Origin of the sequence: Nonomuraea sp. MG754425 (genome assembly GCF_021699195.1) — a bacterium.
In the GTDB taxonomy this organism is placed as follows: Bacteria; Actinomycetota; Actinomycetes; order Streptosporangiales; family Streptosporangiaceae; genus Nonomuraea.
The window spans coordinates 1-57,151 of the sequence record NZ_SSXE01000014.1 but is presented as its reverse complement, the minus strand read 5'-3'; the positions used below and the strand labels follow the sequence as shown (position 1 = coordinate 57,151).

Sequence of the window (57,151 nt, the reverse complement as noted above, 5' to 3'; positions counted from 1 at the left end):
CGTCTCGACCAGGGCGGAGCTGCTGGCCGCGCTGGGCGGCCAGGCCGACAACACCCCGAGGATCGTCTACGTCAAGGGCGCGATCGACGCCGACACCGACGCCGCCGGCAACCCGCTGACCTGCGACGACTACGCCGCAGACGGCTACAGCCTGCCCGCCTACCTGGCCGCCTACGACCCGGCCGTCTGGGGCCGGACCACTGTCCCGTCGGGGCCGCTGGAGGAGGCCCGCAAGGCGTCGTACGCGAAGATGGCCGAGCACGTGACGGTCGCCATCGGCTCCAACGTCACCCTGATGGGCCTGGGCCGGAACGCGGCGCTGAAGAGCTTCGGCCTGCGCGTCAGCAACGCCGACAACGTCATCGTGCGCAACCTGACCATCACCGACACCTCCGACTGCTTCCCGCAGTGGGACCCGACCGACGGCGACGAGGGCAACTGGAACGCCTCGTTCGACAACATGGAGGTGTCCGGCTCCACCCACGTGTGGCTGGACCACAACACGCTCAACGACGGCGACAACCCCGACTCGGGGCAGCCGCTCTACTTCGGCCGCCCGTACCAGGTGCACGACGGGCTGCTCGACGTCGTACGCGCCTCGACCTACGTGACGCTCTCCTGGAACCACCTCAGCGGCCACGACAAGGTGACGCTGATCGGCAACACCGACAGCCCGTCGCGCTACGGCGAGGAGGACAAGCTCAAGGTCACCCTGCACCACAACTACTTCGAGGGGCTCGGCCAGCGCACGCCCCGCGTGCGGTTCGGGCAGGTGCACGTGTACAACAACTACTACAAGGGCGGCCCCGGGCACGGTTACAGCATCGGCGTGGGCTTCGGCTCCAAGGTCTACGCCGAGAGCAACGCCTTCGACGGGATCGCGGCGGCGAACGTGCTGACGGTGTTCAACGGCACGGCGCTCACGGCGAAGGACAACCTCGTGGACGGCGTGCCGGCCGACGTGGTGGCCGCCTACAACGAGGCCAACGGCACGACGCTGGGCACGGACGCCGGCTGGACCCCGACGCTGGTCGCCCGTGTCCACCCGGCCAAGGCGCTCAGGCAGGTGGTCCCGGCGGGCGCGGGAGCCGGACGCCTGCACTGACCCCGGGGCGGGCGGCCCCTCCCCGCTCCCTTCCCGGCCGCCCGCCCCGGATCGGTTGCCCGCGTGGATTCAGATGACGTAGCCGTCGGTCGGGGGGAGTTTCCCACCCAGCTTGGGCACTCTTTCCGGTCCTCATCCTCGCCTAGCCTCGGAGGCATGGACACGGACAACCTGCTCGGCCGGTTCCTGCGGGCCCGCCGCGAACTGCTCCGGCCGGAGGACCTCGGCATGCCGGCCGGCACCCGCCGCCGCGTACGCGGCCTGCGGCGCGAGGAGGTCGCGCAGACCGCCGGCGTCAGCACCGACTACTACGTGCGCCTGGAGCAGGGCCGCGAGCGCCACCCGTCGTCCCAGGTGGTGGACGCGCTGGCCCGTGCGCTGGAACTGGAGGACGACGCGGCCACGCACCTGCACGAACTGGCCCGCCCGGCTCCCGCCAGGCGGCGCCCGCGCGCCCGGCACGAGCAGGTCAGCCCCGGCCTGGTCCGCATGATGGCGGCCTGGCCGCACACCCCCGCCATCGTCCTCGGCCGCCGCATGACGGTGCTCGCGGCCAACCCGCTCGGCAGGGCGCTGTTCGACGGCCACGCCCACAGCGACGACCTGGTACGGCTGGTGTTCCTCGATCCGGACGCCCGCGCGTTCTACCCCGACTGGGAGAAGGCGGCGGTCAACACCGTCGCCGGGCTGCGCTCGGCCGCCGGGTCCGACTACGACGACCCCCGGCTCATCGAGGTCGTCGGCGAGTTGTCGCTGAAGAGCGAGACCTTCCGCCGGTTGTGGGCCCGCCACGACATCCGTCAGAAGAGCCACGAGACCAAGCGCTTCCACCATCGGCTGGTGGGCCCGCTGACGCTGGACTACGAGGCGCTGACCGTCAACAGCGCACCCGGGCAGCAACTCGTCGTCTACCAGGCCGAACCCGGCAGCCCGTCGGAGGAGGCGCTGTCCCTGCTGGGCAGCCTCACAGCCTGACCGCACGGGCCGTCCTGACGGTCTGATCCCCCGACACACAGACAGCGCGCGGAGCACCTCCGCCGGCGCGCCATCCCGTCGTGCCCGAAACCCGATCCCACCCCGGAGTGAGCACCATGTCCAAAGTCATCCTGATCACCGGCGCGAGCAGCGGCATCGGCCGGGCCACCGCGGTGCGGCTGGGCCACGAGGGCCACCACGTCGTGCTCGGCGCCCGCCGCGAGGACCGCCTCGCCGAGACCGCCGAAGCCGTCGAGGCCGTCGGCGGCAAGGCCGACGTGCGCCGCCTCGACGTCACCGACCGCGCGGACGTGGCCGCGTTCGTGGCCGCCGCCGCCGAGCGGCACGGCCGCGTGGACGTCATCGTCAACAACGCCGGCGTGATGCCGCTGTCGCCGATGGAGGCGCTGCTGGTGGACGAATGGGACCGGATGATCGACGTCAACGTCCGCGGCCTGCTGTACGGCATCGCCGCGGCCCTGCCGCACTTCCGGCGCCAGGGTGCGGGGCACTTCGTCACCGTCGCCTCCGTCGGCGCCCACGAGGTCGTGCCCACGGGCGCGGTCTACTGCGCCACCAAGCACGCCGCCTGGGCGATCACCGAGGGGCTGCGGCAGGAGCTCGACCCGAGCATCCGCGTCACCACCGTCTCCCCCGGTGTCGTGGAGTCGGAGCTGGCCGAGAGCATCACCGACCCGGCCGCCCGCGCGGCGATGCGGACCTACCGGGCCGACACCATCCCGCCGGACAGCATCGCCCAGGCCATCTCGTACGCGATCGGCCGGCCGCCCGGCGTGGACGTCAACGAACTGGTGATCCGCCCGGCCCGTCAACGCTGACCCGCCCCGGGGCGCGCACGGGGGCGCGCCCGCGATCCGGGCGCGCCCCCTCCTGCTCGGGCCGGGCGTCAGGTCCCGTAGGCCCTGACCTCCAGGAGGCCGACGGAGCTGGTGCCGTTGCCGGTGAGCAGCACCCGCAGCCGGGTGGTGCTCGTGGCGGTGAAGGTGACGGAGTTGTAGCCGTTCTTGGTCAGCGTGTATGCCGACGCGCCGGGCACGTCCACGTACGCGCTGCCGTTCCAGTACTGCAGCTTCCACGACGCGGGCATGTCGATGCCGTCGTCGTCGTCGAAGAAGTACACCTCGGCCCGGTTCAGGTTGCGGGCCGCGGACCAGGTCAGGTCCACCCACTGCTGCCCGGTCTCCGGCCAGCAGCCCCAGCGCGGGTTGACGGTGTCGTTGGAGGAGGGCGGGTCGATGCCGTCGTTGACCGCGGCCACGCTCTCCCACGAGGAGGTGTAGGACGCGCTCGCCGTGGCGGAGCCGGCCAGGTTGGCCGGCGGCTGCACGCCGCCCCGGTTGAACACCTTGATCTCGGTGAGGCCGGTGCGCGCGCCGGAGGCGGCGGTGGCCAGCACCCGCACCCGCTGGGCGGTGACGGCGGGGAACTGCACCACGTTGTAGTTGGCGCGGGGCGCGGCCGGGTTCTTGGCCTGGGAGGGCACGCTCACCCAGGCGCTGCCGTTGTGGTACTGGATGTCGTAGGAGGCCGGGGCCCGATAGGTGGCGCTGGCCGGACGGCTGTCCTTGAAGTGCAGCCGCACCTCGTTGAGCGTGCGGGCGGTGCCGAAGTTGAGCTCGTACCAGTCCTGGCCGGCGGTGGTGCCGCCCCAGAACGGCTCGTTGATCGGGAACCCGTCCACGGCGCCCGCGGTGGAGCTGCCGGAGGCGGTGGTGGAGGCCGTGGCGGTGGCGCCGGCGGCGAGGTTGGTGAGGTTGGCCGTCAGGTCGACGCCGGCCTTGGCCAGGATGTCCACCATCCGGGCGCTGGTCTGGCTGACCTGGGCGGGAGCCTGCAGCCCCGGGACGGCGACGTTGTAGGTGACGGTGCCGGAGGTGGTCACCGCGCCGGTGGCCGGGTCCCAGGTGAACGGCACGAGCGAGGACACCGTGGCCGCACGGCTGCCGTTGACGTAGATCGAGTAGCCCTGGGGCACGCCGGGGTAGCGCACGATGCCGTCGGCCGGGTCGTCCCAGACGATGGTCAGGTCGGCGTTGCGGTAGCGCAGGTTGTTGACGGTGAAGTGGGTCCAGCCGATGTTGATCGGCGAGAGCTCCACCTTGGCGTCGTTGCGCGGGCGCAGCCCGGCGACGTCCTCGACGACGGTCCAGTTGCTGGAGCCCAGGATGTTGTGGTGGATCCAGGAGCGGTAGGTGATCGAGGAGCCGTTCCAGTCGGCCCAGAACTCGTTGGCGTCGGGGTACTGGGTGTTGCCGTTGACGTACTGGGCCCAGGTGTTCCAGTAGAGCAGCTTCTTGTACCAGGTCGCGTCGATCCACTCGTTGGGGTAGTTGCGCAGCACCGAGGAGAGCAGCCGGAACTGCACGGTGGAGTTGATCGTGGAGAAGTTGTTGCTGCCCGTGCCCGAGGCCGCCTTGTCGGCCTGGTTGGCGGTGTAGAAGGGGAAGATCGGGTACTGCGCCGGGTCGTCGAACAGGCGTAGCGCCTGCTTGTACGTGGCGGTGTTGGGGATCGCGCCGACGGCGAACGGGTAGTAGTTGTTGATCTCCTTCCACGGCACCCATTCGTTGGTGGACTTCAGCCGGTGCTCGAAGAGCTGCCTGCTGGGGTTCCACAGCACGTTGACGATGGCGTTCTGGATCTGGGTGGCCAGCGTGCGCAGCTCCGTGGCCTTGGCGGTGTTGCCGACGGCCTCGTACGCCTGGGCGGCGGCCAGCGCGCCGCTGTACTGGTAGGCGGACTCGGCCCGGTCCATGCGGCCGGGCTTCCAGTGGAAGGACACGGCGTCGGCGTCGTTGCCGGTCAGGGCGCCCCAGTCGTACTCGATGAGCTTGTTGTTGTCGGTGTCGTAGTAGGAGAGCTGGCCCTTCACGTCCTGCTCGGCGTAGCGGGCCAGGTTGGCGGCGATGGCCGGTTGGCCGCCGTGGATCTGGTAGCTCTTCCAGGCCGCCTCGCCGATGTACTGCGTGTAGCTGTTCGACCAGTTCTCCGGGTCGCCGGGGTTGTCGAGGAAGCGGCCGTTCTTGGAGGTCTGGCCGACGCTCAGCCAGTCGCCGTAGGCGTAGATCGGGTTGCGCAGGTACTTCAGGTCGTCGATGTGCATGGGCTGGGTGAGCGCGATCGCGTTGTTGTAGCCCAGCACGCCCTCGGTCGAGATGGGGAACTGGAAGGTCTGCCCGGGGATGTCGGCGTCGAGGTGGTTGAAGCGCATCAGCCACCAGCGGTAGTAGATGTTCTTCTTGATGGCCGGCTCGGGCACGTCGATGTAGGGGACGTTCTCGGCCCACCAGCGGTTGTAGGCGCGCACGTGGGTGGCGAACGCGGTGGCGGCCGAGTAGCCGGCGTAGGCGTCGTACTCGGTGCGGGAGGCGGCGATCTCGTTGGTGACGAAGCCCATGACGACCTTGACCGTCACCGTGGCGCCGGCGGCGACGGTGAGCGAGCGGTTCAGGCCGCCGCTGGAGACCGCGCAGCCGTCACAGGTGAGCCTGGGGTAGAGCGTGGTGAGGTTGTTGTAGGCGTTCACCTGGCCGGTCAGCTCGCTGCCGGTGCCGGTGGTCGCGTACGGCGAGGTGGCCCGCAGTTGCAGCGTGGTCGAGGCGGAGCCGCCGTTGGTGATGGCCAGGTTGGCCACGGCCACGTTGTTGTCGGTGATGAACTTGGTCTGGTCGACCGTGATCGAGCCGCTGGTGTGGCGGCTCTTCCAGTGGCTGGGAGCCTGCCAGCGGGAACCGACCTGCTCGGTGAACGTGCCGGGCGTCAGCGCGACGGTGAAGGCGTTGTTGTTGCTGATGCTCTCCCAGTACGCGGCCTGCCCGGCGAAGCCGAGCGTGCCCGGGGTGTGCGTCTTCATGAACAGCGCCCGGCCGCGCGACATGAGCCAGGTGCCCGCCGGGTCGTTGCCCGAGCGGGCCAGCAGCCGGTCCATCCAGAAGTCGGTGCCGGAGCTCTCCGCATCGTAGATCGCCCGCATGTAGTCGCCGGTCGTGTACGTCCCGGGCGGCGCGGGCACGGCGGGGCCGCTGAAGGTGGGGTAGCCGATGGTCTGGTCGGCGTAGGCCGCGGGCGCGGTCACCAGGCCGAGGAGGAGGAGCAGGGCGGTGAGCGCGCGTCTCATGAGAAGGCCCTCCATTCGAGCACGCCGGTCGAGTAGCCGGTTCTGGAGGTGATGTTCAGCCGCAGGCGGGTGGTGCTGACGGGCGTGAACGTGGTGGCGTTGAAGGTGTTGGCGGCCACGCCGCAGCCCGACTGGCCGGGCACGTTGACGTAGGCGCTGCCGTTCCAGTACTGCACCTGGCAGGAGGCCGGCAGGTCGATGCCCTGGTCGTCGTCGAACCAGTACGCCTCCGAGCGGGAGATCGTCTGCGCGGTGGGCCAGCGGTACTCGATCCACTCGGTGCCCTGGTGGTCCCAGTTGCCGTAGGCGCCGTGGCTGCGGTCGGCGGAGTTCGCCGGGGTGAAGCCGTCGTTGATCGCGGCGAGCGTCTCCCACGGCGAGACGTACGAGGTGGACGGTGTGGCCGTGGCCGCCAGGTTGCCCGGGGTGGTCGGGCCGCCGCTGGTCTGGACGACCTTCTGCATGGTGCCGTCGGCGTTGAAGTAGAGCTTGTCGATGGTCACCGAGCGGCGGAAGTTGCCTCCGCCCGGGCTGGAGGCGTTGTGGTAGACCATGTACCACTGGCCCTTGTACTCGATGATCGCCGGGTGGTTGGTGGTGGAGCTGACCTGGTCGAGCACGACCCCGCGGTGCGTCCACGGGCCGAGCGGGTTGCTCGCGGTGGCGTAGCGGATGCACGCGTAGCCGGGCTGCGAGCAGGCCGAGTCGTTGGCCGCGTAGGCGAGGTAGTAGACGCCGTTGCGCTTGAACATCCAGGGGGCCTCCCAGAAGTTCGTCACGCCGCTCGGGGTGATCACCGAGCCGTTGATGGAGGTCATGTTGGCGTTGAGGCGGGCCGCGCGCAGGCCGTAGTAGGAGCCCCAGTACATGTAGACCTGGCCGTCGTCGTCGGTGAAGACGGTCGGGTCGATGTTGAGCGGGGAGGAGTTGGGCGTGCTGTCGCTGACCAGCGGGCCGCCCTTGGCGTCGGTGAACGGGCCCAGCGGGCTGTTGCCGACGGCCACGCCGATGTCCATCCAGCCGGCGCCGTTGCCGTTGACGGGGACGTACCAGTAGTAGCGGCCGTCGGCGCCGCGCTCGACCTCGCCGGCCCAGGCGTCGGCGCCGGCCCAGGAGAAGTTCGAGATCGACAGCTTCGCGCCCTGGTCGGTGAAGGTGGTGGCGTCGGTGGAGGAGAAGACGTGCCAGTCGCGCATGACGAAGTTCGTGCCGCCGGTCGGGGCCTCGTCGTGGCCGGTGTACAGGTAGAGGGTGTCGCCGACGACCAGCGCGGCCGGGTCGGCCGTGTAGATCGCGGTGGTGATCGGCGCGCCCGCGAGTGCGGGCCGGACGTCGGTGAGGAGGAGCAGGAGTGCCGCGGCGAGGGCCGCCGCCCATCGTCGTCTCATGGTGTTCGCCCCTAAAGGAATGTGAGCGCTAACATCATTGACTCGGGACAACCTAAAAGGTTTTCGGGAAAATAGTTCGACCGGACGAGCGCTGTCAATCACCCACTGCAACTCGTCGCATACACGCTGAGCTGCTGCAATGGGAAATCGAGGCTGCTGATCAGCCAGCGAACGCTTGGTCACATTTGCATATCAACCGAAAAGGATTTCGATACTACGCGTTACAGCGTTGTCACTACGGTGCGGGGCATGTATCGCACGAATTGCCGCCGTGTCACGCCCGTGGAACCGCCCGTGGTCATCCTCCTTGCAACCGCAGCGAAGGAGACACCTACGATGGCGTCCATTTTCGACCAGGTCGGCGGAGCGAGCGCGGTATCGGCGGTGGTCGACGAGTTCTACTCACGGGTGCTGGCCGACCCGGCGCTCCAGGGCCACTTCACCGGCACCGACCTGGCCAAGCTCAAGTCGCACCAGCGCAGCTTCGTGGCCGCCGCGCTGGGCGGGCCCCAGCAGTACCGCGGCAAGTCCATGGCCGAGGCGCACGCGGGCATGGGCATCACCGCGGCCGAGTTCGACGCCGTGGTCGGGCATCTGGCCGGCTCGCTCGCCCACTGCGGCGTGCCCGGCGAGACCATCGAGACCATCGCCGGCGCGCTCGCCCCGCTCAAGGGCGAGATCGTATCGTCGCAGGTCAGCGCATAGACACGCGCTCTCACCTGCGCGCATATCGCACCTGATCGTGAGATGTTCCGAGAAGTAGCTCCTGACCTCGGAGGAACGTCCGTGGCACACGATCACGAAGACCGGCGGGTCAGCCGGCGGCGAATGATCACCGGGATCGGCTCGATCGGACTCGGTGGACTGTTCACCGCCGGCGCTCACGCCGCGGCCGATCCCGACACGCTCGCCAAGGCCGACGCCCTGTTCGCCAAGGCCCGCACGTGCGATCTGACGCCCAGCACGAAACAGGGCCCGTACTACTTCGCGACGGAGGCGTTCAGAAGCGACATCCGCGAGGACCGCGCGGGCGTGCGGCTGCGCCTGGCGCTCAAGGTCCAGGACAGCCGGAGCTGCCGGCCGCTGCCCGGCGCGGTGGTGGAGATCTGGCACTGCGACGCCGCCGGGCTCTACTCGGGCGCCGAGACGGAGTCGCGCGAGGTGCTCAGCAGCGGCGACAAGGTGCAGATCCGCGCGGGGACGCAGTTCACCGACCTGAAGCCCACCGACCGCAAGCGCTACCTGCGCGGCGCGCAGACGTCCGACGCCGACGGCATCGTCAGGTTCACCACCATCTGGCCGGGCTGGTACCCGGGCCGCACCGTGCACGTCCACGTGCTGGTGGTCGTGGACGGGAGCCGGGCCCTGTGCACGGAGCTGATGTTCGACGAGAAGTACAACCGCGAGGTCCTGGCCAAGCCGCAGTACCAGGGGCACGAGCAGCCGCGCGACACGTTCAACCACAACGACCCGATCCACGAGTCCGGGATGCTGGCGCACGTCACCGAGGACGGCGACGGTTACCTGGCCGTCGTCGTCCTGGCCGCGGGCACCGCGAACCCGGACCGCTGAGCGACGGTGCGCCGTACGGGCGGGCCGCTCCCGTACGGCGCCGCCGGCGGCCTCAGGCCGCGGGGTCCTCCTCCACCCCGATCTCGTCCGCTCCGTCGTTGTGGTCCAGCCTCAGCCTGGCGGCCCTGAAGCGGGCGCAGCGCGCCTCCAGCTCGCGTTCGTCCTCGAGAATCCACTGTTCGATCATGGTCATCGAAGTGATCACAGGCCGGCCGGGGAGCGGGCCGGCTTGACGAAGGCTTTTCACCCCAGCGACTCGACCGTGCCCCGCTCGCCGTCCACCCTGATCCGCTCCCCGTCGCGGACCCGCATGGTGGCGTTGCCGGTGCCGACCACGGCGGGGATGCCCAGCTCGCGGGCCACGATGGAGGCGTGCGAGAGCGGCGCGCCCAGGTCGGTCACCACGGCCGCGGCGCGCGGGAACATCGGGGTCCAGCCCACGTTCGTCAGCGTCGTGACGAGGATCTCGCCGGGCCGGAGCCGGTCGCCGTCCTCGGGCTCCGCGATCACCCGGGCGACGCCCTCCACCACGCCGGGCGCGCCGGGGAAGCCGGTGACGGTGTCGCTCACCGGCGTGCCGGCGCCGCGCGCGTCGTGGACGTCGGCCCGCCGGGCGGGGTCGGCGGCCCAGCGCACGGGGTCGAAGCGGCCCACGATCAGCGCCGGGTAGGGCGGCAGGGCGGCGTAGCGCTCGTGGGCGGCCCGCCGGGCCGGCACCCTGTCGAGCGCGGCCCGGTCGCCGCGCAGCAGCGCGAGCAGTTCGGGCAGGAGCAGGAAGAACACGTCGTCACCGGCCCCGGTCAGCTCTCCCGCCCGCACGGTGAACGCGCGCAGCACCCAGAACGCCCGCATGTTCTCCGAGCGCGCGCTCTCCCGGTCGCGGACGACGGCGTTCCACCGCCGCACCCTGGCCCGCATCCGGGCCTCCTTGCCGGGATAGCGCGAGGCGAAACGGGCCCACGCCTCCTCCCTGGCCGTGGCCTGCCGTTCGAGCAGCGCCTCGGTGCCGGCCCGCGGGTCGCCCAGGCCCGCGAGCTGGGCGTCGATCCACGCGGGGTCCTCGCCCGGCCGGGCGATCGAGACCTCGAACTCGTGGGGGCCGCGATGCCCGTACGCGCGGGCGAACTCGTCCCTGGTGATCTCGCCGCGGGCCAGCCGCGCCAGGCCCAGCACCGGGCCCAGGCTGGCCAGCTCGCCGCCGGCGTTGACGCCGGTGAGCATCGCCTCGGCGGTCACCTCGCCCACCATCGCGCGCAGCCGGTCGCGGGTGTAGACGAGCGTCGCGCCGCCCTGGCGGCCCGCGGCCTCCAGCATCCGGGAGGAGGTGACCACGTGCGGCCGGATCTCCCGCTCCCACAGACCGGCCAGCTCCGGGCCCGACCCCGTGGCGGCGATCCGCTCGCGCAGTTCCTCGCACCGCCGCGGGGAGGCGGCCAGGAACCCGGGCAGGCCCTTGACGTTGCGGCTGACCCGGCGGCGCAGGCGGACGGCCATGGGCAGCACCCGCCGGATGATCTCCCAGCGCGACAGCGGCATCAGCGGCACCTGGAGACCGGCCGGGAGCCTGCCGAAGACCTGCTCGACGACGCTGAGCCGGCTCCTCATGCCCATGGCCGCGGCGATGGAGTGCACGACGCTGAGGTTCATGTAGAACCGGCCGCCGATGTTGCCCACCAGGTCGAAGCCGGGCAGCGTGGAGGCGGACATGGCCTCCTCGATGAACAGGCGCACGTACGACCACGTGATGGGCGTCATCACGTCGGGGATGGCCTCGCCGAGGTTGCCCGCGGTCCACAGGTAGTCGCCCTTGAGGCTGTCGTTCCACTCCTCCGGGCGTGGCCCGAGCCCGGTGATCGGCCGGGCCTGCACGACGGCGAACGCGCCCGCGCGCCTGGTCCACTCGACGTCCATGGGGACGCCGTACAGCTCCTGGATCCGGGCGCCGAGCGCGGCGAGCTCCAGCGCCTGGGCATCGTCCAGCACGGGCGTGCCGCGCAGTGCGGCGGGCACCGGCCGCTCCTCGGTGCCGCCGTCGGCGCGGACGGTCATGACGGCCTTGCCGCCCAGGCGCGAGTCGGTCACCGCGCCGCCGGACACCGTGATCGTGTCGGGAGTGACCAGGCCGCCGACGACCGCCTCGCCGAGCCCCCACGACGCGTTGATCACGGTCGCGTCGCGCGCGCCGGTGAGCGGGTCGGCGGTGAACATGACGCCCGCCGCGTCGGCGTCCACCAGTTCCTGGACCACCACCGCCAGCGCCACGTCGCCGTGCGGCACGCCGTTGCGGTCGCGGTAAGCGATCGCGCGCGGGGTCCACAGCGAGGCCCAGCACCGCCTGACCGCGTCGAGCAGGGCGTCGCCCCCGATGTTGAGGAAGGTGTCCTGCTGACCGGCGAACGACAGCTCGGGCAGGTCCTCGGCGGTGGCCGACGAGCGCACCGCCACCGGCACGCCGTCGCCGAGCGCCGCGTAGGCCCGCAGGATCTCCGCGGCGCTGTCGTCCGGCAGGTCGTGCGCGGCGAACAGCGCCGGGATGCGGCCGGGGTCCGCGCCGGCGGCGCGCAGGATCTCGTCGTGGAAGCCGGCCACGAACGCGCGGTAGGCGTCCGTCGTGACGTGGAACCCGCCGGGGACGGGCAGCCCGGCCCTGGCCATCCTGGCCAGGGAGGCGCCCTTGCCGCCCGCGGTCGCGAGGTCGGCCCCGATGTCGTCGAGAGGAAGTACGACTTTCACCGCACACGCTCCTTAGAGCCCCAGGGAGGCGTCCAGCTTGCGCTGGGCCAGCTCCACCGCGGCGTCGAGAAATTCGAGGGTGGCCCGCGCGACGGCCTCGGCGTCGGCGGGCGGCAGCGGGTGGCCGGTGCTCATGGTGCGCTCGACGGTGTCGGCCACCAGCTCCGCGATCCGCTCGCCGGACGGCATGGTCTGCTCGGGGAGCGTCTCGCGCAGGAGCAGGAAACCGTAGACGATCGAGCTGACGGTCAGCACGTGGTCGCCCGGGTCGGCGCGGATCGCGCCGCGCTTGACCAGTTCGTCGAGGTAGGGGGCGATGGTCTCGCCGAGTTGCGGCCAGCTCGCGCCCTCGCGCTTGCGCCGGGTGAGCTTGCCGAGCACCTGGGAGTCGCCGGTCAGCACCGCGTGGATCAGCGGCCGCCGCAGCAGCGCCCGCGTGTACGCGCCGAACAGCTCGCTGAGCGTGGCCGGGGCCCGGTCACGGATCTCGGCCGTCATGAGCACCCGCTCGCGGCGCAGCAGCGCGACGAAGAGGTCGTCGCGGGTCTTCCAGTGCAGGTAGATGGTGCCCTTGGCGACGTCGGCGCGCCTGGACACGTCGTCGATGGTGGTCTTGTCGTAGCCCTGGCGCAGCACCAGTTCGGCGACGGCGTCGAGGATCCGGTGCGCCCGCTCGGTCTGGCGCGCCGGATCCCGGGGCGGCCGTCCTGCCCTGGCCATGCGTCTCACCTCATTTGTTTGACCAGATGAGACTATTGGGTCATTTAATTAGGCACAAGTTCACCCGGCGTGTCGCGGGGTGAACCCTGTGTTCAGGCCAGCTTGGCCAGCAGCGTCTCGGCCTCGGGGGCGAACGACGGGTCGCCGGTCTCGACGGCCGTGACCAGCAGGCTGCGGGCCAGCGTCAGGTCGCCGCGCTCGTAGCGGATCTCACCGAGGCGGCAGGCGGCCTCGGCCACCAGCTCGGGCCGCTCGCTCAGCCCCAGCGTCAGCTCGTAGTAACGCAGCGCCCCGTCGCGGTCGCCCAGCCAGTAGCACAGCTCGCCGAGGTGCGCCGCGGCCATGCCCGACTCGGGGTCGCCCGCGTCGATGACCCGCTGGTACCAGGTGAGCGCCTCGGGGAAGTCGCGCCGGCGCTTGGCCAGCGCGCCCAGGTACATCGCGCCCAGCGCGCTGACGTGCCCCTCGCCCTCCTCGACGGCCCTGAGGTACCAGGCGTGCGCCCGCGCCTCGTCCTCGTCGTGGTACGTCTGCCCGAGCGCGACCATCGCCCGTGCCGCCAGATCGGCGTCGCCGGCCTCCAGCACCCGCAGGTAGACCTGCCTGCCCTCGTCCACCTGCCCGGCGTTCACGAGGGTCTGCGCGTACACGCTGAGCGTGGTCGGCTCGCCGTTCCCGGCCGCCTCGCGCAGCGTGCGCAGCGACGCCTCGATGTCGCCCTGGCGCTCCTGCAACATGCCCAGCAGCCCGCCGAACACGCCCGGCACGGGGCTGTCGGCGTCGCCGGCCCGCCGCCGCGCCAGGTCGTAGAACCCCTCGGCGTCGCCCGCCGAGTCCAGCAGCTCCAGCAGCCTGCCGCCGGCGACGAAGCGGATGTCGGGGTCCTCGTGCTCGTTGAGCCGCTCGTACGTGGCGCGGGCCGCGTCCGTCTCCCCCAGCTCCGCCAGCCGCCCGGCCAGTTCGAGTTCGCGGTGCGGCCCGTCGCCGGCCAGCTCGTAGTACCGGCGCACGGCCTCGGGGTCGGTGCACCGCTCGCCCAGGGCGCGGGCCTGCTCGGCGGCATCGGACGCGCCCATCAGCACCAGCACCTCACGCGCCAGCGTGTGGTCGTCGTCGTCGCACGCCTGCCCGGACAGCCGGCGCAGCGCCCGGGTGGCGCTCTCGTCCAGGTCGGTGCCGAGCGCCCCGGCGAACGAGCGGGCCGCGCCACGCGGATCGCCCGCCTCCTGCGCCCACAGGCCGAGCTGCATGCTCGCCCGCCCCGCCACGGACGGCACCCCGGACGCGGCGGCCAGGCCCAGCTCGCGTTCGGCCCCGCCGGCGTCGCCCAGCTCCCGCAGGACGCTCGCCAGCTCCAGCCGCAGGGACGCCGCCATCTCGGGATCCCCCACGGCCACGCCCTTGGCGAGCAGATCGGCGGCCTGCCGCAGTTCGCCCCCGGCCCTGAGCGCGCCGGCCCACGCCCAGTGGCCCACCACCTCGGTCTCCGGGTCGCCGGACGCCACGGCCCGCTCCGCGTACGCCGCCACGGCCTCGTGGTCCTGCTCCCTGACCAGCAGGAAGAGCAGCCGGCGCAGGCATTCGAGGTCGCCGTCGGCCGCCGCCGCCAGCACCTGGCGGGCCCGCGCCGTGTCCCCGCGCTCTTCGAGCACGTCGGCCGCGAGGTCGGCGGTGCCGGGCAGCCCGGCGTCGGCGGCCTCCAGCGCCCCGTCGAGGTCGCCCCGGCGGTGGCGGACGAGCGCGATGTTGCGCCAGGCGGCGTCCGCCGTGGACGGGTGCTCGACGGCGAGCAGGAAGCACAGCTCGGAGCGGCAGTTGTCGCCGTCTTCCGACAGCAGCGCGCCCAGGTTGACGGCGGCCTTGGCGGCGATCTCCGGCTCGGCCTCGGCCATGAGCAGGCGGTAGAGCGACGTGGCCGGCGCCTTGCCGGACACGCCCGCCACGGACATGATCTCGCCGGCCGCCTCCGCGCGGTCGGCGGGCGGCAGATCGGGCAGCAGCCGCCGCAGCTCCGTCACGTCGTCGTCGTTGAGCGCGAGCAGCAGCGCGGCCAGCGGCTCCGAGCCGGTGAGCGCGGCCAGCGCCGCCAGCGCGCCCGGCCGGTCGCCCTCGTCCAGCAGCATCCAGGGCAGTTCGTCGGGGGTGGCGCGGCCGAGCAGGTGGCGCGCCGCGGCGGCGGCCTGCGTGTCGTCCTCCTGCGCCGCCGCCCGCTCCAGCGCGAAGTGGCCGGACTCTGCGTCGCCCACCGCCAGCAGGCAGCGGCCCGCCTCCAGCATGATCTGCGGCTCCGACTCGGGGGCCAGCGCCGCCGCCCGCTCGAACGCGGCCCGCGCGGCCGGCAGGTCGCCCGTCTCGGCGAACAGGCCGCCGAGCAGGTACTCCGACGGTCCCGACACCTCGGGCGGCGTGGCCCGCATGATCGCCAGCGCGCCCTCGGCGTCACCGCGCCGCCGCAGCCGGCGCGCCACGTGCAGGGTGGCGTCCGACACCGCGTCGGTGTCCGCCCCCTCCGGGCCGAACGCCGCGATCAGCAGCGCGTGGGCCTCCTCCACCCGCCCGCAGTCCACCAGCGACTCGGCGATCGCCAGGGACAGCTCCCGGTCCGGGTCCGGCACCCGGGCCAGGACCTCCACCGCCTCGGCGGGCTCGCCCAGCTCGCGCAGGCCCTCGCCCGCCGACCGCAGCGCCATCTCGTTGAGCTGCTCGTCCTCGCCCAGCGCGGCCGTGAACGCCTCGACCGCCCCGCGCCGGTCCCCGGCGTCGCCGCGCAGCGCGCCGAGCAGGCATCCGGCCCGCTGGCGCTGGCCGGGGTGACCGGCGGCGGCCACCAGCGAGAGCGCCCCGTCGGCGGCGGCGATCAGGCCGGTGCGCTGCCAGGCGTTCGCGCACTCGATGGCGAGCAGCCCGGCCATCGCCTGCTGGTCCCCCTGCGGGAACGCCCGCGCCGCCGCGTCGAACTCGCGGTCGAGCACCAGCCGTCCGAAGGCGCAGAGCTCGTCGCCGCCCAGCGCGAGCGCCGCCCGCGCGCCCGTCATGTCGTCGAGCCTGATCCGGTTGAAGCCCAGCGGCAGCGCGCTGCGCTCCTGCTCCCCCTCCGCGATCATGCGCTCGTGCAGCCGGCAGGCGGCCAGCAGGTCGCCCTGACGCTCGTACGTGGCGGTCAGCTCGGCGGCGGCCTCGAAGCGCAGCCCCTTGTGCCCGCCCGCGAACGCCACCTCGTACGCGGCCCGCGCCACCCCCGGCTCGTCCTCCGCCACGAGCTCGCCCAGCAACTGCCCCACCCACGGGGCCAGCGCCGGATGCCCGCCCGCCAGGGCCCGGCGCAGCAGTTCGACGACCCGCGCCTGGTCGGTCAGCACGTCCTTGCAGATCGCCGCCGTGTACGACAACGCCAGCGGATCACCGCCGTCCGCCGCCGACAGGAACATCTCGGAGACCTCCGACAGGTCGTACCCGATGGAGGCCAGCACCTGCGCGAACACGGCGGTGCCGATGGCCGCCACGGCCGGGTCGGGGTGCCGGGCGGCCTCCTGGTAGCGCGCCAGCCCCTGCTCCCGGCCCAGCCGCTGGTGGTCGAGCATCGCGCCCAGCACCGGGTGCGGCTCCTCGCCCGAGGCGCGCAGCAGGTGCAGCAGGAACGTCGCGGAGAAGCCCTGCAGCACGTGGTCGCCGTCGGCCACGTACGACAGCAGTTCGTCGGCCTGCTCCCGGTCCCCCTCGCCCAGCTCCAGCTTGGCCAGCACCACCATGGCCCGCGGCGACTGGGAGGGCGCGCCCGAGTCGGCGGCCGCGCGCAGCAGCCGCCGGGCCTCGGCCAGCTCGCCGGCCTGCAGCGCCACGATGCCCTCGTCGACGTCCTGGAGCGCCTGCTCCTCGACGGGGTCGGTCAGCGGCTGCTGCCTGGCGGCGTGGTCGAGCAGCAGCGTGGCCTTGAACGCGGCGTCCTGGTCGTCGTGCCCGGCCGCGAGCCCGAGCAGTTCCACGATGTCGTCGCCGGCCTCGGGGTGCTGGTCGAGCAGCAGGCCGAGCAGCGTGACGGAGACGGAGGCCCACCCGTCGTCGCCGGACTCCAGCACGGCGCGCAGCGCGGCCAGCGCCTGCTCCGGCTCGCCCGCCTCGGTGTGCATCTGGCCCAGGCACACCTGGGCGTGCACGACGTACTCGGGGTGGCCGCTGGCGATCACCCGGTGGAAGATCGCCTTCGTCTCCTCCTCGTCGCCGAGTTCGGCGGTCACCTTGGCCAGCTCGATGAGCGAGGGCAGCCGGAGGTCCGGCGTGGGGTCCTCGGCGGCCACCCGGTACGCGGCGGCGGCCTCGGCGTACTCGCCCAGGTCCACCAGCACGGCGCCGAGCAGCTTGTGCGCCAGGGACCGGTGTTCGAGCGAGCCGACGGCGATCGCGTGCTCGCACGCCTCGCGGGCGGCGGCGAAGTCCTCCTCCTCGGCGTACATCTGGTAGAGGTGGAACGCCGACAGGGCCACGATCTCCGGGTCGCCGCAGGTCAGCAGCGCACGGTAGTCGTCCTCGTCCTCGGCCTCGACGTACAGCTCGTGGGGGGAGGCCGGGCTCGGGGCGAACTCGGGCAGTTCCAGCCGCGCCGCCAGTTCGGCCACGGAGGGGCTGTCGCATCGGCGGGCCCGTTCCAGCGCCTCCTGCGCGCCCTGCGCGTCCCCGAGCTGGGTGAGCACCAGCACGAGCGCCGTGTCGGCGAGCGCGGCCACCTCGAAGTCGGCTCCGTCGGAGGCGATCATCAGCACCCGGTGCGCCGCCGCCCACTCCTCGGCGCTGACCAGCATCATCCCCATGGCCATGGCCGAACGCTGCCCGAACACCGGGTCGCCCGACTGGATCACCGACCGGTGCGCCGCCTCGGCGCCTTCCAGGTCCCCCTGCTCCTGCAACAACCCGGCCAGCAGGTGGGAGGCCTCCGGGTCTCCGGTGGCCGCGACCTGCCTGAACAGCGCGGCGGCCCGATCGAGGTCTCCCGCTCTCCAGTGGTCCAAGGCCGCATCGAGCTGTTCTGACGCCATCACTCACCCCAATGTCACTTAACAATGTGAAAAAGCTACAGATGTGCCTCTCGCGTCACAGCGCATTCACAGATGTTGGGTCCGCCCGCGCGAAAGTCGGGCAGCGCCGTAGCGTAGGGGGCATGGGCAAGGCGTTCTGGATCGACCAGGAGTTCGACAGGGACCGTGACGGGCGCTACGCCGTGCACGTGCGCAAGAACCTCGACGCGTTCGAGTGGGGCGACATCGCGCCCGTGCGGTTCGCCTGCACGGCGTGGGAGCTGGCCACGCCGCCGTCGCTGACCCCCGGCTACGTACGCTGGGACCGCCGCGTCCTGGAGGCGAGCTGCCACCGCAACACCTGGGACGGCACCCTCTACGCGCGGGTCAGGATCGCCTCCCCGCTGCCGGAGGAGCTGCGGCGCTCGCGCGCCTGGTGGCGCGACCGCGGCTGGCTGGGCTGGCAGGAGACGTTCGGCCAGTACGTCGAGCCGAGCCAGCAGGACCTGGCCCGGCTGCCGTTCCTGCGGGCCTCGCTGCTGGTCGAGGCGCCGCTGCCGCTCGACGACCTGCCGCCGGAGCCGGAGGGCCCGTACGAGGAGGCCGAGCAGAGCGCCCACCGGGCGGTGAGCGTGCTGGCCCGCGAGCTCAACGCGCTGGTGTCACCGGTGCTCGACCAGTTCGGCTGAGCCCGAGCCGGCCGCGGGAGCCGGAGGCTGCCCGGTGACGACGGCGACCACACGGGTGCCCGGCGCGAAGGCGCCCTGCCGGGCGAGGTCGAGCACGCCGTACAACATCTTCGCCACGTAGATCCGCTCGACCCCGTGCCCGGCGGCGAAGGCGTCCAGGACGGGGGTGGTCCTGGCGTAGCCGCCGAAGTGGTAGTCGAGGTTGATCGACCAGTTCGGCCGGACGCGCCCGTACGCCTCCCGCTGCAGCCTGGCCACCTCCGCCGCCAGGAAGCCCGCCCCCTTCAGCACGGCGAACCCGAGCGCCCGCCGCCCTTCCGGCAGCCCCGCCGAGATCCCGGCCAGCGTCCCGCCGGTGCCGACCGGGCAGCAGATGACGTCGTAGTCCTCCCCGATCTCCCCCGGCAGTTCGGCGCAGCCCCGCACGGCCGCCGCGTTGCTGCCGCCCTCGGGCAGGATCACCACGTCCTGGCCCCATCGCGCGCGCAGCCGCGCCAGCACCTGTTCGGTGTGCTTGAGCCGGTAGGAGGCCCGGTCGAGGTAGGTGAGCGTCATGCCGCAGGCCGTCGCACGGGCCAGCACCGGGTTCAGCGGCAGGTGTGGCTCGCCCCTGATGACGCCGATCGTCTCGACGCCGTGCCGCGCCCCGGCCTCGGCCACGGCCCTGATGTGGTTGGAGTGGGCCCCGCCGAACGTCAGCAGCCGGCGGTGCCGGAGCTCGGGCCCGAGGTTGTGCCGCAGCTTGCGCGGCTTGTTGTCGTCGTGCACCAGGAACACCCGGACGCGGCCGAGCGCTGGATCCAGGAGCTCCTCCATGGCGCTAGTCTACGGTCGGGCCTTTGTTGAGGAGTGTTGGATTATGCGGGTTGTTGAAGCATTTGCTGCCGCCTTCGGTGCGTCCCCCCAGACCGTCTGGCGCGCTCCCGGCAGGGTCAACCTGATCGGCGAGCACACCGACTACAACGACGGCTTCGTCCTGCCCTTCGCGGTGCCGTGGGGCGTGACGGCCGCCCTCACCCCGCGCGACGACGACACCATCCGCCTGCTGTCGCTCCAGGCCCCCGGCGAGCCGGTCACGATCGCCACCCACGCCGAGTCCAAGGGCTGGACCCGCTACGTCGTCGGCGTCCTCGACCTGCTCGGCGACCGGGTGCGCGGCGCCGACATCGCGATCGACGGGGACGTCCCGCAGGGCGCCGGCCTCAGCTCCAGCGCCGCCCTGGAGGTGGCCGTCGCCTCCGCGCTCAACGACGTGCACTCCCTGGGCATGACGCCGATGGAGATCGCCCTGCTCGGCCAGCAGGCCGAGAACGACTTCGTCGGCATGCCCTGCGGCATCATGGACCAGGCCGCGTCGGCGCTGTCGGAGGAGGGGCGCGCGCTCTTCCTCGACTGCCGCTCGCTCGCCTCCCGCACCATCCCCTTCGACCTGGCCGCCCACGGCCTGAGCCTGCTCATCGTCGACACGCAGGTGCACCACGAGCACGCGGGCGGCGAGTACGCCAAGCGCCGCGCCGAGTGCGAGTCGGCGGCCCGCAAGCTCGGGGTCGCCGCCCTGCGCGACGTCACCGACCTGGCCGGCGCGCTGGCAGAGCTCCAGGGCGACGAGCGCAAGCGCACCGAGCACGTCGTCACGGAGAACCACCGCGTCGAGGCCCTGGTCGGCCTGCTCCGCGCGGGGGCCGTCACGGAGATCGGCGCCCTGCTCAACGCCTCCCACCTGTCGCTCAGGGACCTGTACGAGGTGTCCTCGCCGGAGCTGGACGTGGCCGTCGAGGCGGCGCTCAGGGGCGGCGCCCGCGGCGCCCGCATGACGGGCGGCGGCTTCGGCGGCTCGGCGATCGCGCTGGTGCCGGTGGAGCGGCTGGACAGCGTCCAGCGGTCGGTCTCCGACGCCTACGCCGAGCGCGGCTTCCAGGCCCCCCGCTTCCTGCCCGCCGTCCCGGCCCCCGGCGCGCACCGCCTCTCCTGAGCTGCGGGGTCACAGGGGCGGGAAGGCGGGCGGGCGGCGTTCGAGGAAGCTGGCGACGCCCTCGGTGAAGTCGGGCCGTCCGAACGAGGCGAGCATCTCCTGCGTGGCCGCCTTGGCCGACTGCTCCAGCGTGGTGTCCCAGTCGTGCCACACCTGCCGCTTGATCACCGCCATCGACGCGGGCGAGCTGTAGCCGGCCAGCTCCCCCGCGTACTCCTGGGCCTCGCGCAGCAGCGACTCGGCCGGCACCGCCCGGTTGGCCAGCCCCATCTCGTACGCCTCCCGCCCCGTGAACACCCGCCCCGACAGCAGCACGTCCATGGCCCGCTGCTGGCCCATGATCCGCGGCAGCACCCAGGACAGCCCGTACTCGGCGATCAGCCCGCGGCGCGCGAAGGCGGTCGTCCACTTGGCCTCGGCGGCGGTGAACACGAGGTCGCAGACAAGCGCGTGCACCATGCCGAGCCCCGCGCAGGCCCCGTTGACGGCGGCGATGACGGGCTTGCGGATGGTCGTGGGGAAGGTGTTGGGCCGCGGGTCGGGCGCCCCGTCGTACGAGCCGGACTGGATGGCGGTCAGCGTCTTGAAGTCGGCCCCCGCGCAGAATCCTCTGCCCGCGCCGGTGACGACCACGGCCCGCACGTCGGGATTCCCCTCGGCCTCCGCGAGGAGGTCGAAGTAGCGCCGCCCCATGGCATCGGTCCAGGCATTGAGCGATTCGGGCCGGTTGAAGGTCAGGGTGAGCACGCCCTGGTCGTCGAGGGTCGAGAGCACGAGGTCCGCCATGCCCCCAACAGAATCATGTTCTAGCCCGCGAAGGCAAGGATGGCGGGCATGGACCGTGATCTGACATGGGACGGCTGCCACAACGTACGCGACCTCGGCGGGCTGCCCGCCGCCGGCGGCAGGCGGACCCGCCGGGGCGCGGTGGTGCGCTCCGACACGCCCGACCGCCTCACCGAAGCGGGGTGGGCGGCGGCAGCGGCCCACGGCGTCCGCACGATCATCGACCTGCGCGACCCCGGCGAGGGCCCGGAGGCATACCGCCCGCCCGGCATGACCGTCGTGCCCCTGCCCCTCGACCGCCTCGACGACCCCGACCGCGGCCGCTACGGCGGCACCCCCCTGTACCTGCGCCCCTTCATGGAACGCTGGCCCGGCCGCTGCGCGCGGCCCCTCCGCGCCATCGCGCAGGCGCCGCCCGGCGGGGTGCTGGTGCACTGCGTGGCCGGCCGCGACCGCACGGGCCTGGTCGCCATCCTGCTGCTCGCCCTGGCCGGGGTCGCGCCGGAACACATACTGGCCGACTACGAGCGCTCCGAGACCCGCCTGAGCCCCTTGTACGCCCGCCTGGGCCAGCCGGACGACGCCCTGCGCGTCCGGGCCCGCCTGGACGCCGCCGGCACCACCACGGCCGAGGTGATCACGGCCCTCCTCGCGGGCCTCGACGCCGAGGCGTACCTGACGGAGGGCGGCCTGACCGCGCCGGAACTGGCCGCCCTCCGCGAGCGGCTAACGGTGGTGGACGAAGGCCGGGGTTAGCACGCTGGTGTCGTAGTAGCGGTGGAAGACGGGGGTGACACCGCCCGACAGCGGTGGCACGATCCACGACCAGTCCGCCGGGCACACCCGTCCCGCCCGTTCCTCCTTCGACAGGTGGGTGAGGAAGCGGCGCGACTCGGTGTGATGGTCGCTCACGGTCACCCCCGCCCGCTCGAAGGAGTGCAGCACCGCCACGTTCAGCTCCACGAGCGCGTGGTCGCGCCACAGGGAGCGCTCGGTGGAGGTGTCCAGCCCGAGCCGGTCCGCCACCACCTCCAGTTGGTCGTACCTGTCGGCGTCCGCCAGGTTGCGGGCGCCGATCTCGGTGCCCATGTACCAGCCGTTGAACGGCGCGCACGGATAGCAGACGCCGCCGATCTCCAGGCACATGTCCGAGATGGCGGGCACGGCGTGCCAGCGCAGCCCCAGCTCCGCGAACCACGCGTAGCAGGGATGCTCCAGCGGCACCTCCAGCACCGCGTCCCCCGGCACGTGGCTCAGCAGCGGCTCGCCCCGCGCCGGCTGGATGATCAGCGGCAGCACGTCGAACCGCCCGCCCCGGCCGCGCCAGCCCAGCGCCTCGGCGGTCCGCGTGAGCGCGAGGTTGCGCGGGTCGCCCACGACGCCGCCGTCCGCCGTCCGGTAGCCGGCGTAGCGGACGAGCTGATCGTTCAGGATCCGGGGGGCGCGCAGACCGGGCGTGTCCGGCGGCAGGACGGTGACGATGGGCCTGATCCGGCCGCCGCCGGTGGCCTCGCGCAGGTGGGCCACGCATTCGAGGGCCACCCCCTCGGCCGTGCTCACCTGCCTGCGGTCGCGCACCTTGAGCGAGCGCCAGTACAGCCGCCCGATGCACCGGTTGCTGTTGCGCCAGGCCACCCGGGCGCCGAAGACGAGTTCCTCGTACGTGTGCGTGTAGGTGCCGTGGCGGGCCACGTCCCTGGCGATGTCGCGCAGGCGGGCGGGCATGCCTCCGGCTGAGGGGTGCTCGGCGTGGTAGAGCCTGATGAAGCGCTCGGCCTCGCGGAGGTCGGTGACGCGCCGGGCCGCCACCGGGGCGGCGGGCACGTCGTGGGGGCGAAGGGACCTGATCCAGGTACGCACGCGGCAATCAGCGATTCTCCGTCATCGGAGCGCCCCGCCGATTCCGGGTCGGCGGAGTCTCCTGGTGGCGGCGCCCTGTCCGTGCCGCCGTGGCGACTTCCCGCGGCTCCGGTCTCCGGGACCGGCTCGGTCATCCTCGCGCGCCCCGGCCCGCCCTGTCCCGGGAATCCGCAAACGTGTCACCATGACATCACAAAGCGTGAAATCGCGGCCGGGGACCGGCCGATCGGCCCGTCACACGCGAAAGGCCCCTCCCGGAAACCCGGGAGGGGCCTCTGCTGTCGGCTCCCGCGATAGGACTCGAACCTATAACCTGCCGGTTAACAGCCGGCTGCTCTGCCGTTGAGCTACGCGGGATCGGACTCTTCGCGCACTTCGCCGGGGCCGCCCGACCCCTTCGCTGTGCGCAGGAATAGATTAGCGCACTCGGAGAGTGCGTGTCGCATCGTGAGCGGGGTAGGCCCGGAGACAGCGGAGGTGCGAAATGCGTTATCGGATGACATTCGCTGCTGGTCTGGCCGTCGGCTACGTGCTCGGCAGCCGGGCCGGTCGCGAGCGGTACGAGCAGATCAAGCGGACGGCGCAGCGCGTCGCCGACAACCCCCGGGTGCAGGAGGCGGCCGGGGTGGTCGGGGCGCAGGCCGCGAAGTTCGCGGGAGCCGCCAGGTCGAAGGTGGGGGACACGCTGCAGCATCGGCTCCCGTTCCTCGGCGGCGACGGCCACAAGCCCGAGACCGGCACCGGCTGGCCCGGCGAGGAGGCCGTCGAGCAGAAGGCCCGCGAGAGCGGGATCCCCTACTGATCCGCCGCGGGGCGGCCCGGGGCGGCACGGGCGTGCGTGCGCCCGCACCCCCCGCGAGCGGCCCGGCGGGCTCAGACGCCCATGCTCCGCCGCACCCCCTCCAGAGCCTGTTCGGCCTGGGCGCGCAGGCCCGGGTCGTCGGGGTCGAGCCCCTCGTCGAAGACGAGCGTCCAGCCCAGCACCTCGCCACCGGGCCGGCGTCGCGCCACCAGCCGCACCCCGCCCCTGCCGGGCAGGCTGACGTGCTTGTTCACCACGATCGTGGCGTTGACCCGCTCGCGCACGGTCTCGGGCAGCATGCGCGGCTCGGAGATCCGCTCGAAGTGCCGGGCCGCGCCGGTCGTGAGCACGTGCAGCCCCTCTTCGTCCCACCACGCCCTGTCGATCTCCTCGTACGGCACCCGCGTGCCGCCGGTCAGGTAGAGCGCCAGGTTCGTGGCCACCACGGGGCCGTCGGCGCCCTGGGTGAAGGTCAGCACCCGCTCTCCCCGCTCGGTGTTCAGCGACTTGCGCACGTCGGCGGGCAGGCGACGGAAAAGGCTCATTCCTCCACGGTATCGGCGAGCAGATCCAGGGTGAGCGCCGCGCTCCACGAGAAGTCCCGGCAGCCGCGCCCGCTCCCGTCGAAGGGGTCGAAGCACTCGCGGAAACCGGCCTGCCGGACCAGGCGCAGGGTGCCGTTGGTGATCTGCCGGCCGAGGTGGTCGAGCGAGTGCACCGCGGCGGCGTGGCGCAGCAGCCAGTTGGTGTTCACCCAGGAGGGGCCGCGCCAGTACCGCGTCCGGTCGAACTGGGCGGCGCGGATCTCGCAGCTCGGCACGGGGTAGCCGGTGGCCCCCATGAACCTGGCCGACTCCAGCACCTCCAGGGCGGCGTGCAGACGGTCGGCGGGCAGCCCCGGGTCCAGCAGCGGCCCGAACGCGCCGACCGTGCACACCCGGATGAGCTGCCCGGCCCGCAGGTCCCTGGCGTAGAAGCAGCCGTCCCACAGCCGGTCGAGCATGGCCTGCCTGAGGCGTTCGGCGTGCTCGGCGTGCGGCACGGGGTCGGCGCCCGCCAGCGGCGCCAGTTCGGCCATGGCCTGGCAGGAGGCCAGCCAGATGCCGTTGAACATGGGGTCCTCGACCGCGAAGGGGTGCTCATCGCGCAGGTACTCGGAGCCGTATCCGGCGTCGCGGTAGCGCATGGCGAGCCAGACGTAGCGGTCGTGGTCGCTGCCGGGGTGGCGTAGGTCCAGGCCGAGGTTGCGGTAGCCGTAGCTGATCACGGGCAGCGCGTCGAGCGGCGCGTCCCAGGCCGGGCTGTCGTCCATGCCCGACTCCCAGGGGTGCACGATGGCCGCCAGCCCGGCCCCGCCGAGGTCGCGCGTGGTGGCGAGGTACTCGTGCTGGGCGACGAGCGCCGGGTAGGCCCTCCTGACGAAGGCGGCGTCGCCGGTGTGCCGGTAGAGCCACCACAGCGCCAGCGCGTGCAACGGCGGCGCGGTGAGCCCCGAGGTGAGCACGCGCGGCGCGGCGGCGTTGTCCTGCGAGCGCCACACGGACGGCCCGGGGAAGTACGCCTCGCGCGTGTGGAAGACGATGTGCGGCACCATCCCGGTCGCCCACTGCCCGCGCAGCAGGCTGAGCAGCTCGTCGCGGGCCCGGTCGGGCCGGTGCCGGGCCAGGCCGATGACGACGAACGCGGAGTCCCAGCTCCACTGGTGCGGGTAGAGGCCGGGTGCGGGCACGGTTCCGGCGCCCGTCCAGTTCGCCTCGAGCACGGCCAGCGCCTCGCGCCCGAGCGCGGCATCGTCAACCGCCGGCCGCGCTTCCATCACCCAATCATGACCGCGGAACCGCCGGGGCGCTATGTCCTCTTCAGCCAGTTCGTCAGGAACATCGCGCCGAGCACGACGGCGCCGATGATGAGCCCCCACTTGAGCAGTGAGAGAGCGAGGCCCACCACGGGGCCGAGCAGTACGAGTGCGGCGATGACGGCCGCGACGATCAGCAGAATGCGTCCCATGTCCACTACGCTAAGAGATCGTTAAGCGGTTTGCAGGCGGCCCGGGGTTCAATCAGGGACAAGTCAGGGGTCCCCCCGAGCCAAAGGAACTAAAAACCGCGAACCCGCCGTTGGGCGGGTATAACGGGGGCATCTGGGGGGCCTCTTCACGGGGAGCGTGATGAGCCTGGGACCACCAATGAGCAGGGAAGGCGCGGAGCACGCGCTCCGTGCCCGCGCCGACGAGCGCGACCGCATCTCGGGCGACCTGCTCGACCTCGAATCACACACGACGTACCGGCTGCTGAAGGACGCCGCCCTGCGGGGGGCGACCGAGCGGCGCTGGGCCGCGGCGCAGGAGGCGCTGGCCGCGCTGTGGTCGCTGAACGACGCCTACCGCGTGGTGCTGCGCGACGCCGAGCAGGTCAGGGCCGCCCGCGGCCGGCTGGGCGCCGATCAGCTCGCCCGGCTCACCGAGCTGCTCGGCGGCGAGTCGGTGGTGCTGCGGGCCGTGACCAAGCCGGTCGAGCAGCGCTCGCTGCTGCCGCAGGCCGACGAGCGGCTGACGCTCGACGCGGCCGTGACGCGCATGGACGCCGCCTTCCGCGAGGTCACCGGCGCGCTCAACGACATCGACGCGGTGTGGAACGCCGTGCTGCCCCGCCTCGACGCCGCCGAAGCCGACCTGCGCCGCATCCGGGAGCTGGAACGCGAGTTAGGCGAAGCGGCCGACCTCGCCGTCCAGGAGGGCGAGCTGGCGGGCCTGCGCGCGGCCGTGGTGGCGGACCCGCTGGGCCCGTCCGTCGGGCCGGACCTCGACCGGCTGGCCCGCCTGCTGGCCGGGGTGCGCGCCGAGGCCGAGACGGCGCTCGTGGTCAAGGGCGAGTACGCCAGGCGCCGCGAGAACCTGCTGGCCGAGCTGGACCGGGTGCGCGCCGCCGAGAGCGAGGCCAGGCTGGCGCACGGAGCGGTCGTCGTCAAGATCGCCCTGCCGCCGCAGGCGCAGCCGCGCAGCGGGATCGAGGCACTCACCGGCGGGCTCGACGCGCTCGACGTCTCCGCCGACCCCTGGGTGCGCCGCGCCAAGCGGCTGACGGCCCTGGAGGACGACGTCCGCAAGGCCGCCGAGCAGGCGCTGGCCACCGCCAAGGCACTGTACGGGCTGGTCGGCCGGCGCGACGAGCTGCGCGGACGGCTCGTCGCCTGCCAGGCGATGGCGGTACGCAAGGGCCTGGCCGAGGACGCGACCGCCCTGGAGCTGTACGAGCGGGCGCACGCGTTGCTGTGGAGCGCCCCTTGTGATCTGACGAAGGCGGCCACGGCCGTCGAGAACTACCAGCGCGCGATATCCGGAGGTAAGCGATGACCCGCTGCGCGCAGCCCGGCTGCACGGGGACGATCGAGGAGGGCTACTGCGACCTCTGCGGCCTGGCCGCGGTCCCGCCACCGCCCGCCGCTGCGTCCGGCCCGATGGCCGGGCCCGCGTCAGGGCCGGTGGCGACCCAGCCCGTGAGCAGATCGGTGAGCGGCCCGTTGAGCAGCGGCAGGGGGCGGACGGGCGTGCCCGCCACCGTCGCCGACCTGCCGTCGATCCCCTACCGCGATCCGGCCACCGCGATCATGGCCGTTCCCGAGGTGCCCGAGAACCGGCGGGTCTGCGCCAACCCGGCGTGCGAGAAGCCGGTGGGCCGCTCCCGCGACGGACGGCCGGGGCTCACCGACGGGTTCTGCCCGCACTGCCGCACCCGCTTCTCCTTCACCCCCAAGCTGGACAAGGACGACCTGGTGGCCGGCCAGTACCGCGTGTTGGGCTGCCTGGCGCACGGCGGGCTCGGCTGGATCTACCTGGCCTCCGACGAGAACCTCGACGGCCGCTGGGTGGTGCTGAAGGGCCTGCTCAACACCATGGATCCCGAGGCGCTGGCGGCGGCGGAGGCCGAGCGCAAGTTCCTCACCACGCTCGACCACCCGAACATCGTCAAGATCCACAACTTCCAGCGCTCGGGCGGCCACGGCTACATCGTCATGGAGTACGTCGGCGGCCAGTCGCTGCACGAGCTGCGCAAACAGAGCGCGCTGCCACTGCGCGAGGCCCTGGTGTACGGCAGGGAGATCCTGCGCGCCTTCGGCTACATGCACGAGTTCGGCCTGGCCTACTGCGACCTCAAGCCGGCCAACGTGATCCGGGTCGACCGGCGGCTCAAGCTCATCGACATGGGGGCGGTGCAGCCGTTCGGCTCGCCGGTGGGCTCGTCGTGGGGCACGCCCGGCTACCACGCCCCCGAGCTGGACCGGGTGCCGTCGTCGGTGACCACCGATCTGTACACCGTGGCCAGGACGCTGGCGGCGCTGGCCATCCCGGGCTGGAGCCCGGCCACGGGCGGCGTGGCCAACCCGCTGCCGGCGGACTGCGGGCACCCGTCGTTCACCCGGCTGCTGCACAAGGCGACCGCGCCCGACCCGGCCCTGCGCTTCCAGAGCGCGGAGGAGATGGAGGAGCAGCTCGTCGGCGTGCTGCGGGAGGTCAGCGCGCAGGAGGCCGGGGTGCCGCACCCGGCGCTCTCGACGTTGTTCGGGCCGGAGCGCACGGCGGTCGGGACGGCGCTGGCGGACTCCGAGCACGAGGTGTTCAAGCCGCTCGACCCGGCGGCGGTGGCGCGGGCGCTGCCGGTGCCGCTGGTGGACCCGGCCGACCCGGCGGCGGGCTCGCTGGCGGGGCTGCTCGGGCGCGACGGCAAGGAGCTGATCGACCAGCTCGCCGCGATGCCGCCGAGCCCCGAGACCAAGCTCATGCGGGCCAGGCTGCTGGCCGAGGCGGGCGCGGACGAGACGCCGGCGGCGCTGACCGCGCTGGACCGCGAACTGCCGGGCGACTGGCGGGTGGCCTGGTACCACGGGGTGCTCGCGCTGGCCACCGGGCAGGCCGAGCAGGCGGTGCACCGCTTCGACGCCTGCCTGTCGGCGCTGCCCGGCGAGACGGCCCCGAAGCTGGCGCTGGCGTTCGCGCTGGAGTGCGCGGGCAAGCCGGCGGCCTCCTGGCACGACGTGGTCTGGCGCACCGACCGCTCCTACGTGAGCGCGGCGTTCGGGCTGGCCAGGTCGGGCCGGATGGGCGTGCTGGACGAGGTGCCCGCCACGTCCGTCTACCGGGTGGCGTCGCAGGTGGCGCTGACGGCCTCGGTGGTACGGGTGCCGGACCCGGGCAGGCTGCGCGCGGCCGACCTGGTGGACGCGGCCGAACGGGTGCGTAACCAGTCCGGCCTCGACCCGCGCCGCCGCGACCTGCTCGTCGCGGAGGTGCTGCGCGGGGCGCTGACCTGGCTGGAGGGCAACCCGCCGCCGCCGAAGGACACCCGGCTGGCCGACGCCCCGTTCACCGAGGCGGGGCTGCGCCGACGGCTGGAGTCCATCTTCCGGCGGCTGGCGGTGGCGGCGCGGTCGCGCCAGGAGCGCCACGCGCTGATCGACCAGGCCAACGCCGTGCGGCCGAGGACGTGGCTGTGACGGGCGGCGGCGCGGGCGGGTGCCCGGTGTGTGAGGCGCCCGTGCTGGCGGGCGACGTCTACTGCGAGGCGTGCGGCCACGCCCTGGGCGCGCCGGCCTGCGTCTCCTGCGGCGCGGCGGCCGTCGATCCGGAGGGTTACTGCGAGCGGTGCGGGGCCCGCCAGCCGACCGGCCGGGACCACGCGGAGTTCGTCCTCGACGGCGGCGCGGGCGCGCTGACCGACCGGGGCCTGCGGCGCAGCCGCAACGAGGACGCGGTGGCGCTGCTGGAGATGGGCGGCACGGTCGTGACCGTGGTCTGCGACGGCGTGGGCAGCTCGCCCAGGGCCGACGAGGCGTCCGCGGTGGCCGTCGAGACCGCCTCGGCGGCGCTGCTCAGGGGCCTGCCGCAGGCGGAGGCGTTCGAGCTGGCCGGCCGGGCCGTGACCAAGCTGGCGACCTCGCTGGACGACGCGCCCGCCTGCACGTACGTCGCCGCCGTCGTCGGGCCGGACGGCGGGGCCACCGTCGGCTGGGCCGGCGACTCGCGGGCGTACCTGCTGCCCGCCGGCACGCCCCTGACCGAGGACGACGCCGTGGAGACCGGCGAGATCACCGCCTGGCTCGGCGCCGACGCCGACACCGCTGCCCCGCGCGTCCGCGCGCTCGCCCCCGGCACGTCCGGGCTGCTGCTGATCTGCAGCGACGGCCTGTGGCGCTACCTGGACGGCTACGCCTTCCCCACCGAGGGGACCCCCATCGAGATGGCCCGCGAGATGCTGCGCCACGCGCTGCGCCGCGGCGGCCAGGACAACGTGACGATCGCCTTGATCCCCCTAGGAGAAGCACATGGGTGACCAGCCCGCTTTCACGCTGAACATCGACCAGAACAAGTACCTCCCCCTTGACGGCCGCGAGGTGCACGCCATCGTCACCATCGGCTCCACGGGCGCGGCGCCCGTCCAGGCCGCGCCCGCCGAGGCGGCCGAGGTGATCATCATTGACACGTCGGGCTCGATGAGCGGCAGCAAGATCCGCGAAGCCCGGCAGGCGGCGATCACGGCCGTGCGGACGTTGCGCGACGGGGTGCACTTCGCGGTGGTCGCCGGCACCGAACGGGCCGCGGTCGTCTACCCGGGCGGCAACGGGAGCCTGGTGCGGGCGAGCGCCGCCACCAAGGCGGAGGCCGAGCGGGCCATCGGCCGGCTGAGCGCGCACGGCGGCACCGCGATCGGCGAGTGGCTGAAGCTGGCCGGCCACCTGCTGACCGCGCACCCGTCGGCGATCAGGCACGCGCTGCTCATGACCGACGGGCAGAACAACGAGCGGCCCGAGGTGTTCGCCTCCGTGCTGGCGGGCTGGAGCGGCAAGTTCGTCTGCGACAGCCTGGGCGTCGGCGACGACTGGGTGCCGGCCGAGCTGCGCAAGGTGGCCGAGGCGATGCTCGGCACCTTCGACTACGTCCGCAACCAGGGGGATCTGCCGGAGTTCTTCCGCCGGCTCACGCAGACCTCGATGAACAAGACCGTGGCCGAGCTGTCGCTGCGGGTGTGGGTGCCGCAGACCGCGCGGCTGAAGTTCGTCAAGCAGGTCTCCCCCACGCTGCTCGACCTGACCGGCAAGCGGGCCGACGTCAACCCGCTGACCGGCGACTACCCGACCGGTTCGTGGGGCACGGAGGAGCGCGAGTACCACATCTGCGTGGAGGTGCCTTCGGGACAGATCGGGCAGGAGATCAGGGCGGGCTGGGTCAAGCTGGTACGCCCCGACACGCAGGACGTCGTGGCCAGCGGCAACGTACTGGCCCAGTGGACCGACGACCTGGCGCAGTCCACCCGCATCAACGGCAAGGTCGCCCACTACACCGGGCAGGCCGAGCTGCACGAGCTGATCCAGGACGGGCTCAACGCCCGCGCCATGGGCGACGTCGGCACGGCCACCGCCCGCCTGGCCAAGGCACGGCAGCTCGCCCAGGAGTCGGGCCGTGAGGACACGGCCAGGCTGCTGGAGAAGGTGGTGGAGGTGGACCCGGCCACGGGCACCGCGCGGCTGCGCCGGCACGTGGACAAGGCCGACGAGCTGGAGCTCGACACGGGCTCGGTGCGGACGAGCCGGCTGCGCAAGGACGGCGCCTGATGGCGACCTGCCCGCAGGGGCACCCGTCGGGCGCCGACGACTACTGCGACGTCTGCGGCACGCAGATGAGCGGCCCGGCGGCGGCTCCCCGGCAGCCGGCCGCGCCGCCGCCCGCCGCGCCTGATCCGGCCGCCGAGGCGTGCCCCGTCTGCCGGACACCGCGCGCCGGGCACTTCTGCGAGGTGTGCGGCCACGACTACACCGGCGGCGGCGCCTCGGTCCCGGCTCCCCTGGCGGGACCCATGACGGGACCCGGTCTGGGGGCGCGCTACGAGGCGGTCGCCGCCGCCGACCGCACGTACTACGAGAAGGTGATCGCCGAGGGCGGTCCCGACGCCGCCGCGATGGCGTTCCCGCCGTACTGCCCCGAGCGGTCGTTCCCGCTGCGCGGCGAGCAGGTACGCGTCGGGCGGCACAGCCGCGCCAGGAACCTGCGGCCCGAGATCGACCTGACCGGCCCGCCCGAGGACCCGGGCATCTCGCACCTGCACGCCGTGCTGCTGGCCCAGCCCGACGGCTCCTGGATGCTGGTGGACCCCGGCTCGTCGAACGGCACGCAGGTCAACGGCCGGACGCTGAAGGTGAACGTGCCGGTCCCGGTCGGCCCGGGTGACCGCATCCATCTGGGCGCGTGGACCGTGATCACGATCAGGGAGGGCACGCCGTGACCGTGGTGCAGACGCGGCCGGCCGCCCCCGCTCCTCCCGCGCCGCAGCGGCGCAGCGTACCCGGCCGGATCCGCGTCATCTCGGGCATCACGGTCGCCTCGCTGGCCCTGCTCTTCGCCGCGCTCGCGGCCGGCAGCGCCAGTGCCAGGGAGGGCCTGCGGGTCATCGGCCGCGACGCCGGCCCGCAGGTCGTCGCCACCGCCGGCCTCTACCTCGCGCTGAGCGACATGGACGCGCAGGTGGCCAACGTGCTCGTGATGGGCGACGCCTATCCCGCGCAGCGCCGGGAGGCGCTCGCGCGGTACGAGTCGCAGCGGGCCGAGGCCGGCCGGACGCTGCTGCAGGCGTTCGAGCTGTCGGGCGACAACCCGGCCGAGCGTGACACCGTGCAGTCGGTCCTCGACGGTCTGGGCCGCTACGAGCGGCTGGCCGGGCAGGCGCTGCTGCTGAACGAGCAGTCCGGGCACCCGCCGGGGCCGCCGCCCGAGCAGGTGGTGCGCACCTATCGCGACGCGACCGACCTGATGCGCATGGTGTTGCTGCCGCAGGCGTACAACCTGACGTTGGAGAGCGGCACGATCGTGCGCGCCACCTACGACGAGAAGGCCGCCCTCGCGCCGCTGGCGCGGACCGCGGTCGTGGTGGCCGGGGTGCTGGCGCTGTGCTGTCTGATCTGGCTGCAACTGTTCCTGGCGCGGCGCTTCCGCCGGGTGTTCGGGCCGGCGCTGCTGGCCGCGACGGTGACGACCGGGGTGGCGCTGTTCTTCGGGGTGACCGTGCTCGCCCAGGACGAGCAGGCCCTGCGCACGGCCAAGTCCGCCGGGTTCGACTCGGTGCTGACGCTGGCCAGGGCGCGCGCGATCAGCAACAGCATGCAGGGCGACCAGAGCCGTTACCTGCTGGACAAGGAGCGGGCCGACACCTACGAGCACACGTTCCTGGACCGGTCGCTGTCGGTCATGTACGTCAACGCCGGCAATCTGACCGACTACCACAGCGCCGTGGCCACCCGCTCGACCGGCTTCCTGGGCCTGCTGGGGCCCGAGCTCGCCGGCAGGCAGGGCGCGGCCGTGGCCGACGCGTACCGCGGCTTCCAGGCGGCCGACCGGTCCTTCCGCGACCTCGCCGTGAGCGGCCGGACCAACGAGGCGGTCGCCGCGCGGCTGGGCGGGGTCAAGAAGGCGTTCGACGGTTACGACCAGGCGATGACGAAGCTGGCGGACTCGCACCGGAAGGTGTTCGAACGTTCGATCACGACCGGTGAGGGCGCGCTGGACAACCTGTGGCGGCTGCTGCCGTTCGCCATCGGCGCGATCGGCCTGCTGGTGGTCGCCGGCGTATGGCCACGACTCAAGGAGTACCGGTGAAGCGGGTGCTGGCGGTGGTGCTGGTCCTGGCGGCGATGACGGTCGCGGGCTGCGGGACGGGCCGGCCCGCGTCGATCATGGACAAGGACACGCTGGTCATCGGGGTGCGTTCGGACCTGCCGTCGGTCGGGTTCCGCAAGCCCGACGGCACGTACGAGGGCTTCGACGTGGACGTGGCCCGCTACCTGGCGGCCGGTCTGGGCAAGGAGTTCGTCCTCATGGGGGTGCTGGCCGCCGACCGGGAGAAGGTGCTCCAGGACGGCCGGGCCGACCTCGTGGTGGCCACGTTCACGATCGATCAGGAGCGCAAGCGCCGGGTGTTGTTCGCGGGGCCGTACCACATCTCCTACCAGGACATCCTGATCCGGCCGGACGAGCGGATCTCGAACGTGCGCGATCTCGCGGGGCGCAGGATCTGCGAGGTGCAGGGCGCGAACGCGGCTCAGCGGGTGGTCGAGGAGCGCGGGGTGAAGGCGGAGGTGGTGCCGTTCGCCGACTACAGCGCGTGCCTGGCGGCGCTGAAGAGCAAGCAGGTGGACGCGGTCACCACGAACGACGTCATCCTGGCGGGGCTGGCCGCCCGCGACGGCTCGGGGCTGCGGCTGGCCAACGCGCTGTTCAACGAGCAGCGTACGGGCGTCGGCCTGGCCAAGGACGACGTGCCGGGGTGCGAGGCGGTCAACCGGGTGATCACCCGGATGTACCAGGACGGCACGGCGCGCAAGCTGCTGCGCAAGTGGTTCGGCGAGCAGTGGCTCAAGCGCGGGATCATCGCGGTGCCGCAGTTCGAGGGCTGTTCGTGAGCACGCGGAAGGGACGGCCCGGACGGGCCGTCCCTGTGTGCGCGGGTCAGTCGAGGTAGTCGCGCAACATCTGGGCGCGCGTCGGGTGGCGCAGTTTGGCGAGCGTCTTCGACTCGATCTGGCGGATGCGCTCCCGCGTGACGCCGAACTCCCTGCCCACCTCCTCCAGCGTGCGCGGATGCCCGTCGGCCAGCCCGAAGCGGAGCTGGATGATGCGCTGCTCGCGGTCGGACAGCGTGGCCAGGATGTCGTCGAGCTGGTCCTGCAGCATGATGAAGGCGGCGGCCTCCATGGGCACGACAGCGTCGGCGTCCTCGATGAAGTCTCCGAGGTCGGAGTCCTCCTCGCCGATCGGCGACTGCAGCGACACGGGCTCCTGCGCGATGCGCTGGATCTCCACCACCCGATCGACAGGGAGGTCCATCTCCTTGGCGATCTCCTCGGGGATCGGCTCGCGGCCGAGGTCCTGGTGGAGCTGGCGCTGGACTCTGACGAGCTTGTTGATGGTCTCCACCATGTGCACCGGGATGCGGATCGTCCGCGCCTGGTCGGCGATCGCCCGGGTGATCGCCTGCCTGATCCACCAGGTGGCGTAGGTGGAGAACTTGTAGCCCTTGGTGTAGTCGAACTTCTCGACGGCCCGGATGAGCCCGAGGTTGCCCTCCTGGATCAGGTCCAGGAACAGCATGCCGCGGCCCACGTACCGCTTGGCGATCGACACCACGAGCCTGAGGTTGGCCTCGATCAGCCGCTGCTTGGCCCGGGTGCCCTGCCAGACGAGTTCCCGGAACTCCGGGAAGGCCAGCCGCGACACCCCGTTGCCCAGCTTGTCCTCGGCGAACAGGCCGGCCTCGATCGACTTGGCGAGCTCCACCTCCTCCTCTGCGGTCAGCAGCGGCACGCGGCCGATCTCCCGCAGATAGATACGGACCAGATCACTGGTCGGCGCCCGCTTGCCTACGTCTTCCTCTTCGGCGCGGGTGGTCTCCTCGTCGCCCTGCGGCTCGAGGACCTCCACGCCGTTCTCGGCGAGCAGGCGTACGACGCGTTCCAGAGCGTCGGACGGCAACTCGGATCGGTCAAGCGCGGCTGCGACGTCATCGACGGTGACGCTCCCGCGCTCCCTTCCCTTCGCGACGAGGTCCGCCACCTGATCTACCGATGGCGGAACACTTGGCAGCACCGATGCACCCACGGGAGACAGTCTGCAGTATTGGTTCCATCAAATGGCAGACCCATTTTTGTCACCGAAGGTAAGACGATCGTCTTTGCCGGATCGAGATCGCGAAAAGGTTTAGCCCGAGTTTGATCAGGAAAGTAAAGCCAATTACGCGCTCTGGATTCACGCGTCCGGCGACACCGACGGGTCGGACGCATCTCTTTCGCTGCCTCGATGACGTTGTTCTGGCTCTTTGTCACATGTTGGACCGCGCCAAATTCCCGATCAACCGGCCCTGGTTTGCCGCCCGCGATCGCGGCCGAACCGTTACCAAACGAGAACGATCATCACCGATCGGGCGCGGCGGCGCGCACGGCCGCCACACGGCTCCCCACCTTCACGATCTTGCCCGCGCCGCCCTCGCCCCGGCCCTCCCGGACGCCCGCGCGACCCCGGCGGCCGGGCACCGGACAGGGCTCGCCCGCCACGCGAAGCGGCGTCTCCAGAATCGCCCTTTATGCAGGACTTATGCCCGCAAGGCATTTCATCGTGCCATTGCCGGAGAAATGAACGCGCTCAACCGCCGGCGACCCGGGTACGCAGGACCCGGCGCTGCTGCTCCAGCGCCACCAGCTCCCCGAACAGCTTGTTGTACTCCTGCTGCTGCTCCACCGGATTGAGCCGCTGGATACGCGACTTGACCTGCGCGATCGCCCGATCCAGCGGCATCGCCTCGGCGGCGGTCAGGATGTCGGCGGCGTACCGCTCCTCGGCGTGCGGGTCGACCTGGATCGCCTCCACCGCGAAGCGGGTCACCAGCGCCCGCGCACCCTCCTCGTGGGCGTGCTCCAGCAGGAGGTCGACCCACTCCCGCCCGCCCGCGCCCGCCTGGGCGACGCCTCCGGCGGCCACGATGACCTTGTGCAGCGCCACGTGGTCGGGAGCGGTGAACGCCTGCGGGTCGAGGGCGTCGAAACGGGGGCCGATCAGGGCCGGGCGCTGCACGGCCAGCTTGAGCAGCTCACGCTCGACCCGGACGCTCGGATCGACCGGCGCCGCCTTGGGCGCGCGCTGCCGGCCCCCCTGCTGGGCCCCGGACGCCTCGGCGATGCGCTGCATGACGAAGCGCTCGTCCATGAAACCCAGCCACCGATCGAGGTCGATGGCGTAGCGCTTGCGCAGGCCGACGTCCTTGATCCCGGCCACGATCGGCGCGGCGGCGTCGAGCGCGGCGATCTTGCCCTCGTTGCTGCGCAGGTCGTAGCGGGAGATGGTGCTCCTGATCGCGAACTGGAACAGCGGCTCCCGGCTCGCGATCAGGTCGCGCACGGCGGCGTCGCCCTGCTTGACCCGCAGGTCGCACGGGTCGAGGCCGTCGCCCTGCACCGCGACGTACGTCTGCGTGACGAACTTCTGCTCGTCGGCGAACGCCCGCAGCGCCGCCTTCTGCCCCGCCGCGTCGCCGTCGAAGGTGAAGATCACCTCGCCCCGGAACTCGGCCTGGTCGAGCAGGAAACGGCGCAGGATCTTGATGTGCTCCTCGCCGAACGAGGTGCCGCACGTGGCCACGGCGGTCGGCACGCCGGCGAGGTGGCAGGCCATCACATCGGTGTATCCCTCGACGATCACGGCCTGCGCGCGCTTGGAGATCTCGCGTTTCGCGAGGTCGATCCCATAGAGGACCTGGCTCTTCTTGTAAAGCGGCGAGTCAGGCGTATTCAGATATTTCGGACCGTCATCGGAATCGAGCAACTTCCGCGCGCCAAATCCGATCACATCACCCGTCGCGTCCCTGATGGGCCAGATCAGCCGCCCCCGGAACCGGTCGATCGGGCCCCGCCGGCCATCCTTGGCCAGCCCGCCCTTCACCAGCTCCTCGGCGGTGAAACCGCGCCCCAGGAGATGGCGGGTCAGCGCCTCCCACTCGGCCGGCGCGTAGCCGACCCCGAACGTCTCGGCGTCGGCCCGCTCGAACCCGCGCTCGGACAGGAAGCGCCGCCCCACCGCCGCGTCGGGGGCCATCAGCTTGGCCGCGTAGAACTCGGCCGCCACCCGGTGCGCCTCGATCAGCCTGGCCCGCTCGCCGTGGTCGCGCCTCGGGACGTAGCCGCCCTGCTCGTACTGGAGCTGGATGCCGGCCCGCTGCGCCAGCCGCTCGACGGCCTCGCCGAACGACAGGTGCTCGATCTTCTCGACGAACGTGATCACGTCGCCGCCCTCGGAGCAGCCGAAGCAGAAGTACATGCCCCGCTCGGGCGTGACGTTGAACGACGGGCTCTTCTCGTCGTGGAACGGGCACAGCCCCTTGAGGTTGCCGCCTCCGGCGTTGCGCAACTGGATGTGCTCGCCGATCACATCGGCGATGGGCGAGCGCTCGCGTACGAGCGCGATGTCGACGTCACGAATCCGGCCAGCCACGCCGGGAAGTCTATTCCGCCCCACTGACGGTTCCGCGCCGCCGGGGTGTCCCCGGCATGGGAAGCGGGCAGGAAACCGAGCGTCGTCTCCGGGCCCCTATCGCGGGAAACCGGTGATACGAGGTCTCCGCGTCGGCTACAAAGGTAAAGGTTGTCGGTGGAAACGGTGACACGGGTGGAGATCATGCGATCGGGGCTTGTCGGACGATGGGCGGCCGTCACGGGCGCTGTGCTGTTGACCGGTGCCTGCACCCAGGTCACCGGGCTGGTCGGGGTCGGCGCCGGGTCGCCCGCCACCGCCCCGGTCACGGGCGAGGCGGCCGCCGCCACCTTGTCCAATGAGGGGCCCGACGACGGGCCCACCCCGAACGAGCTCGCGGCCGAGCAGCCGCCCGAGGGCGGCGAGCCGGTGCGCGTCCCGCCGCCGAAGTTGTCGAAGTACACCTACGCCTTCCCGGTGAAGGGTTGTAAGACCGAGTACCGGCGCAAGCTGCTCGTGCTGCCCAAGACGACGATCTGGGCCAAGCCGGGGTGCGCGTTCGTGTCGCCCGTCGGCGGCGTCGTGGACGAGGTGAACGTCCAGGACAACTGGTCGTCGGCCACCGACGCCGGGGCCACCCGCGAGGGCAGGTTCGTCACGATCATCGGCGACGACGGCGTGCGCTACCTCGGCGGGCACCTCGACTCCGTGGCCGAGGGCGTCAAGCCGGGCACGCGGGTGAAGGCCGGGCAGTTGCTCGGCCGGGTGGGCACGACGGGCAACGCCCGCGACACCGGGCCGAACCTCTACTTCGCGATCTCGTGGAAGACCGGCCCGGCCTACTGGTGGGTCCGCAGGGGCATGGTCAAGCCGTGGGACTACCTCGACGCCTGGCAGAAGGGCAACCGCACGCTGTCCCCCCGCGAGGAGACGCTGAAACTGCGCGCCAAGCTGGGCGAGACGCCGCAGTGCACGATCCAGTGCGACGCCCCCAGGGCGGCGCAGCAGCAGGAGCCGCAGCCGAGCAAGACCCCGAAGCCGCAGAAGAAGAAGGAGGACGACGAGGAGGAGACCATCACGCTCACCCCGACGACAGCTCCTTTGGATGGACGGTGACCCGCGACCTGATGAGCTCCTGGATCTCGTCCACGACGTCCCACACGTTGACGTTCATGCCGGCGATCACGCGGCGGTCGCGCAGCCAGTAGGCGATGAACTCCATGCTCTCCGGGTCGCCACGGTAGACGATCTCGTCGTGGCCCTCGATGTCGCCGGAGAACTCCATGCCCAGCTCGTACTGGTCGGTGAAGAAGTAGGGGAGGCGGTCGTAGACGACCTCCTGGCCGAGCATCGACCGGGCCGCCGCCGGGCCGCCGTGCAGGGCGTTGGCCCAGTGCTCGACGCGGATGCGGCGGCCGTACAGGGGGTGGAACGACTCGGCCACGTCGCCCGCCGCGAACACGTCGGGGTGTGAGGTACGCAGGGCGGCGTCGGTGAGAACGCCCTGGCCCACGTCGAGGCCCGCGTCCCTGGCGAGCCCCACCTCGGGTGCGGCCCCGACCCCGGCCACGACGAGGTCGGCGGTCAGCCGCTCGCCGGAGCTGAGGCGCACCCCCGTGCCGGTCACCTCCGCGGCGGCCGTGCCGAAGCGCAGGTCCACGCCCTTGCTCGCGTGCAGGCGCGCGAACAGCTCGCCGAGCTCCGGGCCCAGCGCCCGGTTGAGCGCGGTGGGCTCGGGCTCGACCACGGTGACCTGGCAGCCGGCCGCGCGCGCCGCCGCCGCGCACTCCAGCCCGATCCAGGAGGCGCCGACGATCAGCACGGCCCCGCCCTCGGCGAAACGGGCCCTGAGCGCCTCGCTGTCCTCGACGGTGCGCAGGTAGTAGGCGGGCCCGGGCAGCCGCCTGGGCACCGCTCCCGTAGCGATGAGCAGCTTGTCGTACGGCTGGCGCGAGCCGTCCCCGAGCCTGATCAGATGGTGGGCGGGCTCGATGCGGGTGACCTTGGTGCCGAGTCGGAGGTCCACACCGTTGTCGGCGTACCAGCCGGGCTCGTGGACGAAGATCTGCTCCCGCTCGCCCTTGCCCTGAAGGTGGCCCTTGGACAGCGGCGGCCGTTCGTAGGGCCGCTCGGCCTCCGCGCCGATCAGCACGATCTCGCCGTCGAACCCCTCTTCACGCAGCGTCTGCGCTGCCTTCGCCCCAGCCAGTCCGGCGCCGACGATCACATATGTGGCCATGGGCGCAGTATGCGCCCGCCGGGGTCGTCGGGAAAGCAGGTTGCGTCAGGCGACCTGCCTGTTGACGAACCTTTGGTCATCGCGACAGCCTGCGATGCCAGGCCACCGCCGAGGTGTCGGTGAGCGAGGCGATCTGGTCGATCACCACCCGGACGCGGGCGGCGTCTCCGGACGCCTCCAGGAAGGCGGGCCGGAAGGCGGGCTCCAGCGTGCCGGGCGCGCCGAGCGTGATCAGCGAGGCCAGTTCGGTGATGAGGTCGCGCTGCCTGGCCTGGTTGGCGTGGTGGTCGGCGGTCGTCATCACGTAGTGCGCGGTGACGCCCTTGAGCAGCGCGCACTCCAGCCGGGTGGCGTGCGGCACGACGAGGTCGGCGCGGTGGCGGGAGCTGTGCTGCTCCTTGGTGGCGGCCTGGGCGGAGCGGCAGAAGCGGCCGATGAGGCCGCTGGTGAGCGCCTTGAGCCCGGCCAGGTCGGCGAGCGTGGCCGCGAAGCGGTGCGGCCACAGCGGGTCGTCGATCAGCTTGGCGAAGATCTCCTCCAGCTCGACGAGGTCGGTGCCGGGGGCGTACCAGGTGCGGGTGGTCTCGCACACCCGGGCGCGCTCGGCGGGCGACTGGAGCGCCTCCGGGGTGACGTGGCCGGAGTGCAGGGCGTCCTCCAGGTCGTGCACGGAGTAGGCGACGTCGTCGGCCCAGTCCATGATCTGCGCCTCGAAGCTCACCCGTCCCTCCGGCGCGCCCTCCCTGATCCACTCGAACACCGGCAGGTCGTCGTCGTAGACGCCGAACTTGGGCGACGTGCGGCACGTCCACGGATATTTGATGGAGGCGTCGAGGGCCGCGCGGGTCAGGTTGAGGCCGGCGCTGCGGCCGTCCTCGGTCAGCACCTTGGCCTCCAGCCTGGTGAGCAGGCGCAGGCTCTGCGCGTTGCCCTCGAAGCCGCCGCACGAGGCCGACAGCGCGTTGAGCGCCACCTCGCCGTTGTGCCCGAACGGCGGATGTCCCAGGTCGTGGGCCAGGCAGGCGGTCTCGACGAGGTCGGGGTCCACGCCGAGGGTGGCGCCCATCTCCCTGCCGACCTGGGCGCATTCGAGCGAGTGGGTCAGCCGGGTGCGGGGGATGTGCTGGCCGCCGCCGAGCGTCTCTCCAGGCCCCACGACCTGCGTCTTCGCGGCCAGTCTGCGCAGTGCGGCGCTGTGCAGCACCCTGGCCCGGTCCCGCTCGAACGCGGAGCGTTCCGGATTGCCGGGAAGTTCCGGAACCCAACGCTCCTGGTCATGCTGGTCGTAGTACGGCATCTCTGTAGCGATTTTATCCAGTTTCCCGTCTCCGCTAGTGTCAAGCCTCGCGAGAACCCCTTCCCCGGGAGCCCTCCCCCATGACGACAGCGTTCCGAGCAGTGCTTGCCTTCGCCCTGCTCGCCGGCTTCTACGTACTGGTCGGCCTCATCCTCGGCGCCGCCATCTTCTTCGACGTCATGCTCCTCGTCGACTTCCACGGCAACACGGTCCGGGCCGCGATCGTGCTCACGCTGATCGCGGGCGCGCTCGTCCGGGCGCTGGTGGTGGTCAGCCGCCGCCGCGACGGCGAGCAGCCCGGCGTGCCGGTCGGGCGCGAGCACGAGCCCGTCCTGTGGCAGACGGTCGAGGAGCTGTCCCAGCGGGTCCGCACCGCCCCGCCCGACGAGATCCGCCTGGTCGCGGAGGTGAACGCGGCCGTGTCGGAGGACACCAGGTTCCTGGGGCTGCGGGCGACGCGCCGGCGCATGTTCATCGGGCTGCCGGTGCTGCAGACACTCACGGTGGACGAGATGCGCGCGGTGCTCGGGCACGAGCTCGGCCACTACAGCGGCGCCCACACCCGCCTGGGCGCGCCCGTCTACCGGGGCCGCGTCTCGCTCATCGCCACCGTGCAGGGGCTGCGCAACCACCCGTTCGTCCAGCGCCTGTTCACCTGGTACGCCAAGATGTACCTGCGGGTCTCGCAGGCCGTCTCGCGGCGGCAGGAGCTGGAGGCCGACCAGCTCGCGGTCTCGATCGGCGGCCGTCAGGCGATGGCGGGCGCGCTGCGCAAGATCCACACCACCGCGACCGGCTGGGATCTGTACGTCAGCTCCTACCTGTCACTGACCGGCGCCGGAGGCACCCGGCCCGCGGCCGTCTTCGGGGGCTTCCACGCGCTGATGAGCGACCCCGAGCGCCAGGCCGAGCTCGCCCGGCTGAGCGAGCAGCCGCAGGAGGTCTCCCCGTACGACTCGCACCCCAGCCTGACCGACCGCCTGGCCGCGATCCAGCACCTACCGGAGCCGCAGCAGGTCCCGGACCCACGTTCGGCCCTGACCCTGCTGGTGGACCCGAACGTGGCGGTGCAGGCCGTCGAGCAGTCCATGTGGAGCGCCGAGGCCCTGGCGACGCTGCGTCCGGTGTCGTGGGAGGAACTGATCGAGCACGGCATGTACACCGGGCGCAACGCCGACGCCGTACGCGACCTGGCCGCGGCCGGGCAGCAGGTGATGGGGGCCGGGCAGCCGTACCTGGACGCCGCGTTCGAGGCGATCGCGCGGGGCCGGCAGGCCGAGCTGGAGGCCAAGCTGCTGGAGCAGGGCTGGAGCCCGTCCCCCACGCTGCTGGCCGGGGTGCTGGGGCAGGCGCTGGAGGCGGTGCTGATCCAGCTCGGCGAGGCCAAGTGGACGCTGTCGTGGTCGGGCCCGGCCCGGCTGCTGTTCGACGACGGCGAGGAGGTGTCGCTGTCGGAGTACGCGGCGCAGGTGGCCGCGAACCCGGCGGCGGTGGCGGGGCTGCGGCAGTGGCTCGGCGACCACGGCATGCGCCACGACTACGTGCCGACGGAGCGGCCCAGCCCGGCCGCGCTGGGTTAGGCGCGCAGCGCCCGTTCCAGCTCGTCCCGGTGCCCGGCGACCCAGTCGCGGGCGGCGCGCACCCGCGCGACGACGCCGTCGGCGCGCAGCCGGACCGCGTGCGGCAGCCCGGCGTCCGCGTCCGCCTCGATGCCGTGCCGGCAGCGGTCCTGCCACCACAGGACGCCGTCCACCACCTCGCCCCGGTCCGCGAGCCCGTAGCCGTCGCAGATCACCCGCACCCTGCGGGCCGCCTCCCCGGGGTCCGCCCCCGGGGCCAGGCCGGCGTACTGCCAGCAGACGTGGGCCACGTCGTGGACGCGCCGGCCGGGGCCCGCGAGGTCCCAGTCGATGAACGCGACGGGGCGCAGCGGCTCGCCCCGGTAGACGGTGTTCTTCGGCGACAGGTCGTTGTGGCAGACGACCTCGCCGTCCCCGGCCAGCGCGGTGCCCGCGGTCAGGTCGTGGAACTCGCGCACCAGCCCGGCCGCCCGCGCGAGGCTCTCGTCGGACGTCACGCCGTCCGGCTGCGCCTCCTCCCAGGCCACGTGGCCGGCCAGGTAGCCGAGGATCTCGCGGCCGTGCTCGTCGAGGCCGAGCAGGCGCGGCGCGCCCGGCCAGCCGTGCCGTTCGAACAGGCGCAGCAACTCGTGCACGTACGCGGCCCGCCGGGAGGGGACGCGGCGGACGGTGTCGCCGACGCGGACGACGACGTTCACGAAGCCGCCGGGAAGAGGTGTCTCCGACATGCGCCCCAGCCTGCCCCATCCCACCGGCAGGAGGTGCCGCCCTTTGCGACTTTTCACCCATCGGTCCAGGTGATATCGGTGAAAGTCTCACTGGGTGGTGCAGTGAGACGATCGAAGGGAGAGAAAGGGGCCTCGACATGACAGAGGACGACATCATCACGTTCGTGAGCGCGCTTCCGGGGACCGTCGTGTTCACCGCCGGGCCGGACCTCGGGTCGCCGGAGGTGGCGTGGGGCGACTCGTTCTTCTTCTACGAGCCGGACGGCCTCGACCACGTGCCGGCCGACGGCCGCCTGCCGTACGCGACGATCGTCACCAAGGACTACCAGGGGTTCGACACCGCCTCCCGGCTCGACCGGCCCGGCGTCTTCCGGCTCAACGTCGCGGCCGGCCGGGTCGCCTTCGAACGTCTCGTGGGCTACCCGCCCGCCGCGCACGCCGCGCACCACGACTCCGTCGACTACGCGGCGCTCGACCGGCTCGTCCCGCACCCGCTGTACGCCGCCCAGTCGTGGGTGTGCATCCTGAACCCCGGTGCCGCGGCGAGCACGCGGGCGCTGCTGAGCGAGGCGCACGCCCGCGCCGCGAAGCGGCACCGCCGCCCGTCCGGTGTGCGGCCCGGCACTCCGAACTGAGAGTTACCAACGGGTTTCGCCGACAGCCTTGCCACACTGCGATCCGTGGCCATACGGTCACCCTTAGCATTCGCCGAGCCGAGGGAGGCGCTGTGAGCAGGCACGACGGCGGAACTGGGCGAGGCTCAACGATGCTGCCGCACCTGGCCTGGCGGATGGAGGCGATGATCGCGGGGATCGCCGAGCGGCGTCCGCCCGCTCCCGGCGTGATCGAGCAGGCGCTGCGGAAGGTGCCCCGCCACTGGTTCGTCCCGTCGTTGGGCCTGGTGCTGGACGACGACGGCGGCGCGGTGCCGATCGACCGCGACGCCGACCCGCCGGGCTGGTGGGACGCCGTCTACTCGGGCCGGCCGATCGCCACGCCGCTCGACTCCGGCAGCACCTCCTACACCTGCGTCAATCCCTCCCCCAGCGCCGTCGCCGACCTGCTCGAACTCCTCGACCTCCACCACGGCCACCGGGTGCTGGAGGTGGGCACGGGCAGCGGGTGGCTCACGGCGCTGCTGTGCCGGCTGGCGGGCGAGTCGGGCCGGGTGACGTCGGTGGAGGGCGACCCCGCCGTGGCGGAGGTGGCCCGCCGCAACCTGGCCGCCGCCGGGGTGCGCCCGTATCTGGTCGTCGGCGACAGCGCGCAGGGGTGCCCCGAGCGGGGTCCGTACGAGCGGGTGCTCGCGCCGCGCACCGCGCCCGAGCCGTGGGCCGCGCAGACGACGCCGGGCGCGGTGATCGTCGGCGGCGACGGCCAGGCCGTGCGACGGGTGGTGACCGCAGGCCACATGGATGGCCACCTAAGGTAAATGAATCACTACTTTTAGTCATAGTCCCTGTATGGGAAGTTGGAGCAGAGAGGGAAAGCTCACTTACCAGAAAGGGGACATGACGATGGTCCACGACGAGCGGGCCCCCATGTCGTACGAGCCTCCGGCGATGATCGAGGTCGGGGAGTTCGGCGAGGTCACGCACGGCTCCGGCGGGTGGTTCTACCCGGACTTCTTCGACTACTTCGGCTGGGCGTGAGGTAGGGCCCGGTGCGGAGGCTGAGCGGCGCGGAGTTCGCGGTGCTGCCCGACGGCGCCGCGGGACAGGCCGTGGCCGACGCGCTGGGCGGCGCGGCGGTGCTGGAGTACGTGTCCGGCCGTCCGTGTCTGGTGACCACCTCGCCGCATGAGGTGACACACGCGCAGGCAGGCCGCGCCCGGCTGGCGGTGATCGGCGTCTGCCCGGTCACCGCCGGCCGGCTGGCGGAGCTGGCCGCACGCCTGCGCTGCCTGGAGGACGCCGACGCGGTCGCGGCGGCGCTGCCCGGCAGCTTTCACCTGGTGGCCGTCCTCGACGGGCGGGTGCGGGTGCAGGGCACCGCCTCGGGGCTGCGGCGGGTCTACTACGCGCGGGTCGGCGGGGCCGTGGTGGCCTCCGGCCGGGCGAGCCTGTTCGGCGGGCCGCTCGACCACCAGGCACTGGCCGTACGGCTGCTGGCGAAGACGCCTCCGGTGCTGGCCGGGCCGCTGTGGGAGGGCGTCACGATGGTGCCGCCCGGCGACGCGGCGCACCTCGATCGTTACGGCGTGCGCCTGCGCACCTGGTGGCGGACGCCGGAGCCGGACCTGCCGCTGGCCGAGGGCGCGCCCGCGCTGACGGCGGCCCTGGAGGCGGCCGTGGACGCCCGGGTGGGCCAGGACGCGGTGGTGGCCGGCGACCTGTCCGGCGGGCTGGACTCGACGCCCGTGAGCTTCCTGGCCGCGTCGGCGGCGGGGCGCAGGTCGGCGAAACTGGTGACCTTCGGGCTCGGCGTGGACGACCCCGCGCACGACGACGAGCGGTGGGCGGCGCTGGCGCGCGAGCACCTGCCTGGCGAACATCTGCTGATCCGGCACGACGAGTTGCCGGGCTGGTTCGCCGGGGTGGCCCGGCCCGTCGCGGGGCTGGACGAGCCGATGCGGTGGCTGCGGGTCCTGGACCGCGAGCTGGCCACCTCCGGGCGGCTGGCCGAGCGGGGCGCGGCCGTGCGCCTGACCGGCCACGGCGGCGACGAGGTCGCCCTGCTGCCCGTCTGCTACCTGCACGACCTGGCCCGCCGCCGCCCCTCGGCGCTGTGGCCCCATCTGCGCGACCGGCGTTCCAGGGCCCGGTGGCCGCTGGCCTCGTGTGCCCGTGAGCTGGCCGACCGCCGTCCCTACGCCGCCTGGCTGGCCGGGCAGTCGGGCCTGCTCGGCGCGCCGCCGCCGGCCGCCTCGCAGCCCGACTTCGGCTGGGAGCCGCCGTTGCGCCTGCCGTCCTGGACGACGCCGGAGGTCGCGGACGCCGTCCGCCGCCGGCTCGCGACCGTGCGGGCCGTCGCCGGTTCGCCGCTGCGCGCACAGCACCAGGCGCTGTCGAACACCCGGGCCGCCGCGGCCGTGCTCGACGGGATGCAGACGCTGACCGCGCGGGCGGGCGCCGCCGTGCACGCGCCCTTCCTCGACGACCACGTCATCGCCGCCTGCCTGGCCGTGCGGCTGGACGAGCGGGCCGCCCCCGGGGTGTACAAGCCGCTCACCCGCGCGGCGATGCGGCCGGTCATGCCGCCCGAGTGCCTGCTGCGCACGACCAAGGCGGCCTTCCCCGCCGACTTCTACCAGGGGCTGCGCCGGCACCGCGACCAGCTTCTCGCCCTGCTCGACGGCTCGCTGCTGGTGGAACGGGGGCTGGCCGACGCCGGGGCGCTGCACCGGGCGTGCGTGGGGACGCCGGCCGACGCGGGGCCGAGCATGCTGGCCCTCGACGTCTTCGTCGCCGCCGAGAACTGGCTGCGCGCCCTGCCCGCGGACGGAGGTTCCCGTGCGACTGCGTGAACAGGTCACGCTCACCCCCTTGGACGGGGAGTGCGCGGTGCTGCTGGACGAGCGCAGCGGCCGTTACTACCAGCTCAACGCCACGGCGTACCTGCTGCTGCGGGAGCTGCTGGCGGGGGCGGCGCCGGATCATGCGGCGGCGCGGCTGACCGACCGGCACCCCGAGGCGGCCGGCCGGGCGGAGGCGGACACGGCGGCGCTGATCGCCGACCTACGGCGCGCCGACCTGGTCCGGGACGACGGGTGAACGGGGCGCACACCGCCGGGCGATGGCCCGCACGCCGGTCGCGGAAGGGCGGCGGTGGCGCGGTGAACATGCCGGGAGTGGGCGTGCCGGGGGCGGGTGTGCCGGGAGCGGGCGTGCCGGGAGTGGGCGTGCCGGGAGTCGGTGTGCCGGGGGTGGTGGGATGAGGGTGCCGTTCGTGCCAGAGGCTCGTGGGCGGTTGCGGTGGCGGCGGCGGCCCGCCGTGCGGGTGATGGTGGCGGTCGCGCACGTGCTCGCCCGCCGTCCGCCCGCGCGCATCAGGGACGTGCTCGTCCTGGCGCGGCGGGGCGCGCGTCCCGCCACGGCCGCGCAGGCGGAGGCCGCGCGGGCCGCCGTGGTGTCGGTGAGCCTGTCGTGCGCGGGCGAAGGCTGCCTGCCGCGCTCGATCGCCGCCGCGCTGCTGTGCCGGTGGTGGTTCGGGACGTGGCCCACCTGGCGGACGGGCGTGCGGCTGCACCCGTTCTCCGCGCACGCCTGGATCGAGGCCGAAGGGCGGCCGATCGGCGAGCCGGCGGGCGGCTACCAGGCCACCATCACGGTTCCGCCTTCGCCGCATTACTGAGGACTCCCTCATTATTGACGGCCTACATGCCCTTTCACGGCGGAATCGACCGTCAGCCCTTGACTTAATTTGCATGGATTCCATGATTAGTCGCAAGTCCGACACTCCCCGTCCGGCCTGCCTAGGAGCCCCATGCGCAAGCTCGCACGCTGCCTCGCCCTGCTCGCCGTCTTCTGCGCGTCGATCCTCGTCGCGCCCACGGCGGCTCAGGCCGCCATCACCGGCCAGTCGGCCACCGACACGGCCACGACGGTGACGTACCAGTTCGCCTACCCGGGCAGCCCCGCCTACGCCCGGACCTACGTCGACACCGACCGCAACGCCGCGACCGGCTTCGCCCAAGGCGGCGTGGGCGCCGACTACCTGCTCGAGAACGCCTCCCTGTACCGCCACAACGGCGGCGGCTGGAGCTGGACGCTCGTGGGCCCGGTCACGTACTCGGCCTCGGGCGGCACCGCCAGGTGGACGGTGGCACGGGCGGACCTCGGCGAGAGCGCCACGCCGAACGACGCCGACCTGGTCTTCCAGGTGGAGTCCCCGCTGGAGACCTCGGCCAAGTACACACACGTTTACTCGGGTGGCGGCGGAGGCGGCGGCTCGGTCACGTACCCGCCCACCACCGCTGACATCGCCAACCCCGAGCGCGGCCTCTACCACCACACCGGCGACTGCGACAAGAACGACTTCTCCCCCGACACCCTGCGCGGCTACCGCACCGGTCAGCACATCTCGCTGGTGATGTGCGTGTTCTACCTGGCCGAGTTCAGGACCGGCCCGATCGGCCAGGCCGCGCTGGAGCAGTTGCAGCAGCAACTCGACACCGTACGGGCGGCGGGGCTCAAGACGATCCTGCGTTTCGCGTACACGACCTCCACCGACGGCGCCGACGCCTCCAAGGCCCAGGTGCTCGCCCACCTCGACCAGCTCAAGCCCTACCTGAACGCCAACAGCGACGTCATCTACCTCGTGCAGGCCGGGTTCGTCGGGGCGTGGGGCGAGTGGTACTACACGCAGAACTTCGGCAACGCCGGCACGGTCACCGACGCCGACTGGGCCAACCGCAAGGCCGTGGTGGACAAGCTGCTCGGCGTCCTGCCCTCGACGCGGATGGTGCAACTGCGCACGCCGAAGTTCAAGCGCACGATGTACTCCACCAGCCCGGTCACCTCCGGCCAGGCGTATGGCGGCTCGGCCCCGGCCCGGCTCGGGCACCACAACGACTGCTTCCTGGCCAGTCCCGACGACTACGGCACCTACGAGAACGCGGCCGTGGAGTACCCGTACCTGGAGGCCGAGACGCGCTACGTCGCCATGGGCGGGGAGACCTGCAACCCCAACCCGCCGCGCTCCGACTGCCCGACCGCCAAGGACGAGCTGTCGCGCTTCCACTGGTCGTACCTGAACACCGACTACCACACCGGCGTGCTCGGGAGCTGGGGCAGCGGCGGCTGCCTGGCCGAGATCACCCGCAGCCTCGGTTACCGCCTGGCGCTGCGCAGCGGCACGTACCCGAGCATGGCCGTCCGGGGCGGCGCGCTGCCGATCAGCGTCACGATCGGGAACGACGGCTACGCCGCTCCCTTCAACCCGCGTGGCCTGGAGCTGGTCCTGCGCAACACCGCCACCGGCGCGGTGCACCGCCTGCCGCTCTCGGCCGACCCGCGCAGGTGGGCCGCGGGAGCCACCAGCACGGTCTCCCAGACCGTCACCCTGCCGGCCTCCGTCGCCGCCGGCTCCTACGCGCTCTTCCTCGGCCTGCCCGATCCGCTGCTGCCGTCGCGTCCCGAGTACGCGATCCGGCTCGCCAACGAGGGCACCTGGGAGGCCGCGACCGGCCTGAACAACCTCCTGCACACCGTCACCGTGAGCTGACCCGCCCCCGCCGCCCCGGCGCGGGGCGGCGGGTCTAAACCGGTTGACCACAGGCGCGAGCCGCCGGGACGATCGGCCTCGTGCGCCTCGAATTCTCGCGATTCTCCCCCGGCCAGGCCGAAGCCCTCGTCGGCTTCCTGACCGGCGAGGAGTGGCCGTTCCACGCCAGTGTCCAGGAGGCGACGGCCATCCGGCGGCGGGTCGCCGACGGGTCCTACGACGACGCGGAGAGCCGGACGTTCTGGCTGGTGGCCGACGGGGAACGGGCGGGCCTGGTGCGACTGCAGGACCTCACCGACCACACGCCCATGTTCGACCTGCGGATCCGGGCGGCGTGGCGCGGGCGAGGGCTCGGGACGGCGGCCGTCACCTGGCTGACCTCGTACGTCTTCACGGAGTTTCCCGCCTACCGGCGGATCGAGGGCAACACCCGGCAGGACAACCACGCGATGCGGGCCGTCTTCCGCAAGTGCGGGTACGTGAAGGAGTCGCACTACCGGGAAGCCTGGCCCGCGCCGGACGGGGCGGTGTACGACTCGATCGGCTACGCGGTGCTGCGCCGCGACTGGGTCTCCGGCACGGTGACCGTCCCCGACTGGGACGACGAGGCCCGGCTGCCTGGAGCGGGCTGAGCACTGCCCGTCAGTCCATGTCGATGTCGTCGAGGAGGCGGAGCAGGCGGGCCAGGACGCTGAGGCACGCCTCGATCTCGGCCTCGGTGAGGTCGCCGCCGACCTGGCGCAACATCGCGCGCTCGCGCTCGACGACGGCGTCGACGGCCGCCCGGCCCGCGGGCGTGAGGCGGATGAGCGAGGAGCGCTTGTGCGCCGGGTTGGGGGCGAACCCGACCAGGCCCCGCCCGGCCGCGTCGTTGGTCATGCGCTGCACGAACTGCCTGCTCAGGGCCTGGGCCCGGCCCATCTGGGGGACGGTCATGGGGCCCTGCTCGCGCAGCATGACGAGCACGGCGCGCACGCCGACCGAGAGCCCTTCGATGGGCGCGTCCTGCTCGACCTTGCGCTGGGCGCGCCGGTAGAGCGGGCCCACCAGGTCGAACACCTCGGAGAGCCGGTCGGTCGGCGCGCCGGCCGCCGGGTCGCGGTCTGTGTCGCTCACCCGTCCATGATGACACCCCGGTTGTCATTGTTGCGCCCATATGACACCTTGGTTGTCATGAAGGATCTGTTCTGGATCGATCGCGGAGCCGGCCGTCCCGTCGTCCTGCTGCACGGGGGGTTCCTGGATCACGGGATGTGGGCGGCCCAGCTCCCGGTCCTCGCCGCGCGGCACCGGGTGATCGCTCCCGACGCCCGCGGTCACGGCCGCTCCGCCAACGCCACCGGGCCGTACCGGCTCACCGACGACCTCGCCGGGCTGCTGCGTCACCTGGACACCGGGCCCGCCGTGCTGGTCGGGGTGTCCATGGGGGCGGGCATCGCGGTCGACACCGCCCTGGAGCATCCGGAACTCGTCCGCGCCGTGGTCGTGACGGGAGCGGGGACGAGCGAGCCGTACTTCGAGGACCCGTGGACCACCCGGTCCCTCGCGGCCTGGCACGCGGCCATGGCGGCCGGCGACCTCGACGCGTCGGTGGCGGCGTTCACGGCGCTCGGCACGGGACCGCGCCGGACGCTCGGCGACCTCGATCCGGTGGTGGTGAGCAGGCTGACGCGGATGGCCAGGAGCACGATGTCCAAGCACTCCGCCGGCGAGCCGGACCACCTGGTGCCGGTGGCCGGCACGTGGGAGCGGATCGCCTCGATCCGGGTCCCGGTGCTGGCCGTGCACGGGGCCGAGGACTCGGCCGACCACCTCTCGATGGCCGAACGGCTGGTGCGGACGGTGCCCGGCGGACGGTCCGTCTCCATCGACGGGGCCGCCCACTACCCGAACATGGAGCGGCCGGACGTCTACGACAAGGTGCTGCTGGAGTTCCTGGAGAGCCGGTGACCCGCGCGGATCAGCGGGTGTCGGAACCGCCCGCGGCCAGGGCGGCGCGGCCCGCTTCCAGGCGGGCCACCGGGATGCGGAACGGGGAGCAGGAGACGTAGTCGAGGCCCACCTCGTGGCAGAAGTGCACCGAGTCGGGGTCGCCGCCGTGCTCGCCGCAGATGCCGAGGTGCAGGTCCGGCCGGGCCGCCCGGCCCTCCCGCACCGCGATCTCCACCAGGCGGCCCACGCCCTCCCTGTCGATCGTCTCGAACGGGGAGACGCCGAAGATGCCGAGGTCGAGGTAGCGCGAGAAGAAGGCCGACTCGACGTCGTCGCGGGAGAAGCCCCACGCCATCTGGGTCAGGTCGTTGGTGCCGAAGGAGAAGAACTCGGCGGCCTCGGCGATCTGGCCGGCCGTCAGGGCCGCCCTGGGCACCTCGATCATGGTGCCGATCAGCGCCTCGACCCCGGCGTCCGCGAGGATCTTGACGGCCTCCTCGCGTACGGACTCCAGCTCCTGCACCGCCGCCACCAGCGGGATCATGATCTCCGGGCGGGCCCCCGGCACCTCGGCGGCGGCCTGCGCGATGGCGCGCACCTGCATCGCGAACAGGCCGGGGATGACCAGGCCGAGCCGTACGCCGCGCAGGCCGAGCATCGGGTTCTGCTCGTGCAGGCGCTTGACCGCGCTCAGGAGCCTGCGGTCCTTGTCGGTGGCCGCTCCCGTGGCGGACTTGACCGACAGGTCCACGATGTCGGGCAGGAACTCGTGCAGCGGCGGGTCGAGGAGGCGGATGGTGACGGGGGCTCCGTCCATGGCCTGGAAGATGCCGATGAAGTCGGACTTCTGGAGGGGCTCCAGCGCGTCCAGGGCCGCCTGGCGTTCGGGATCGCTCGCGGCCAGGACGAGGTCCTCCACGAGCTGACGGCGCTCGCCCAGGAACATGTGCTCGGTGCGGCACAACCCGACGCCCTGAGCGCCGAAGCGGCGGGCGCGGGCCGCGTCCTCGGGGGTGTCGGCGTTGGCGCGGACACCGAGGCGGCGGGCCCCGTCGGCGTGGTGCATGATCCGGTCCACGGCCTTGACCAGGTCGTCCTCCGGCCCGGCGGTGCCCTCGAAGTACTCGACCACGGCCGAGTCCACGACCGGCACCGCACCGAGGAAGACCTCGCCCGTCGTGCCGTCGATGGAGATGACGTCGCCTTCGGAGACGACCACGTCGCCGGGCGCGACGAAGCGCCGCTCGGCCGTCAGGACCTCCAGTTCCTCGGCCCCGCAGACGCACGTCTTGCCCATGCCGCGGGCCACCACGGCGGCGTGCGAGGTCTTGCCGCCGCGGCTGGTCAGGATGCCCCTGGCGGCGATCATGCCGGCCAGGTCGTCGGGGTTGGTCTCGCGGCGGACGAGGATGACGTCCTGGCCGCGCCGCGCCAGCTCGACGGCGCGTTCGGAGGAGAAGACGGCCTTGCCGACGGCGGCCCCGGGCGAGGCGTTCATGCCCTTGACGATCTTCCGCTTCTCCGCGCCGCCGTCGAAGCGGGGGAACATGAGCTGGGCGAGCTGGTCGCCGGTGACCCGGGTGACGGCCTCGTCGATGGTGATCAGGCCCTGGTCCACGAGCTGGGTGGCGATGCGGAACGCCGCCGCCGCGGTGCGCTTGCCGACCCGCGTCTGCAACATCCACAACGTGCCGCGCTCGATGGTGAACTCGATGTCACACAGGTCGCGGTAGTGGTTCTCCAGGGTCTCCATGATGCCGAGGAGCTGGTCGTAGGAGTGCCGGTCGATGCGTTCGAGGTGCTCCAGGGGGATGGTGTTGCGGATGCCGGCCACGACGTCCTCGCCCTGGGCGTTCTGCAGGTAGTCGCCGTAGATGCCCTGCTGTCCCGAGCCGGGGTCGCGGGTGAAGGCCACGCCGGTGCCCGAGTCGTCGCCGTAGTTGCCGAAGACCATGGCCATGATGTTCACGGCGGTGCCGAGGTCGGCGGGGATGCGCTCCTGGCGGCGGTAGAGGATGGCGCGCGGGGCGTTCCAGGAGTCGAAGACGGCCATGACGGCCAGGCGCATCTGCTCGCGCGGGTCGGCGGGGAAGTCCCTGCCGGTCTGCTCGCGCACGATCCCCTTGTACGTCTCCACGAGCCGCTGCAGTTCGCCCGAGTCGAGGTCGGTGTCCTGGCGGCGGCCTTTGAGGTCGTCGAGGGCGTGCTCGAACAGGTCGCCGTCGATGCCGAGCACGGTCTTGCCGAACATCTGGATGAGCCTGCGGTAGGAGTCCCAGGCGAAGCGGTCGTTGCCGCCCGACTGTTTGGCCAGCCCGTGCACCGACTCGTCGTTGAGCCCGATGTTGAGGACGGTCTCCATCATGCCCGGCATCGAGAACTTCGCTCCGGAGCGCACGCTCACCAGCAGCGGGTCGTCGGCCTGGCCGAGCTTGCGGCCCATCCGGGCTTCCAGCGCCTCCAGGTGCCCGGCGACCTCCTGGTCCAGCCCGCCGGGAACGGAGCCGTCCGCCAGGTAGTGGCGGCACGCCTCGGTGGTGATCGTGAACCCGGGGGGAACGGGCAGCCCAAGGTTGGTCATTTCGGCGAGGTTCGCGCCCTTTCCGCCGAGAAGATCCTTGAGATTCCTGTTGCCGTCGGTGAAGTGGTAAACGTACTTGGCCACCGTTGCTCCAATCGAACGCCTCTGTCCCGGACTCTACCGGTGAAATTGATGACGAAACTTCACTCCTCGTATAATTCGCTGTTTGTGCTGGTCAAAGCCGTATGAGAGGTCTAATCCAATTATACGCAGCATGTACCGAAAATTGGATTAGACCAATTGGTTTACACCAATTCTTGAGAAAGGCGAGTGTGAGGTGAGGAATTGTTCACAGGGGTGAAACCAGCCCAAGATCCCGCAGCCCGCAGGTGGGTCAGGTCGCCAGCGGGTTGCTCTCGGGCGGCGTGCCGGGCGCCCCTTCGCGGGGCGGCAGCCAGAGCACGAACGTCGCCCCCTCCCCCAGCCGCGAGAACACCGCCACGCGACCCCCGTGCGACTCCACGATCTGCCGGACGATCGCCAGCCCCAGACCCGTGTGACGATCCCGGCGGCTGGCCTCGCCGCGCCAGAAGCGGTCGAACACCCGCGCCTGGTCCGCCTCGCGCAGCCCGGGGCCGTCGTCGCGGACCGCCGCCCACAACCAGCCCTCGCTCCGGCCCACCGCCACCCTGATCGTGCTGCCGGACGGCGACAGGCGCACGGCGTTGGACAGCAGGTTGGCCACCGCCCGGCGCAGCGCGTCGGCGTCGCCGGCCATGTCCAGGCCCGTGCCGAGCCGGCGGGTGATCGTGATGTCGCGGGCGGCGGCCGGAGCGGCGTGCTCCTCGCACGCCTCCCCCACCACCCTGGCGAGTTCGACGTCGGCGTCGGCGAACGCGGTGCCCTGCCGCCTGGCCGTGGCCAGCAGGTCCTCAACCAGCCTGGTCATGCGGGTGGTGGCGCGGTCCACGATGGCCACCGCCCTGGCCCGCTCCTCGTCGCTGGCGTCGGGGGCGGCCAGCACGGCGTCCACGTTGGCCCTGATGATGGTCAGCGGGCTGCGCAGCTCGTGCGAGGCGTCGTCGATGAGCTGCCGCTGCGCCCGGAAGCCCTCCTCCAGCCGGTCGAGCATGGTGTCGATGGTGTCGGCCAGGTCCTTCAGCTCGTCGCGCGGGCCGTGCAGCTTGATGCGCCGCTTCAGGTCGGTCGCCTGGATCTCCTCCGTCGTACGGGTGATCGACCGCACCGGCCGCAGCACCCGTCCCGCCAGCACCCAGCCGATGCCCAGGCTGGCGACGTAGAGACCGGCCAGCGTGACCAGCGAGTAGTCGCGCAGCGTGGCCATCGTGCGCACGTTGACCGCGTTCTCGACCTCCTCCATGAAGACCACCTCGCGCTTGCCGAGGTACTGGTCGTCCTCGTTGTACGCCTTGGCCAGCTCGGTCGAGACCGGACGCTGCTCGGTGGTCTTGGACACGCCGTAGTAGATGCCGCCCAGCACCAGCGTGGCCAGCACGAACAGCAGGCCCGAATACAGGACGGTGATCCGGAAGCGGATGGTGTGGATCACGACACCGGCTCCTTGAGCCGGTAACCCCGGCTGATCACGGTCTCGATCAGGCCCTCCTCCTGCAGCTTGCGCCGCAGGTTGCCGACCGTGACGCGGACGGTGCTGGTGAACGGGTCGGCGTGCTCGTCCCAGACGTGTTCGAGCAGTTCCTCGGTGGACACCACGTGGCCGGGCCGGGTCATCAGGTAGTGCAGCACACCGTATTCCTTGGGGGTGAGGGCCAGCGACCTGCCGTCCAGCGACACCTCCAGCCGGGCGGTGTCGATCCGCAGGCCGCCCACCTCCAGCACGGAGGTGCCGCCGCCGGCGTCCCTGCGCAGCAGCGCCCGCACCCTGGCCAGCAGCTCGGGGAAGGCGAACGGCTTGACCAGGTAGTCGTCCGCGCCCTCGTCGAGGCCGCGGACGCGGTCGTCCAGCCGGTCACGGGCGGTCACCATGATGATCCGCACGCCCTGGCCCGCCGCGCGCAGGCCCCGGCAGAGCTGGAAGCCGTCGCCGCCCGGCAGGTTCAGATCGAGCAGGACCAGATCGTAGGCGTTGACCAGCAATTTCTCGTGCGCCGACGGAGCGTCGTAGGCGACGTCCACCGCGTAACCGGCCCGGACGAGGCCGACGCGCAGCGCGTCGACCAGGTCCTCCTCGTCCTCAACCACCAGCAGTCGCATGCCCTGGACCCTAGTTTCGGATGATACGTTCCGCGATCGGCGCCGCCCTGTCGATGGGGATGGCGAAGCCGATGCCGATGTTCCCGCCTCCCCGGGAGGACGCGATCGCCGTGTTCACCCCCACGACCTCGCCACGGGCGTTCACCAGCGGTCCCCCGGAGTTGCCTGGGTTGATGGAGGCGTCGGTCTGCACGGCCGTGCGCCGGGAACCGCCCAGCCGCACCTCCCGGTCGAGGGCGCTGACGATGCCCGAGGTGACCGTGCCGGACAGGCCCAGCGGCGAGCCGATGGCCAGCACCTGGTCACCGACGGACAGGTCCGAGGAGCGGCCGAGCGTGGCGGGCGTCAGCTCCTCCGGGTAGTCCACCTCCAGCACGGCCAGGTCCTCGGCGCTGTCCGAACCGGCCACGCGGGCGCTCAGCCGGCTGCCGTCGTGCAGCACCACGGTCACCGTGCTGCTGCCGCTGACGACGTGGGCGTTGGTGAGGATATGACCGTTGGCGTCCACCACGAAGCCGGAGCCGCCCGAGCTGCGCGTCTCCACGGAGACCACGCTGGGCAGCACGCGGGCGGCCGTCGCGCTCAGCCCGGCCAGGCTCGCCGACGGCACGGGGGCCGTCCTCGGGAGGGCGGCGACCGGGGCCCGCTCCGTCCCCCCGACGAGCAGCGCCCCCGTCGTGCCCGCCGCCGCCCCGCAGAGCGTCGC

General features: G+C 72.4%; 49 protein-coding genes and 1 tRNA gene (1 of these 50 cut by a window edge). 27 read left to right on the top strand and 23 right to left on the bottom strand.

All coding sequences use genetic code 11. The features are described 5' to 3' along the window. The 3 genes from FAF44_RS07255 to FAF44_RS07245 all read left to right on the top strand — a co-directional run. On the top strand, positions 1–1,105 hold the final stretch of the coding sequence (locus FAF44_RS07255; protein WP_237102254.1) for a pectinesterase family protein. The gene continues 1,127 nt to the left of window position 1, outside the view; the window shows 1,105 of its 2,232 coding nt (coding positions 1,128–2,232); its start codon lies off the left edge, out of view; it ends in the stop codon at positions 1,103–1,105. A gap of 156 nt (positions 1,106–1,261) precedes the next feature. After that, positions 1,262–2,080, top strand: a complete 819-nt coding sequence (locus FAF44_RS07250; RefSeq protein ID WP_237102253.1) for a helix-turn-helix transcriptional regulator — start codon at positions 1,262–1,264, stop codon at positions 2,078–2,080. 116 nt (positions 2,081–2,196) lie between these two features. Beyond that, positions 2,197–2,919 (top strand): SDR family oxidoreductase, encoded by a 723-nt coding sequence (locus tag FAF44_RS07245; RefSeq protein WP_237102252.1) that lies wholly within the window; start codon positions 2,197–2,199, stop codon positions 2,917–2,919. 68 nt (positions 2,920–2,987) lie between these two features. Here FAF44_RS07245 and FAF44_RS54510 read toward each other — a convergent pair whose 3' ends face one another. Beyond that, positions 2,988–6,218 carry a hypothetical protein gene (locus tag FAF44_RS54510; RefSeq protein WP_272894168.1) on the bottom strand — a complete coding sequence of 1,077 codons (3,231 nt, stop codon included), beginning with the start codon at positions 6,216–6,218 and terminating at the stop codon, positions 2,988–2,990. Next, positions 6,215–7,606 carry a glycoside hydrolase family 43 protein gene (locus tag FAF44_RS07235; protein ID WP_237102251.1) on the bottom strand — a complete coding sequence of 464 codons (1,392 nt, stop codon included), beginning with the start codon at positions 7,604–7,606 and terminating at the stop codon, positions 6,215–6,217. Before FAF44_RS07235 ends, FAF44_RS54510 begins: the two co-directional genes overlap by 4 nt. A gap of 336 nt (positions 7,607–7,942) precedes the next feature. Between FAF44_RS07235 and FAF44_RS07230 the strand changes: the two genes are divergently transcribed. Continuing rightward, the gene (locus tag FAF44_RS07230; protein ID WP_237102250.1) at positions 7,943–8,311 is read left to right on the top strand and encodes a group 1 truncated hemoglobin; all 369 of its coding nucleotides are present in this window, start codon (positions 7,943–7,945) and stop codon (positions 8,309–8,311) included. Positions 8,312–8,392: 81 nt separating this feature from the next. Beyond that, positions 8,393–9,178 (top strand): hypothetical protein, encoded by a 786-nt coding sequence (locus FAF44_RS07225; RefSeq protein WP_237102249.1) that lies wholly within the window; start codon positions 8,393–8,395, stop codon positions 9,176–9,178. Between the two features lie 52 nt (positions 9,179–9,230). Here the strand turns inward: FAF44_RS07225 and FAF44_RS07220 are convergent, their stop codons facing one another. The 4 genes from FAF44_RS07220 to FAF44_RS07205 all read right to left on the bottom strand — a co-directional run bounded on the left by FAF44_RS07220 (position 9,231) and on the right by FAF44_RS07205 (position 17,634). After that, positions 9,231–9,371, bottom strand: coding sequence for a hypothetical protein (locus tag FAF44_RS07220; protein ID WP_237102248.1), 141 nt, complete (start codon positions 9,369–9,371; stop codon positions 9,231–9,233). A gap of 50 nt (positions 9,372–9,421) precedes the next feature. After that, positions 9,422–11,911, bottom strand: coding sequence for a PEP/pyruvate-binding domain-containing protein (locus FAF44_RS55710; protein WP_237102247.1), 2,490 nt, complete (start codon positions 11,909–11,911; stop codon positions 9,422–9,424). Positions 11,912–11,923: 12 nt separating this feature from the next. Next, positions 11,924–12,631 carry a TetR/AcrR family transcriptional regulator gene (locus tag FAF44_RS07210; protein WP_237102246.1) on the bottom strand — a complete coding sequence of 236 codons (708 nt, stop codon included), beginning with the start codon at positions 12,629–12,631 and terminating at the stop codon, positions 11,924–11,926. 92 nt (positions 12,632–12,723) lie between these two features. Continuing rightward, positions 12,724–17,634 carry a tetratricopeptide repeat protein gene (locus FAF44_RS07205; protein ID WP_237102245.1) on the bottom strand — a complete coding sequence of 1,637 codons (4,911 nt, stop codon included), beginning with the start codon at positions 17,632–17,634 and terminating at the stop codon, positions 12,724–12,726. Between the two features lie 149 nt (positions 17,635–17,783). Between FAF44_RS07205 and FAF44_RS07200 the strand changes: the two genes are divergently transcribed. After that, positions 17,784–18,329 (top strand): hypothetical protein, encoded by a 546-nt coding sequence (locus FAF44_RS07200; protein ID WP_237102244.1) that lies wholly within the window; start codon positions 17,784–17,786, stop codon positions 18,327–18,329. Here the strand turns inward: FAF44_RS07200 and FAF44_RS54495 are convergent. After that, positions 18,303–19,145 (bottom strand): 1-aminocyclopropane-1-carboxylate deaminase/D-cysteine desulfhydrase, encoded by an 843-nt coding sequence (locus tag FAF44_RS54495; RefSeq protein WP_272894167.1) that lies wholly within the window; start codon positions 19,143–19,145, stop codon positions 18,303–18,305. The two genes, FAF44_RS07200 and FAF44_RS54495, sit on opposite strands and share 27 nt — an antisense overlap. Before the next feature lie 43 nt (positions 19,146–19,188). Here FAF44_RS54495 and galK point away from each other — a divergent pair, with 43 nt between their 5' ends. Continuing rightward, on the top strand, positions 19,189–20,301 hold the full coding sequence (gene galK / locus FAF44_RS07190) for a galactokinase (protein ID WP_237102243.1): 1,113 nt from the start codon (positions 19,189–19,191) through the stop codon (positions 20,299–20,301). 9 nt (positions 20,302–20,310) lie between these two features. On the opposite strand, the gene FAF44_RS07185 is transcribed toward galK, so the two are convergent. Then, on the bottom strand, positions 20,311–21,087 hold the full coding sequence (locus FAF44_RS07185) for an enoyl-CoA hydratase-related protein (protein WP_237102242.1): 777 nt from the start codon (positions 21,085–21,087) through the stop codon (positions 20,311–20,313). Between the two features lie 48 nt (positions 21,088–21,135). Between FAF44_RS07185 and FAF44_RS07180 the strand changes: the two genes are divergently transcribed. Next, complete coding sequence (locus tag FAF44_RS07180) at positions 21,136–21,843, top strand: tyrosine-protein phosphatase (protein WP_237102241.1); 708 nt, start codon at positions 21,136–21,138, stop codon at positions 21,841–21,843. On the opposite strand, the gene FAF44_RS07175 is transcribed toward FAF44_RS07180, so the two are convergent. Together FAF44_RS07175 and FAF44_RS07170 are read right to left on the bottom strand one after the other, a co-directional pair. Then, positions 21,814–22,947 carry a nitric oxide synthase oxygenase gene (locus FAF44_RS07175; protein WP_237102240.1) on the bottom strand — a complete coding sequence of 378 codons (1,134 nt, stop codon included), beginning with the start codon at positions 22,945–22,947 and terminating at the stop codon, positions 21,814–21,816. The genes FAF44_RS07180 and FAF44_RS07175 overlap by 30 nt on opposite strands. A gap of 285 nt (positions 22,948–23,232) precedes the next feature. After that, positions 23,233–23,304: transfer RNA gene (locus FAF44_RS07170), tRNA-Asn, on the bottom strand. 127 nt (positions 23,305–23,431) lie between these two features. On the opposite strand from FAF44_RS07170, the gene FAF44_RS07165 reads away from it, so the two are divergent. After that, complete coding sequence (locus FAF44_RS07165) at positions 23,432–23,749, top strand: YtxH domain-containing protein (RefSeq protein ID WP_237102239.1); 318 nt, start codon at positions 23,432–23,434, stop codon at positions 23,747–23,749. Between the two features lie 71 nt (positions 23,750–23,820). Here the strand turns inward: FAF44_RS07165 and FAF44_RS07160 are convergent, their stop codons facing one another. Genes FAF44_RS07160 through FAF44_RS07150 form a run of 3 tightly spaced genes read right to left on the bottom strand, consistent with a single transcriptional unit; the run spans position 23,821 to position 25,756 of the window. Then, positions 23,821–24,294: a hypothetical protein gene (locus FAF44_RS07160; RefSeq protein WP_237102238.1), complete on the bottom strand. Its 474-nt coding sequence runs from the start codon at positions 24,292–24,294 to the stop codon at positions 23,821–23,823. Further along, a complete protein-coding gene (locus tag FAF44_RS07155) occupies positions 24,291–25,565 on the bottom strand; it encodes an amylo-alpha-1,6-glucosidase (RefSeq protein WP_237102237.1) in 1,275 nt (424 codons plus the stop codon). Before FAF44_RS07155 ends, FAF44_RS07160 begins: the two co-directional genes overlap by 4 nt. A gap of 32 nt (positions 25,566–25,597) precedes the next feature. Next, positions 25,598–25,756, bottom strand: coding sequence for a hypothetical protein (locus FAF44_RS07150; RefSeq protein ID WP_237102236.1), 159 nt, complete (start codon positions 25,754–25,756; stop codon positions 25,598–25,600). 178 nt (positions 25,757–25,934) lie between these two features. Between FAF44_RS07150 and FAF44_RS07145 the strand changes: the two genes are divergently transcribed. The 7 genes from FAF44_RS07145 to FAF44_RS07115 are packed head-to-tail and all read left to right on the top strand — an operon-like array spanning position 25,935 to position 34,192. Next, a complete protein-coding gene (locus FAF44_RS07145; protein ID WP_237102235.1) occupies positions 25,935–27,101 on the top strand; it encodes a hypothetical protein in 1,167 nt (388 codons plus the stop codon). Beyond that, a complete protein-coding gene (locus tag FAF44_RS07140; RefSeq protein WP_237102234.1) occupies positions 27,098–29,239 on the top strand; it encodes a serine/threonine-protein kinase in 2,142 nt (713 codons plus the stop codon). The genes FAF44_RS07145 and FAF44_RS07140 overlap by 4 nt, the downstream gene beginning before the upstream one ends. A 26-nt stretch (positions 29,240–29,265) precedes the next feature. After that, positions 29,266–30,075: a PP2C family serine/threonine-protein phosphatase gene (locus FAF44_RS07135; RefSeq protein ID WP_237102233.1), complete on the top strand. Its 810-nt coding sequence runs from the start codon at positions 29,266–29,268 to the stop codon at positions 30,073–30,075. Next, positions 30,068–31,354, top strand: coding sequence for a VWA domain-containing protein (locus FAF44_RS07130; RefSeq protein WP_237102232.1), 1,287 nt, complete (start codon positions 30,068–30,070; stop codon positions 31,352–31,354). Before FAF44_RS07135 ends, FAF44_RS07130 begins: the two co-directional genes overlap by 8 nt. Next, positions 31,354–32,022, top strand: a complete 669-nt coding sequence (locus tag FAF44_RS07125; protein WP_237102231.1) for an FHA domain-containing protein — start codon at positions 31,354–31,356, stop codon at positions 32,020–32,022. Before FAF44_RS07130 ends, FAF44_RS07125 begins: the two co-directional genes overlap by 1 nt. Continuing rightward, positions 32,019–33,389: a hypothetical protein gene (locus FAF44_RS07120; RefSeq protein WP_237102230.1), complete on the top strand. Its 1,371-nt coding sequence runs from the start codon at positions 32,019–32,021 to the stop codon at positions 33,387–33,389. The genes FAF44_RS07125 and FAF44_RS07120 overlap by 4 nt, the downstream gene beginning before the upstream one ends. Then, on the top strand, positions 33,386–34,192 hold the full coding sequence (locus FAF44_RS07115; RefSeq protein WP_237102229.1) for a transporter substrate-binding domain-containing protein: 807 nt from the start codon (positions 33,386–33,388) through the stop codon (positions 34,190–34,192). The genes FAF44_RS07120 and FAF44_RS07115 overlap by 4 nt, the downstream gene beginning before the upstream one ends. A gap of 46 nt (positions 34,193–34,238) precedes the next feature. Here FAF44_RS07115 and rpoD read toward each other — a convergent pair whose 3' ends face one another. Then, positions 34,239–35,375, bottom strand: a complete 1,137-nt coding sequence (gene rpoD / locus FAF44_RS07110; protein WP_237102228.1) for an RNA polymerase sigma factor RpoD — start codon at positions 35,373–35,375, stop codon at positions 34,239–34,241. Positions 35,376–35,927: 552 nt separating this feature from the next. After that, positions 35,928–37,769, bottom strand: coding sequence for a DNA primase (gene dnaG / locus FAF44_RS07105; protein WP_237102227.1), 1,842 nt, complete (start codon positions 37,767–37,769; stop codon positions 35,928–35,930). A gap of 183 nt (positions 37,770–37,952) precedes the next feature. Between dnaG and FAF44_RS07100 the strand changes: the two genes are divergently transcribed. Further along, the gene (locus FAF44_RS07100; RefSeq protein ID WP_237102226.1) at positions 37,953–38,864 is read left to right on the top strand and encodes a M23 family metallopeptidase; all 912 of its coding nucleotides are present in this window, start codon (positions 37,953–37,955) and stop codon (positions 38,862–38,864) included. Here FAF44_RS07100 and FAF44_RS07095 read toward each other — a convergent pair. After that, positions 38,830–39,987, bottom strand: coding sequence for an NAD(P)/FAD-dependent oxidoreductase (locus tag FAF44_RS07095; RefSeq protein WP_237102225.1), 1,158 nt, complete (start codon positions 39,985–39,987; stop codon positions 38,830–38,832). The genes FAF44_RS07100 and FAF44_RS07095 overlap by 35 nt on opposite strands. A gap of 76 nt (positions 39,988–40,063) precedes the next feature. Continuing rightward, a complete protein-coding gene (locus FAF44_RS07090; RefSeq protein WP_237102224.1) occupies positions 40,064–41,284 on the bottom strand; it encodes a deoxyguanosinetriphosphate triphosphohydrolase in 1,221 nt (406 codons plus the stop codon). Between the two features lie 101 nt (positions 41,285–41,385). On the opposite strand from FAF44_RS07090, the gene FAF44_RS54490 reads away from it, so the two are divergent. Next, positions 41,386–42,864: a M48 family metallopeptidase gene (locus tag FAF44_RS54490; RefSeq protein WP_308193292.1), complete on the top strand. Its 1,479-nt coding sequence runs from the start codon at positions 41,386–41,388 to the stop codon at positions 42,862–42,864. Here the strand turns inward: FAF44_RS54490 and FAF44_RS07080 are convergent. Beyond that, positions 42,861–43,592: a phosphotransferase gene (locus FAF44_RS07080; protein ID WP_237102223.1), complete on the bottom strand. Its 732-nt coding sequence runs from the start codon at positions 43,590–43,592 to the stop codon at positions 42,861–42,863. The genes FAF44_RS54490 and FAF44_RS07080 overlap by 4 nt on opposite strands. A gap of 137 nt (positions 43,593–43,729) precedes the next feature. Between FAF44_RS07080 and FAF44_RS07075 the strand changes: the two genes are divergently transcribed. The 8 genes from FAF44_RS07075 (at position 43,730) to FAF44_RS07040 (ending at position 50,389) form a co-directional block, all read left to right on the top strand. Continuing rightward, positions 43,730–44,227: a DUF6194 family protein gene (locus FAF44_RS07075; protein WP_237102222.1), complete on the top strand. Its 498-nt coding sequence runs from the start codon at positions 43,730–43,732 to the stop codon at positions 44,225–44,227. A 92-nt stretch (positions 44,228–44,319) separates the two neighbouring features. After that, positions 44,320–45,024, top strand: a complete 705-nt coding sequence (locus tag FAF44_RS07070; RefSeq protein WP_237102221.1) for a protein-L-isoaspartate O-methyltransferase — start codon at positions 44,320–44,322, stop codon at positions 45,022–45,024. A 79-nt stretch (positions 45,025–45,103) separates the two neighbouring features. Then, complete coding sequence (locus FAF44_RS07065; RefSeq protein ID WP_237102220.1) at positions 45,104–45,244, top strand: lasso RiPP family leader peptide-containing protein; 141 nt, start codon at positions 45,104–45,106, stop codon at positions 45,242–45,244. A gap of 11 nt (positions 45,245–45,255) precedes the next feature. Continuing rightward, positions 45,256–47,058: an asparagine synthase-related protein gene (locus FAF44_RS07060; RefSeq protein ID WP_237102219.1), complete on the top strand. Its 1,803-nt coding sequence runs from the start codon at positions 45,256–45,258 to the stop codon at positions 47,056–47,058. Further along, complete coding sequence (locus FAF44_RS07055; RefSeq protein ID WP_237102218.1) at positions 47,045–47,305, top strand: lasso peptide biosynthesis PqqD family chaperone; 261 nt, start codon at positions 47,045–47,047, stop codon at positions 47,303–47,305. Before FAF44_RS07060 ends, FAF44_RS07055 begins: the two co-directional genes overlap by 14 nt. 175 nt (positions 47,306–47,480) lie before the next feature. After that, the gene (locus FAF44_RS07050) at positions 47,481–47,885 is read left to right on the top strand and encodes a lasso peptide biosynthesis B2 protein (protein ID WP_237102217.1); all 405 of its coding nucleotides are present in this window, start codon (positions 47,481–47,483) and stop codon (positions 47,883–47,885) included. Between the two features lie 132 nt (positions 47,886–48,017). Next, positions 48,018–49,757, top strand: coding sequence for a DUF4832 domain-containing protein (locus FAF44_RS07045; RefSeq protein WP_237102216.1), 1,740 nt, complete (start codon positions 48,018–48,020; stop codon positions 49,755–49,757). An 80-nt stretch (positions 49,758–49,837) separates the two neighbouring features. Then, a complete protein-coding gene (locus FAF44_RS07040) occupies positions 49,838–50,389 on the top strand; it encodes a GNAT family N-acetyltransferase (RefSeq protein WP_237102215.1) in 552 nt (183 codons plus the stop codon). Between the two features lie 10 nt (positions 50,390–50,399). On the opposite strand, the gene FAF44_RS07035 is transcribed toward FAF44_RS07040, so the two are convergent. Further along, positions 50,400–50,873, bottom strand: a complete 474-nt coding sequence (locus FAF44_RS07035) for a MarR family winged helix-turn-helix transcriptional regulator (RefSeq protein WP_237102214.1) — start codon at positions 50,871–50,873, stop codon at positions 50,400–50,402. A gap of 57 nt (positions 50,874–50,930) precedes the next feature. Here FAF44_RS07035 and FAF44_RS07030 point away from each other — a divergent pair, with 57 nt between their 5' ends. Beyond that, on the top strand, positions 50,931–51,707 hold the full coding sequence (locus FAF44_RS07030; RefSeq protein WP_237102213.1) for an alpha/beta fold hydrolase: 777 nt from the start codon (positions 50,931–50,933) through the stop codon (positions 51,705–51,707). 10 nt (positions 51,708–51,717) lie between these two features. Here the strand turns inward: FAF44_RS07030 and ppdK are convergent, their stop codons facing one another. From ppdK to FAF44_RS07010, 4 genes are all read right to left on the bottom strand, one after another. Then, positions 51,718–54,354 carry a pyruvate, phosphate dikinase gene (ppdK, locus tag FAF44_RS07025; RefSeq protein ID WP_237102212.1) on the bottom strand — a complete coding sequence of 879 codons (2,637 nt, stop codon included), beginning with the start codon at positions 54,352–54,354 and terminating at the stop codon, positions 51,718–51,720. 250 nt (positions 54,355–54,604) lie between these two features. Continuing rightward, positions 54,605–55,780 (bottom strand): cell wall metabolism sensor histidine kinase WalK, encoded by a 1,176-nt coding sequence (locus FAF44_RS07020; RefSeq protein ID WP_237102211.1) that lies wholly within the window; start codon positions 55,778–55,780, stop codon positions 54,605–54,607. Beyond that, entirely contained in the window at positions 55,777–56,445 is a 669-nt protein-coding gene (locus FAF44_RS07015; protein ID WP_237102210.1) for a response regulator transcription factor, read from the bottom strand. Before FAF44_RS07015 ends, FAF44_RS07020 begins: the two co-directional genes overlap by 4 nt. Before the next feature lie 10 nt (positions 56,446–56,455). Further along, positions 56,456–57,151, bottom strand: a 696-nt coding sequence (locus tag FAF44_RS07010) for a S1C family serine protease (RefSeq protein ID WP_237102209.1), incomplete at its 5' end; no start/stop codon positions are given.

What these genes read in the sequence shown, in the direction of transcription:
- FAF44_RS07145 (WP_237102235.1), top strand. Translation starts at nt 25,935, where the DNA reads ATGAGCAGGGAAGGCGCGGAGCACGCGCTCCGTGCCCGCGCCGACGAG.
- FAF44_RS07180 (WP_237102241.1), top strand. Translation starts at nt 21,136, where the DNA reads ATGGACCGTGATCTGACATGGGACGGCTGCCACAACGTACGCGACCTC.
- FAF44_RS07130 (WP_237102232.1), top strand. Translation starts at nt 30,068, where the DNA reads ATGGGTGACCAGCCCGCTTTCACGCTGAACATCGACCAGAACAAGTAC.
- FAF44_RS07250 (WP_237102253.1), top strand. Translation starts at nt 1,262, where the DNA reads ATGGACACGGACAACCTGCTCGGCCGGTTCCTGCGGGCCCGCCGCGAA.
- FAF44_RS07065 (WP_237102220.1), top strand. Translation starts at nt 45,104, where the DNA reads ATGACGATGGTCCACGACGAGCGGGCCCCCATGTCGTACGAGCCTCCG.
- FAF44_RS07150 (WP_237102236.1), bottom strand. Translation starts at nt 25,756, where the DNA reads ATGGGACGCATTCTGCTGATCGTCGCGGCCGTCATCGCCGCACTCGTA.
- FAF44_RS07200 (WP_237102244.1), top strand. Translation starts at nt 17,784, where the DNA reads ATGGGCAAGGCGTTCTGGATCGACCAGGAGTTCGACAGGGACCGTGAC.
- FAF44_RS07140 (WP_237102234.1), top strand. Translation starts at nt 27,098, where the DNA reads ATGACCCGCTGCGCGCAGCCCGGCTGCACGGGGACGATCGAGGAGGGC.
- FAF44_RS07100 (WP_237102226.1), top strand. Translation starts at nt 37,953, where the DNA reads ATGCGATCGGGGCTTGTCGGACGATGGGCGGCCGTCACGGGCGCTGTG.
- FAF44_RS07125 (WP_237102231.1), top strand. Translation starts at nt 31,354, where the DNA reads ATGGCGACCTGCCCGCAGGGGCACCCGTCGGGCGCCGACGACTACTGC.
- FAF44_RS07080 (WP_237102223.1), bottom strand. Translation starts at nt 43,592, where the DNA reads ATGTCGGAGACACCTCTTCCCGGCGGCTTCGTGAACGTCGTCGTCCGC.
- FAF44_RS07245 (WP_237102252.1), top strand. Translation starts at nt 2,197, where the DNA reads ATGTCCAAAGTCATCCTGATCACCGGCGCGAGCAGCGGCATCGGCCGG.
- FAF44_RS07160 (WP_237102238.1), bottom strand. Translation starts at nt 24,294, where the DNA reads ATGAGCCTTTTCCGTCGCCTGCCCGCCGACGTGCGCAAGTCGCTGAAC.
- FAF44_RS07045 (WP_237102216.1), top strand. Translation starts at nt 48,018, where the DNA reads ATGCGCAAGCTCGCACGCTGCCTCGCCCTGCTCGCCGTCTTCTGCGCG.
- FAF44_RS07220 (WP_237102248.1), bottom strand. Translation starts at nt 9,371, where the DNA reads ATGACCATGATCGAACAGTGGATTCTCGAGGACGAACGCGAGCTGGAG.
- FAF44_RS07210 (WP_237102246.1), bottom strand. Translation starts at nt 12,631, where the DNA reads ATGGCCAGGGCAGGACGGCCGCCCCGGGATCCGGCGCGCCAGACCGAG.
- FAF44_RS07090 (WP_237102224.1), bottom strand. Translation starts at nt 41,284, where the DNA reads ATGCCGTACTACGACCAGCATGACCAGGAGCGTTGGGTTCCGGAACTT.
- FAF44_RS07230 (WP_237102250.1), top strand. Translation starts at nt 7,943, where the DNA reads ATGGCGTCCATTTTCGACCAGGTCGGCGGAGCGAGCGCGGTATCGGCG.
- FAF44_RS54510 (WP_272894168.1), bottom strand. Translation starts at nt 6,218, where the DNA reads ATGAGACGCGCGCTCACCGCCCTGCTCCTCCTCCTCGGCCTGGTGACC.
- FAF44_RS07095 (WP_237102225.1), bottom strand. Translation starts at nt 39,987, where the DNA reads ATGGCCACATATGTGATCGTCGGCGCCGGACTGGCTGGGGCGAAGGCA.
- FAF44_RS07030 (WP_237102213.1), top strand. Translation starts at nt 50,931, where the DNA reads ATGAAGGATCTGTTCTGGATCGATCGCGGAGCCGGCCGTCCCGTCGTC.
- FAF44_RS07015 (WP_237102210.1), bottom strand. Translation starts at nt 56,445, where the DNA reads ATGCGACTGCTGGTGGTTGAGGACGAGGAGGACCTGGTCGACGCGCTG.
- galK (WP_237102243.1), top strand. Translation starts at nt 19,189, where the DNA reads ATGCGGGTTGTTGAAGCATTTGCTGCCGCCTTCGGTGCGTCCCCCCAG.
- FAF44_RS07185 (WP_237102242.1), bottom strand. Translation starts at nt 21,087, where the DNA reads ATGGCGGACCTCGTGCTCTCGACCCTCGACGACCAGGGCGTGCTCACC.
- FAF44_RS07075 (WP_237102222.1), top strand. Translation starts at nt 43,730, where the DNA reads ATGACAGAGGACGACATCATCACGTTCGTGAGCGCGCTTCCGGGGACC.
- FAF44_RS07235 (WP_237102251.1), bottom strand. Translation starts at nt 7,606, where the DNA reads ATGAGACGACGATGGGCGGCGGCCCTCGCCGCGGCACTCCTGCTCCTC.
- FAF44_RS07165 (WP_237102239.1), top strand. Translation starts at nt 23,432, where the DNA reads ATGCGTTATCGGATGACATTCGCTGCTGGTCTGGCCGTCGGCTACGTG.
- FAF44_RS07155 (WP_237102237.1), bottom strand. Translation starts at nt 25,565, where the DNA reads ATGGAAGCGCGGCCGGCGGTTGACGATGCCGCGCTCGGGCGCGAGGCG.
- FAF44_RS54495 (WP_272894167.1), bottom strand. Translation starts at nt 19,145, where the DNA reads ATGGAGGAGCTCCTGGATCCAGCGCTCGGCCGCGTCCGGGTGTTCCTG.